Origin of the sequence: Kitasatospora sp. NPDC050463 (genome assembly GCF_040655255.1) — a bacterium.
Lineage (GTDB): Bacteria > Actinomycetota > Actinomycetes > Streptomycetales > Streptomycetaceae > Kitasatospora.
This window is the reverse complement of sequence record NZ_JBFAJO010000055.1, coordinates 1-56967: the sequence shown is the minus strand read 5'-3', so window position 1 is coordinate 56967 and position 56967 is coordinate 1. Positions and strand designations below refer to the sequence as shown.

General features: G+C 73.2%; 48 protein-coding genes and 2 pseudogenes (1 of these 50 only partly in view). 27 read left to right on the top strand and 23 right to left on the bottom strand.

The features are described from left to right. The 11 genes from AB0J08_RS29025 to AB0J08_RS28975 form a co-directional block, all read right to left on the bottom strand. Positions 1-703: the 5' portion of a hypothetical protein gene (locus tag AB0J08_RS29025; protein WP_360640662.1), read on the bottom strand. The gene continues 662 nt to the left of window position 1, outside the view; the window shows 703 of its 1365 coding nt (coding positions 1-703); the start codon lies at positions 701-703; its stop codon lies off the left edge, out of view. Continuing rightward, positions 700-1344, bottom strand: coding sequence for a DUF6084 family protein (locus AB0J08_RS29020; protein ID WP_360640660.1), 645 nt, complete (start codon positions 1342-1344; stop codon positions 700-702). The genes AB0J08_RS29025 and AB0J08_RS29020 overlap by 4 nt, the downstream gene beginning before the upstream one ends. Beyond that, positions 1341-1991 (bottom strand): DUF5947 family protein, encoded by a 651-nt coding sequence (locus tag AB0J08_RS29015; RefSeq protein WP_360640658.1) that lies wholly within the window; start codon positions 1989-1991, stop codon positions 1341-1343. The genes AB0J08_RS29020 and AB0J08_RS29015 overlap by 4 nt, the downstream gene beginning before the upstream one ends. Beyond that, positions 1988-2455 (bottom strand): thioredoxin, encoded by a 468-nt coding sequence (locus AB0J08_RS29010; RefSeq protein WP_360640656.1) that lies wholly within the window; start codon positions 2453-2455, stop codon positions 1988-1990. Before AB0J08_RS29010 ends, AB0J08_RS29015 begins: the two co-directional genes overlap by 4 nt. Next, on the bottom strand, positions 2452-4236 hold the full coding sequence (locus tag AB0J08_RS29005) for a nickel-dependent hydrogenase large subunit (RefSeq protein ID WP_360640654.1): 1785 nt from the start codon (positions 4234-4236) through the stop codon (positions 2452-2454). The genes AB0J08_RS29010 and AB0J08_RS29005 overlap by 4 nt, the downstream gene beginning before the upstream one ends. An 81-nt stretch (positions 4237-4317) precedes the next feature. After that, positions 4318-5373 carry a hydrogenase expression protein HypE gene (locus AB0J08_RS29000; protein WP_360640652.1) on the bottom strand — a complete coding sequence of 352 codons (1056 nt, stop codon included), beginning with the start codon at positions 5371-5373 and terminating at the stop codon, positions 4318-4320. 154 nt (positions 5374-5527) lie between these two features. Next, positions 5528-7213: a hydrogenase maturation protein gene (locus AB0J08_RS28995; RefSeq protein ID WP_360640682.1), complete on the bottom strand. Its 1686-nt coding sequence runs from the start codon at positions 7211-7213 to the stop codon at positions 5528-5530. 560 nt (positions 7214-7773) lie between these two features. Next, the gene (locus AB0J08_RS28990) at positions 7774-8685 is read right to left on the bottom strand and encodes a glutathione S-transferase C-terminal domain-containing protein (protein WP_360640649.1); all 912 of its coding nucleotides are present in this window, start codon (positions 8683-8685) and stop codon (positions 7774-7776) included. A 635-nt stretch (positions 8686-9320) separates the two neighbouring features. Continuing rightward, positions 9321-10019 carry a hypothetical protein gene (locus tag AB0J08_RS28985; RefSeq protein ID WP_360640647.1) on the bottom strand — a complete coding sequence of 233 codons (699 nt, stop codon included), beginning with the start codon at positions 10017-10019 and terminating at the stop codon, positions 9321-9323. Positions 10020-10145: 126 nt separating this feature from the next. After that, positions 10146-11075 carry a Gfo/Idh/MocA family oxidoreductase gene (locus AB0J08_RS28980; protein WP_360640645.1) on the bottom strand — a complete coding sequence of 310 codons (930 nt, stop codon included), beginning with the start codon at positions 11073-11075 and terminating at the stop codon, positions 10146-10148. A 157-nt stretch (positions 11076-11232) separates the two neighbouring features. Then, entirely contained in the window at positions 11233-12282 is a 1050-nt protein-coding gene (locus AB0J08_RS28975; RefSeq protein ID WP_360640643.1) for a LacI family DNA-binding transcriptional regulator, read from the bottom strand. 153 nt (positions 12283-12435) lie between these two features. Here AB0J08_RS28975 and AB0J08_RS28970 point away from each other — a divergent pair, with 153 nt between their 5' ends. From AB0J08_RS28970 to AB0J08_RS28940, 7 genes and pseudogenes are all read left to right on the top strand, one after another. Further along, a complete protein-coding gene (locus tag AB0J08_RS28970; protein ID WP_360640641.1) occupies positions 12436-14073 on the top strand; it encodes an ABC transporter substrate-binding protein in 1638 nt (545 codons plus the stop codon). Next, positions 14073-15029 (top strand): ABC transporter permease, encoded by a 957-nt coding sequence (locus tag AB0J08_RS28965; protein WP_360640680.1) that lies wholly within the window; start codon positions 14073-14075, stop codon positions 15027-15029. The genes AB0J08_RS28970 and AB0J08_RS28965 overlap by 1 nt, the downstream gene beginning before the upstream one ends. Next, on the top strand, positions 15026-15895 hold the full coding sequence (locus tag AB0J08_RS28960; protein ID WP_360640639.1) for an ABC transporter permease: 870 nt from the start codon (positions 15026-15028) through the stop codon (positions 15893-15895). Before AB0J08_RS28965 ends, AB0J08_RS28960 begins: the two co-directional genes overlap by 4 nt. Beyond that, positions 15895-16866, top strand: coding sequence for an ABC transporter ATP-binding protein (locus AB0J08_RS28955; RefSeq protein WP_360640637.1), 972 nt, complete (start codon positions 15895-15897; stop codon positions 16864-16866). Before AB0J08_RS28960 ends, AB0J08_RS28955 begins: the two co-directional genes overlap by 1 nt. Next, positions 16863-17642 (top strand): annotated as a pseudogene (locus AB0J08_RS28950) (ATP-binding cassette domain-containing protein); the annotation flags it as partial. The gene AB0J08_RS28955 and the pseudogene AB0J08_RS28950, both read left to right, overlap by 4 nt. 236 nt (positions 17643-17878) lie before the next feature. Beyond that, on the top strand, positions 17879-19306 hold the full coding sequence (locus AB0J08_RS28945) for an amidase (RefSeq protein WP_360640635.1): 1428 nt from the start codon (positions 17879-17881) through the stop codon (positions 19304-19306). Positions 19307-19443: 137 nt separating this feature from the next. Beyond that, entirely contained in the window at positions 19444-20034 is a 591-nt protein-coding gene (locus AB0J08_RS28940) for a GNAT family N-acetyltransferase (RefSeq protein ID WP_360640633.1), read from the top strand. Between the two features lie 166 nt (positions 20035-20200). Here the strand turns inward: AB0J08_RS28940 and AB0J08_RS28935 are convergent, their stop codons facing one another. Continuing rightward, on the bottom strand, positions 20201-20428 hold the full coding sequence (locus AB0J08_RS28935) for a hypothetical protein (RefSeq protein ID WP_360640631.1): 228 nt from the start codon (positions 20426-20428) through the stop codon (positions 20201-20203). A 527-nt stretch (positions 20429-20955) separates the two neighbouring features. On the opposite strand from AB0J08_RS28935, the gene AB0J08_RS28930 reads away from it, so the two are divergent. The 3 genes from AB0J08_RS28930 to AB0J08_RS28920 all read left to right on the top strand — a co-directional run bounded on the left by AB0J08_RS28930 (position 20956) and on the right by AB0J08_RS28920 (position 23654). Next, positions 20956-21159 (top strand): cold-shock protein, encoded by a 204-nt coding sequence (locus AB0J08_RS28930; protein WP_030918248.1) that lies wholly within the window; start codon positions 20956-20958, stop codon positions 21157-21159. Between the two features lie 364 nt (positions 21160-21523). Further along, positions 21524-23167: a DEAD/DEAH box helicase gene (locus AB0J08_RS28925; protein WP_360640629.1), complete on the top strand. Its 1644-nt coding sequence runs from the start codon at positions 21524-21526 to the stop codon at positions 23165-23167. Between the two features lie 91 nt (positions 23168-23258). Next, positions 23259-23654: a CBS domain-containing protein gene (locus AB0J08_RS28920; RefSeq protein ID WP_360640627.1), complete on the top strand. Its 396-nt coding sequence runs from the start codon at positions 23259-23261 to the stop codon at positions 23652-23654. A 90-nt stretch (positions 23655-23744) separates the two neighbouring features. On the opposite strand, the gene AB0J08_RS28915 is transcribed toward AB0J08_RS28920, so the two are convergent. From AB0J08_RS28915 to tdh, 3 genes are all read right to left on the bottom strand, one after another. After that, positions 23745-24656 carry a LysR family transcriptional regulator gene (locus tag AB0J08_RS28915; protein WP_360640625.1) on the bottom strand — a complete coding sequence of 304 codons (912 nt, stop codon included), beginning with the start codon at positions 24654-24656 and terminating at the stop codon, positions 23745-23747. Between the two features lie 320 nt (positions 24657-24976). Then, entirely contained in the window at positions 24977-26170 is a 1194-nt protein-coding gene (locus AB0J08_RS28910) for a glycine C-acetyltransferase (RefSeq protein ID WP_360640623.1), read from the bottom strand. Positions 26171-26199: 29 nt separating this feature from the next. Beyond that, complete coding sequence (tdh, locus tag AB0J08_RS28905; RefSeq protein ID WP_360640621.1) at positions 26200-27228, bottom strand: L-threonine 3-dehydrogenase; 1029 nt, start codon at positions 27226-27228, stop codon at positions 26200-26202. 562 nt (positions 27229-27790) lie between these two features. Between tdh and AB0J08_RS28900 the strand changes: the two genes are divergently transcribed. Beyond that, the gene (locus tag AB0J08_RS28900; protein WP_360640619.1) at positions 27791-29176 is read left to right on the top strand and encodes a serine hydrolase domain-containing protein; all 1386 of its coding nucleotides are present in this window, start codon (positions 27791-27793) and stop codon (positions 29174-29176) included. 72 nt (positions 29177-29248) lie between these two features. Here the strand turns inward: AB0J08_RS28900 and AB0J08_RS28895 are convergent, their stop codons facing one another. Then, on the bottom strand, positions 29249-30310 hold the full coding sequence (locus AB0J08_RS28895; RefSeq protein ID WP_360640617.1) for an ATP-dependent DNA ligase: 1062 nt from the start codon (positions 30308-30310) through the stop codon (positions 29249-29251). Between the two features lie 66 nt (positions 30311-30376). Here AB0J08_RS28895 and ligD point away from each other — a divergent pair, with 66 nt between their 5' ends. The 4 genes and pseudogenes from ligD to AB0J08_RS28875 form a co-directional block, all read left to right on the top strand. Further along, the gene (ligD, locus tag AB0J08_RS28890; RefSeq protein ID WP_360640615.1) at positions 30377-31384 is read left to right on the top strand and encodes a non-homologous end-joining DNA ligase; all 1008 of its coding nucleotides are present in this window, start codon (positions 30377-30379) and stop codon (positions 31382-31384) included. Positions 31385-31456: 72 nt separating this feature from the next. Continuing rightward, positions 31457-32137 carry a GNAT family N-acetyltransferase gene (locus AB0J08_RS28885; protein ID WP_360640613.1) on the top strand — a complete coding sequence of 227 codons (681 nt, stop codon included), beginning with the start codon at positions 31457-31459 and terminating at the stop codon, positions 32135-32137. After that, a complete protein-coding gene (locus AB0J08_RS28880; RefSeq protein WP_360640611.1) occupies positions 32134-33015 on the top strand; it encodes an aminoglycoside phosphotransferase family protein in 882 nt (293 codons plus the stop codon). The genes AB0J08_RS28885 and AB0J08_RS28880 overlap by 4 nt, the downstream gene beginning before the upstream one ends. Positions 33016-33200: 185 nt before the next feature. Further along, positions 33201-33565 (top strand): annotated as a pseudogene (locus AB0J08_RS28875) (transposase); the annotation flags it as partial. Positions 33566-33639: 74 nt separating this feature from the next. On the opposite strand, the gene AB0J08_RS28870 reads toward AB0J08_RS28875, so the two are convergent. Further along, entirely contained in the window at positions 33640-34401 is a 762-nt protein-coding gene (locus AB0J08_RS28870; protein ID WP_360640609.1) for an SDR family NAD(P)-dependent oxidoreductase, read from the bottom strand. Positions 34402-34589: 188 nt separating this feature from the next. Between AB0J08_RS28870 and AB0J08_RS28865 the strand changes: the two genes are divergently transcribed. Continuing rightward, positions 34590-35462: a helix-turn-helix transcriptional regulator gene (locus AB0J08_RS28865; protein ID WP_360640607.1), complete on the top strand. Its 873-nt coding sequence runs from the start codon at positions 34590-34592 to the stop codon at positions 35460-35462. 65 nt (positions 35463-35527) lie between these two features. Here AB0J08_RS28865 and AB0J08_RS28860 read toward each other — a convergent pair whose 3' ends face one another. Further along, positions 35528-36742, bottom strand: coding sequence for an 8-amino-7-oxononanoate synthase (locus tag AB0J08_RS28860; protein WP_360640605.1), 1215 nt, complete (start codon positions 36740-36742; stop codon positions 35528-35530). A gap of 225 nt (positions 36743-36967) precedes the next feature. On the opposite strand from AB0J08_RS28860, the gene AB0J08_RS28855 reads away from it, so the two are divergent. The 4 genes from AB0J08_RS28855 (at position 36968) to AB0J08_RS28840 (ending at position 43041) form a co-directional block, all read left to right on the top strand. After that, positions 36968-37420 (top strand): hypothetical protein, encoded by a 453-nt coding sequence (locus AB0J08_RS28855; RefSeq protein ID WP_360640603.1) that lies wholly within the window; start codon positions 36968-36970, stop codon positions 37418-37420. 25 nt (positions 37421-37445) lie between these two features. Further along, positions 37446-39704: a hypothetical protein gene (locus tag AB0J08_RS28850; protein ID WP_360640601.1), complete on the top strand. Its 2259-nt coding sequence runs from the start codon at positions 37446-37448 to the stop codon at positions 39702-39704. A gap of 87 nt (positions 39705-39791) precedes the next feature. Then, entirely contained in the window at positions 39792-40481 is a 690-nt protein-coding gene (locus tag AB0J08_RS28845; protein WP_360640599.1) for a hypothetical protein, read from the top strand. A gap of 67 nt (positions 40482-40548) precedes the next feature. After that, positions 40549-43041, top strand: coding sequence for a DUF3516 domain-containing protein (locus AB0J08_RS28840; RefSeq protein ID WP_360640678.1), 2493 nt, complete (start codon positions 40549-40551; stop codon positions 43039-43041). A gap of 61 nt (positions 43042-43102) precedes the next feature. Here AB0J08_RS28840 and AB0J08_RS28835 read toward each other — a convergent pair whose 3' ends face one another. Further along, on the bottom strand, positions 43103-43933 hold the full coding sequence (locus tag AB0J08_RS28835; protein WP_360640597.1) for a hypothetical protein: 831 nt from the start codon (positions 43931-43933) through the stop codon (positions 43103-43105). Between the two features lie 214 nt (positions 43934-44147). On the opposite strand from AB0J08_RS28835, the gene bioB reads away from it, so the two are divergent. Genes bioB through bioD form a run of 3 tightly spaced genes read left to right on the top strand, consistent with a single transcriptional unit; the run spans position 44148 to position 47445 of the window. Beyond that, the gene (bioB, locus tag AB0J08_RS28830) at positions 44148-45371 is read left to right on the top strand and encodes a biotin synthase BioB (RefSeq protein ID WP_360640595.1); all 1224 of its coding nucleotides are present in this window, start codon (positions 44148-44150) and stop codon (positions 45369-45371) included. 23 nt (positions 45372-45394) lie between these two features. Next, positions 45395-46696: an adenosylmethionine--8-amino-7-oxononanoate transaminase gene (locus AB0J08_RS28825; RefSeq protein WP_360640593.1), complete on the top strand. Its 1302-nt coding sequence runs from the start codon at positions 45395-45397 to the stop codon at positions 46694-46696. After that, positions 46693-47445, top strand: coding sequence for a dethiobiotin synthase (gene bioD / locus AB0J08_RS28820; RefSeq protein ID WP_360640591.1), 753 nt, complete (start codon positions 46693-46695; stop codon positions 47443-47445). The genes AB0J08_RS28825 and bioD overlap by 4 nt, the downstream gene beginning before the upstream one ends. A gap of 164 nt (positions 47446-47609) precedes the next feature. Here bioD and AB0J08_RS28815 read toward each other — a convergent pair whose 3' ends face one another. After that, positions 47610-48191: a hypothetical protein gene (locus AB0J08_RS28815; RefSeq protein ID WP_360640589.1), complete on the bottom strand. Its 582-nt coding sequence runs from the start codon at positions 48189-48191 to the stop codon at positions 47610-47612. 352 nt (positions 48192-48543) lie between these two features. Between AB0J08_RS28815 and AB0J08_RS28810 the strand changes: the two genes are divergently transcribed. Beyond that, a complete protein-coding gene (locus tag AB0J08_RS28810; protein ID WP_360640587.1) occupies positions 48544-49896 on the top strand; it encodes an NtaA/DmoA family FMN-dependent monooxygenase in 1353 nt (450 codons plus the stop codon). Further along, the gene (locus AB0J08_RS28805) at positions 49893-51143 is read left to right on the top strand and encodes an LLM class flavin-dependent oxidoreductase (RefSeq protein WP_360640585.1); all 1251 of its coding nucleotides are present in this window, start codon (positions 49893-49895) and stop codon (positions 51141-51143) included. The genes AB0J08_RS28810 and AB0J08_RS28805 overlap by 4 nt, the downstream gene beginning before the upstream one ends. A gap of 20 nt (positions 51144-51163) precedes the next feature. Here AB0J08_RS28805 and AB0J08_RS28800 read toward each other — a convergent pair whose 3' ends face one another. Then, entirely contained in the window at positions 51164-51601 is a 438-nt protein-coding gene (locus tag AB0J08_RS28800) for a GNAT family N-acetyltransferase (protein WP_360640583.1), read from the bottom strand. 123 nt (positions 51602-51724) lie between these two features. Next, entirely contained in the window at positions 51725-52420 is a 696-nt protein-coding gene (locus tag AB0J08_RS28795; protein ID WP_360640581.1) for a 50S ribosomal protein L11 methyltransferase, read from the bottom strand. A gap of 358 nt (positions 52421-52778) precedes the next feature. Between AB0J08_RS28795 and AB0J08_RS28790 the strand changes: the two genes are divergently transcribed. Continuing rightward, the gene (locus AB0J08_RS28790; RefSeq protein ID WP_360640579.1) at positions 52779-53957 is read left to right on the top strand and encodes an ROK family protein; all 1179 of its coding nucleotides are present in this window, start codon (positions 52779-52781) and stop codon (positions 53955-53957) included. A 123-nt stretch (positions 53958-54080) separates the two neighbouring features. Here AB0J08_RS28790 and AB0J08_RS28785 read toward each other — a convergent pair whose 3' ends face one another. After that, positions 54081-54854, bottom strand: a complete 774-nt coding sequence (locus AB0J08_RS28785; RefSeq protein ID WP_360640577.1) for a GntR family transcriptional regulator — start codon at positions 54852-54854, stop codon at positions 54081-54083. Between the two features lie 284 nt (positions 54855-55138). Here AB0J08_RS28785 and AB0J08_RS28780 point away from each other — a divergent pair, with 284 nt between their 5' ends. Continuing rightward, positions 55139-55945 carry an exodeoxyribonuclease III gene (locus tag AB0J08_RS28780; protein WP_360640573.1) on the top strand — a complete coding sequence of 269 codons (807 nt, stop codon included), beginning with the start codon at positions 55139-55141 and terminating at the stop codon, positions 55943-55945. The last annotated feature ends 1022 nt before the right edge of the window (positions 55946-56967 follow it).

Genomic DNA, 56967 nt, shown 5'->3' with positions numbered 1-56967 from the left:
CGGTCACCGAGAGGAAGGCGCCGCGGTCCAGGCCCAGCAGCAGGTGCGCCGAGACCAGCGCGCGCGGCAGCGCCGCATCCCGCCGGTCGCCCGGCCCGGGCGACCAGTCGGCGGTGTTCTCCACCACGACCGCCAGCCGGCGCACCTCGTACGGCCCCGGGACGTCCCGGGCGGTCAGCTTCAGGAGGCCGGCCACCTGCTCGCGCCGGCGCAGCAGCCGGCCGACCGGCACGCCGCCCTCGCGGAGTAGTTCCATCTCCTCGCAGGCCGGCAGGGCGAACTCCCGGACGACCTCGTCACCGGCCAACTCATCGACGGGGACGACGAGTTCGATCCGCTCCTCGACTCCCTCGTCCCACGGGACGAGTACCCGGTCGGCGAGCTCCAGCTCGTCGACCGGCTCGAAGCCGCCGGCCGCGGTGGCGCGGTGGACGGTCCGCCGCTGCGCCCGGAGGAACCGCAGCTCCACCGCGAGCCGGTCGCCGGGGCGCGGCTCCATCAGGCACTCGGTGCGCTGGTGGGAGTGCTCGCCGCTGTCCCGGCCGTAGCCGGGCGGGACGAGTACGCCGAACTGCCAGCGCAGCCGGTTCTTGGCCGCCGACGCGCGGTACGGGTAGAGCACGTAGCCCTCGAAGAGCACGGCGTCGGCGATCTGCCGGGCCTGGGCGAACCGGCCCTCGGTCTCGGCCGTGAAGGCGTTCACCGGGCCACCTCCTCGGTCCGGGCGGCGTCGAGCAGCTCGCGCACGGTCGCCTCCCAGGACGGCAGGGCCCGCCGTGAGCGGTAGGCGAGCAGCTCCGCCATCAGTTCGGCGGGCAGCCGCAGCCAGCCGCAGCCGGGGAAGTGCTGCTCGATCATCTCCCGCCACACCTGTACGGGCATCCGCAGCGTCGCCTCCCGGTCCCACGGCACCGGGCTCACCTGGAAGCCGCCGGGGCCGGTGAACGCGGTGCCCGAGAACAGCAGCAGCAGGGGGACGTCGCCGCCGTCCAGCGCCGCGAGGTAGCGGGCCGACGCCACGTCCATGTCGTAGGTGCACGGCACGACCAGGTCCACCTCGGTCTCGCCGGTGAAGCCGGGCACCATCAGCGGGACGAGGGCGAACTGCACCGGGTGCAGCGTGCCGCCCCAGCGGGAGCGCTCGCCGAAGAGGTCGGCCAGCCGCTCGCCCTCCGCCTCGCCGTAGGAACGCCGCGCGGGCTCGATCCGCAGCTGGCAGCGGAGCGCGAGGGCGTGCACCCGGGTACCGGCGGGGGCGGTGATGCGCAGCCGCAGGACCAGCGTCGGCCCGGCCGCGTGGGGGTCGGGCCGCACCCCGGTACAGGCGAAGGAGAGGGCCGTCACGAGACCTCCTCCGGTCGTGGCGCGCGGGCCCGCCCGGCCACCCGCGCGAAGAACGCGTCGAGTTCGGCCCGGGCCTCGGCCCCGCCGTCGAACCCCTTCCAGCACCGCCGCAGCCGGCCCACCAGCTCGTAGCAGACGTCGATCGGCACCAGGAAGCACCGGACCGGACTCGCGGCCGGGTGCCGGAGCAGCAACGCCTCGACGTCGGGCTCCAGTTCGGCGGCGAGCCGGCTGCCGCCGAGCGCGGCCTGCCACTGCGCCTCGTCGGGCTCGCTCTCGGTCGCGCCGCCCGGGCCGGGGTAGAGCAGCACCAGCCGGTCCTGCCGGGCGTTGCGGAACAGGAAGGCCGTCTCGACCGGGATCCCGAGCGCCGCCCACTGCTCCTCGCCGAAGCGGTGGTCCGGCTCGGCGAGGTAGCGGTCGGGCACGCCCCGGTAGCGGCCGCCGGCCGCGCCGGGCTGGTGGAACAGCAGCCCGCAGGCCGTGCACACGCAGGTGAGGGACTGCTCCTCGGTGTCCACCAGGTGCCGGTGTTCCTGCGGGACCTGCTGGCCGCAGAACGTGCAGCGCTCCGGCTGCGGGGGCGCGGGCTCGCGCAGCCGGCGCAGCAGTGCGGCGCCGGGGCGGGACAGCCGACGGGCGCTCATCGCGCCTGCGCCGAGGCCGGCGGACGGGTGCCGATCTGTAGCAGCTGCGGCGCGCGCTCCAGCTCCACGGCCGTCACCTCGGGGGCGTGGCAGGCCAGCGCGGCCTCGATGTCCTGCTCGCTGCAGCCGCACCCGCTCCTGGTCCGGCGCAGCCGCAGGCCGCCCGTCCCGGGATCGAAGCCGAGCTGCTCGACCGGCTCGGGCAGCGAGGCGAGCGCGCGGGCGATCCGTGTGGTGACGTCCTCGGGGTGGAGGTCGTGCAGGACCAGCAGCCCGGCCACCGCCGGGTCGTCCAGCAGCCGCCCCAGCGCCTGCGGCGGCAGGGCCCCGACGAGCCGGGCGAGCCCGTCCCCGTAGAAGGCCATCAGCTCGCGGACGAGCTGCTCGCCCGCCCCCTGCTCCGCGCTGCCGGCCAGGTGGTCCAGCGCCTCCTGGATCCGCAGCCCGGTCTCCTCCGCCGTCATGCGGTGAGCCCGCTCAGGCCCGTGGGCACGTGCATCTTCTGCACGGTCCGGCCGCCGCCCACGTACATGTGGACGCCGCAGGGCAGACAGGGGTCGAAGCTGCGCACGGCCCGCATGATGTCGATGCCCTTGAAGTTCTCCGGCGAGTTCTCCTCGAAGATCGGCGTGTTCTGCACCGCGTCCTCGTAGGGGCCGGGCGTGCCGAAGCTGTCGCGGACGCTCGCGTTCCACGGCGTCGGCGGGTACGGGTGGTAGTTGGCGATCTTGCCGTCCCGGATCACCATGTGGTGCGACAGGACGCCCCGCACGGCCTCGGTGAAGCCGCACCCGATGGACTCGTCCGGCACTTCGAACCGCTCCCAGGTCTGGCTGCGCCCGGCGCGGACCTCGGCGAGGGCCTTCTCCGCGAAGTGCAGGGCGGCCGCGGCCGCGTACGCCTGGAAGTACGTCCGGGCGCGGTTGCGCTCGATGGCGTTGCTCCACCGGGGGATCTTCCACTCGAAGGTGGTCTCCGGCTTGGTCATCGAGCGCGGCAGGTTGATCTGCACGCTGTGGCCGGTGGCCTTGATGTAGCCGATGTCGACCAGGCCCGAGAGCGCGGTGGACCAGAGGCGGGCGATCGGGCCGCCGCCGGTGTCGAGCGCGAGGTGGTCCTTGCCGTCGAACCAGCGCGGGGACATCACCCAGCTGTACTTGTCGTCGAAGTCGCGCTTCTGCGGGGCGGGGACGGTGTGCTGGTTCCAGGGGTGCCTGGGGTCGACCGGGTTGCCCAGCGGGTCGTGGGTGACGAACAGCTCCTTGCCCTCCCAGTCCTCGTAGTAGGAGCTGCCGAGCAGGATGCGGATGCCGAGGTTGATCTCGGTCAGGTCGTTGGTGACCAGCTTGCCGTCGACGACCACGCCCGGGGTGACGAACATCTTCCGACCCCAGTCGGTCATGTTCCGGTACGTGAAGTCGCAGTGGTCCGGGTCGTTGAGGCTCCCCCAGCAGCCGAGCAGGATGCGCCGCCGGCCGACCTCCTCGTAGCCGGGCAGCGCCTCGTAGAAGAAGTCGAAGAGGTCGTCGTGCAGTGGCACGACCTTCTTCATGAACTCCACGTACCGCATCAGCCGGCTCAGGTAGTCGGTGAACAGCTGGACCGTCGCCACCGTGCCGACGCCGCCCGGGTAGAGCGTGGAGGGGTGCACGTGGCGACCCTCCATCAGGCAGAACATCTCCCGGGTGTAGCGGCTGACCTGGAGCGCCTCGCGGTAGAACTCGCCCTCGATCGGGTTGAGCGAGCGCATGATGTCGGCGATCGTCCGGTACCCGTGGTCACCGGCGTGCGGGGCCGCGGTGCGCTCGGCCAGCTCCAGGACGCCGGGGTTGGTCTCGCGGACCATCTTCTCGCAGTAGTCCACCCCGACCAGGTTCTCCTGGAAGATGTTGTGGTCGAACATGTACTCGGCGGCCTCGCCGAGGTTGATGATCCACTCACCGAGGTGCGGGGGCTTCACCCCGTACGCCATGTTCTGCGCGTAGACGGAACAGGTGGCGTGGTTGTCGCCGCAGATGCCGCAGATGCGGCTGGTGATGAAGTGCGCGTCGCGCGGGTCCTTGCCCCGCATGAAGACGCTGTAGCCGCGGAAGACCGAGGAGGTGCTGTAGCACTCCGCGACCTTCTTCTGCTTGAAGTCGATCTTCGTGTGGATACCGAGGCTGCCCACGATCCGGGTGATCGGGTCCCAGGACATCTCCACCAGGCCGTTGCCGTCGCCGGCTGCCTTCGTCGTCGGTGCCATCGTGTCTGTCGTGCCCTTCTGGAAGCGGGGAGGGTCAGCGGCGGAGCGGGCCGCCGCACCGGGGTGCGGCGGCCCGCCGGGTCACCGCGGTGGGCGGTAGCCGGTCGTCAGCCTGCGCCCCGGGTGGCGCCACTTGGGTTCCTTGTCGACGGTCTTCATGGTGATCGAGCGCAGTCGCCGGATCACCGCGCCGTACGCGGAGCTCGCGCTGGTCGAGACGCGGGAGCCGGGCGGCGGGTCCATGAAGGGCATGAACTTGTCGGGGAAGCCGGGCATCGTGCAGGCGATGCAGATGCCGCCGACGTTGGGACAGCCGCCGATGCCGTTGATCCAGCCGCGCTTGGTGACGTTGCACTTCACGACCGGGCCCCAACAGCCCAGCCGCACCAGGCATTCCGGTGTGCCGTAGTCGGTGGCGAACTGGCCCTGTTCGTAGTAGCCGCCGCGGTCACAGCCCTCGTGCACGGTGGCGCCGAAGAGCCAGGTCGGGCGCAGCTTGTCGTCCAGCGGGATCATCGGCGCGGAGCCGGCCAGCTGGTAGAGCAGGTAGGTCAGCGTCTCGGAGAAGTTGTCGGGCTGGATGGGGCAGCCCGGCACGCAGACGATGGGCAGGCCGGCCTTGGACTTCCAGTCCCAGCCCAGGTAGTCGGGCACGCCCATGGCACCGGTCGGGTTGCCGGCCATGGCGTGGATGCCGCCGTAGGTGGCGCAGGTACCGATGGCGACGACCGCCGTGGCCTTGGGTGCGAGCCGGTCCAGCCACTCACTGGTGGTGATCGGCTGACCGGTCCGCGGATCGTCGCCGAAGCCGCACCAGTAGCCCTCCTCCTTGATGCTCTCGTTCGGGATGGATCCTTCGACCACCAGGACGAACGGGTCGAGTTCACCGCGGTCCGCCTTGAAGAACCACTCCACGAAGTTGTCGGCGCCCTGCACCGGCCCGCACTCGAAGTCGATCAGCGGCCAGTGGACGGCGATCTTCGGCAGGCCCGGCAGTGCGCCGGTGACGATCTCCTCGATGCTCGGCTGCATGGCCGCGGTCAGGGAGACCGAGTCACCGTCGCAGCTCAGGCCCGCGTTGATCCAGAGAATGTGCACCACATCGGTGTCGGTGGCGCTCGTTGTTGCAGCACCCATGAGGATGCCTCCTCGGAACTGGGAGCCGGACAGAACGGCTCAAACCAGTCATAGCAGCGCCTCCCGCCGCCCGCCGGTCCACAGGGCCGGGGGAGCACTCGGACGGAGCGCAAGCCGGGGCGGCCGTTCGGACCACCCGGGCGGGGCTCGCGGCCTACCGCCGCGGAGCCGGTGCGGGCGCCGGCCGCTTGCGGACGAAGGCGGCCCGGAGCGCGTGGTAGGGCGCGTCCGGGGTGAAGAACTGGCGCCGCATCACGGCCAGCTCCTCCCGGCGGTACGCGGCGAGCGGCTTCACCAGCTCGTCCGCCTCACGGGCCGCCTTCTTGGCGGCGATCCGGCCCTGGGCGGTCGGCGAGGCGGCGAGCAGCCCGGCCAGCCGGCCCGCCTCCCGCCCGAAGTCCTGCGGGGCGCACGGCAGCACCCGGTCGACCAGCCGGCCCCGCAGCGCGGCCGCCGAGCTGACCGGGAGCGCCTGGGCGGTGAGCCGGCCGGCCTCGGCGGCCCCCACCCGCCGGGGCAGGGTGTAGGTCCAGTACTCCGACCCGTGCAGACCCATCAGGCGGTAGTGCGGATTGAGCACCACGCCCTGGCGGCACCACACCTCGTCGGCGGCCAGCGCGAGCATCACCCCGCCGGCGGCGGCGTTCCCCCCGAGGGCCGCGACCACCAGCCGGTCGGTGGTGGTGAGGACCGCCTCGACCAGGTCGTCGATGGCGTTGATGTTCGCCCAGGACTCCGCCGCCGGGTCGGGCGCGGCCTCGATGACGTTCAGGTGGATCCCGTTGGAGAAGAAGTCACGGCCACCGCCCAGCACCAGGACGGAGGTCGGCCGGGCCAGTGCGAAGCGGTAGGCGTCGAGCAGGCGGCGGCAGTGCCCGGTGCTCATCGCGCCGCCGGGGAAGGAGAAGCGGAGCAGACCGACCGGGCCGTCCTCCCGGTAGCTGATGTCCGACCAGACCTGGTCCTCCGGCGCCGGCATCAGCGGCGCGGGCACTTCGGGCAGGGCCGGCAGTGCGTCGCCGAGCGCGGTGACGGCCGGCAGTTTGAAGGTGGCGGGGCCGCCCGGGTGACGGCGGCGGCGCAGTTCGGGAATCCACACCGCGCCGTCGACCGTCGCCCGGCAGACCGCTCCCGCCCGGGTCGCCAGCAGCTCGCCGGGGCGCCCGCCGAGGACGTGCTCGCGATGGCCGCCGTGCAGGTACCACTCGGCGCCGAGCAGGTCGTCGAGGACCCCGGGCTGGGAGTCCGCCGCCCGGAGCTTGCGCAGCACGGTGTCGGTGGCGTCCCCGGCCCAGTCGATCCGGCGGGTCTCCTGACGCAGGTAGGGCCTGGTGTGGTCGGGCACCCGCCAGTCGGGGCCGCTCTGCGGACGCGGGGTGAAGGCGCCCGAGGCGAACCGCTCCACGGCCCGCAGCACCGCCCCGACCGCGGCGTCGGAGACCTCGTTGCGGTACAGGTCGCTCTTGCCGACGGGCGGCAGCCGGCAGGCGGCCGTGGCCCAGACGGCGCCGGCGTCCATCACCTCGTCGGCCTGGAGCACCGTCACGCCCCAGTCGACCGCTCCTTCGTGGATCGCCCAGTCGAGGGAGGAGGGCCCGCGGTCCCCCGGCGGGCCGGGATGCACGATCAGGCACGGCAGCGCCGACCAGACGTCGCGAGGGAGCGCCGTCCGCAGCATCGGTGCGACCACCAGCTCCGGGGCCGACCCGGCGATCGCCCCGCGCAGCGCGTCGTCGTCACCGGCCGGATGGACCTCGACCACGTGACGACGGTCCCGCAACTCGGCGTGGACCCGCTGGGTGAGGCTGTTGAACGCGCTCGCGACGAGCAGGATCCGCATGGCCGCCTCCGGCTGTGTGGGCACCCGTGAACCCGCCGATCATCCGCCCCGGTCCGGTGCCGCCCACCTCGCCGCGCCGCCCGTTCACCCGGCCGGACGGGCCGTCACCGCACATGCCGAAGGGATGCGCCCGGACGGCCGCGCGCGAATCCGGGCCGAACGGCGCACGATTGCATGACTGAAGCCCGGTCGGAGCGGGCATACCGTCAGTAGCCCGCCGAAGGGCCCCGGTTGAAGCTCCCCCACGAGCACAACCGAGGTCCCTCACCGGCGGCCGGGCCTGGACGTGACTCCCCCCACGGAGCAGCGGCCAGGCCCGCATGCTGTGCAACCAGCGACACGCAGCGTACATGCCATATCCACGTACCGCTACCGCGCGGACATCCGAGGCTCGGCCGACGGGCCACAGGGCCCGGCCCCGGCTCCACGGGCGGCCGGGCGCCGGCCCGGTGGGCAGGCTCCGCGCACGGCCAGGAGCCGGCCCGGTGGGCAGGCTCCGCCCGCAGTCAGGAAGCCGGCGCCCCGGGGATGCGGATTCCGGGGCACCGGCGGTTCGGGGCTCAGGCGACCTGCGGGCGCTCCACCGGGGCGTTCCAGTCGGGGACGGTCGCGCCCGGCGCGGTGAAGGTGGCGAAGTCCGTGGTGGCGGTGAACGGCTTCTGCTGGTAGAGATCGCGGGCGTAGGCCCACAGGTGGGGGTACGCCGCGAGGCCGGGGGTGATGGTGCGGGCGTGGTTGGGCCCGACGTCGAAGCGGGCCAGCGTCACCCAGAGCCGCACGTCCGCCTCGGTCAGCCGGTCGCCGAGCAGGTAACGGCTGGTGGCCAACCGGGTGTCGAGCTCCGCGAAGGTCTCCAGCAGTGTGGCGCGGGCCGCCCGCGCGGCCTCCCCGGCGCCCGCCGCGGCGCCCGCACCGTGGTTGACGGCAGGGCCCAGCCGGGCGTCCAGCGCGTCGATCTCGGCCCGGAGGTCCTCCGGGTAGGCGTCGGCGCCGTTGCTCCACCGGCCGAACTGCGTCGCCAGATCGATGCCGATGGTCCGGAAGTCGTTGCTGACCACCTGCCCCGTCAGCCGGTCCCAGAGCGTCGGCACCGAGATGTGCCCGTCGAAACCGGGCTCCGTCCGCTCGTACGCTTCGCGCAGCAGGGTGAACCCGTTGACCGGGTCCGGCCCGTGGGTCTCCCGGAAGGCCCAGCCCCGGCCGTCACGCCCGCCGTCGACGTAGGAGACCGAGACGACGTCCTCCAGTCCGTTGAGCGCGCGCTGGATGGTGGTGCGCTGCGCCCAGGGGCAGAACCAGCCCGCGTAGATGTGGTAGCGACCGGGCTCGGCGAGGAAGCCGCTGCTGCCGTCGGCGGTGATCCGCCCGGTGAAGCGGTACAGCGGGCGGTCGTCACCCGGGGCCCTGGTGATCCGGTACTCGCCGTGGACGGCGGTGTCGGCGGGGCTGGCGTAGTTCACGTTCTGGCTCACATCGAACTCCTTGGAAGGGGTGGAACGGTGCGGTGGTTCGGTGCCGCTTCGGTGCGGTGGTCCTCGGGTGGGTCCGGGAGGGGCGGCGCTCACCCGTTCTGTTCTCCGCCTGGGACGCGCGGGGTGCTGGGGCATGCGAAGCCGTTCGTCGATCTTGATCTTCTCGGCGGCTGCGGCGGCGAGATGTGGGCGCGCGTGGCCGGGCACGTCCGGGCACGTCCGAGTACCGGGCCTCGGGCAGGTCCCGGGCAGGCCGGAGGCAGGAGGCCGGTACGGGCCACCGCGGGGCAGGGCTACCGGGCGCGCCGAGGCGACGGGTGGGTGCGGAGTCTTACGGGCGACAGAGCCCGGTCGGCGAGCCGACCCCGTCGATCCAACGGCGTCGCACGAGCCGGGCGCCACGCGCCCGGGTGCCGGTCACCGCGCAGTGGGCTCCGGATGACGGGCGGAACGCCGCGCGCGACGGCGACGGGTGTCCGAAGACCACCCGCATACCCCGCAGTCGGCGTGCGTGCATCGCCCGTCCGTTTCGCTTTCCGGCAGCCGTGAAGGTCCACAGTACCGCTCAACGGGCCCGGAACCAGGGGCAGTCCCGAATCGCGGGCGCCGGGCGGCGCGCACGCCGGCCGCCGCGGCTACTGCAGGATGTTGATCGCCCGGGCGATGACGAGGGTGCCCAGGGCGAGGGACATCGCCGCCTGCGTCATCATCAGCAGCTTGGCCCACACCTTGACCGCCGAGACGTCGGTGGGGCTGAAGGCCGTGGCCGTCCAGAAGGAGAGCGACAGGTAGTCGGCGAACCGCGGCACCCAGCCGGCCGGCGCGTGGTCCGCGTACTGCATCTCGGGGAACACGAACGCCGGCTTCTCGGACGGCCGGTGGGCGCGGGCGGCGGCGCCACCGCGGTCCAGGCTCCAGTACCAGAGCGCGAAGGCGACCACGTTCGTCACCCAGACCACGCCTCCGGTCGCCAGCAGCCCGGTGGCGTTGTCGGCGAACAGGCCGTTGTCGGTCAGGATGTCCGTCACCAGGTGGACACCCGCGAACAGGTTCGCCACCGTGATGAAGCCGACCAGGAGCTGGGTGACGACCCGGAGCCAGGCCTTCTGCCGGTCGATCCGGCCCGGATCGCCGACGATCAGGACGGCCAGCAGCGAGAACGTGGCGACCGGCAGCACCCACGCCGGATCGACCCGGTAGCGGCTCGGCAGCGTCACATGGAGCACCGCGACGACCGCGACCGCGAGTACCACCGGCCACCAGTGCTCTCCCCGCACGGCGGCCTGATCCGGCGTCGCCCGCGACGGATCCGTCGGGTCCGGGCTTGATGGCATGCCCCATTGTCACCTCGCCACCGGGATTGACGCCGACGGCTCACCAGCCGCACCGGCCCCGGCTGCGCGGATCGGCGCCCGGGCGGAGGAGCGGTCGGGGGACGGGCGGCCGTGTCGTCCGAAGCCTCAGGCCGATTCCAGGCGCTCGACGATCAGTTCGCAGAGCTCGTGGGTGCGCAGGGCGTCGTGGGCGTCGAGCGTCCTGCCGGTGCGGACGGCGTCGAGAAAGCTGAGGACGACCTGCTCGATGCCGCGCTGGCGGGCGACGGGGACCCAGTCGCCGCGGCGGCGGATGGTGGGCTGGCCGCGGTGGTCGATGACGTCGGCGAGGTTGTGGACCTCGCGCTTGGAGTCGCCGCCGGAGACCTGGAGGATCTCCTCCGTCGAGCCGGAGACCCGGTTCATGATGCCCAGCGCCGTGAAGCCCTCGCCGGCGAGGGTGAGGACGACGTGCTCGACCAGGCCGTCGCGCACCCGGGAGCGGACGTCCACGTGCTCGATCTCGCCGGGCACCAGGAAGCGGAGCACGTCCACCACGTGGATGAAGTCGTCGAAGACCATCGAGCGGGGTGCCTCGGGGAGGCCCTCGCGGTTCTTCTGCAGCACGATCAGGTCGCGCGGCCGCTCCTTCGCCTGCACGTAGCCGGGCGCGTGGCGGCGGTTGAAGCCCACCACCAGTGAGCGGCCCGTGCGGTCGGCGAGGTCGACCAGCCGGCGGGCGCCGTCCAGGGTGTAGTCGAGCGGCTTGTCGACGTAGACGTCGACGCCGGCCGTGAGCAGCTGCTCGACGATGGGGACGTGCTGGTCGGTGGCGGCGTGCACGAAGGCGGCCCGGATGCCGCTGCCGATCAGCGCGCCCAGGTCGGTGAAGCGGTGCTCGGGGGCGATCCGGTGGGCGTCACCGATCCGGTCGAGCTTGGCCCGGTCCCGGGTCATCAGCCGCAGGTCGAGGCCGGGCAGCGCGGTGAGGACCGGGAGGTAGGCCTTCCGGGCGATGTCGCCGAGCCCGATCACCCCGACCGGGAGCAGCGCGTCAGGGGCAGGGGTCAGGCTCATCGGGTGCTCCAGTGGTCCAGACAATCATCGGCCGCACCCCACCCTACTCGCCGTCCGCACACGGCCCGGTCTGCGCCGAAGCGGCCGGGCTCCCGGTCGGCGGCCGGGCGGGCGGCTCACCGCCCGGCCTGACGGTGGGTCCTGACGGTGGGTCCGCTCACTCGCCGTGGGGTCGCCGCCGGGACGAGGCGCGGATCTCCAGACGGGTCTCCACCAGCCTCCCGGTGGGCTCCGTCCCGTCGCTCTCCAGGGCCGCGACCAGGAGTTCCACCCCGGCCACCGCGACCCGGGCCGGCTGGAGGCTCAGCGTGCTGACCGGAGGGTCGGCGTGCTCGGCCGCGGCGTCCTCGCTGACGCACACCAGGAGCAGGTCCCCGGGAACCGTGCGGCCGTGCCGCCGGGCGGCGTCCAGGATCAGCGGCGGGCTCGCCTCGCTGGCCACCAGCAGGGCGTCGGGCGGTTCGGCCGCGCTCAGCGCCCGTTCGACCGCGGCGATGGCCGGGCCGTTGCCGGGCCCGCTGGAGAGCTCCTCGCGCGGTTCGGCGCCGTGCCCGGCGCACCAGGCCCGGTAGGAGTCGGTCAGCGCGGCATGGAAGCGGATCGCGGTGTCCGGCAGGACGAGGGCGATCCGTCGGGCGCCCTCGGCGCGCAGGTGGTCCAGGACCCCGGTCACGGCGGCGTCGGTGTCGATGTCCACCCAGTACGCGCCGGCCCGGCCCTCCACCGAGCGGTCGGTGAAGACCGGGATGCGGGCGGCGATGAAGTCCTCGACCATCGGGTCGCCGGTCATCGGGTCGGCGACGATGGCCGCGTCGAGCGGCAGGTCGGCCCACTCGCCCGGGTCCGAGCTGGTGGGCAGCATCACCAGCGCGTACCCGTGCTGAAGTGCCGCCCGGGCGGTCGCGCTGGTCAGCCGCGCGTAGTAGGGCGAGTCGAGGTAGGCCCAGGGGGAGGTCGTGAACTCCCCGACCGCGTACCCGATCAGCCGGGCGTGGCCGGCCCGGAGCAGCCGGGCGGTGGCGTTCGGCCGGTAGCCGAGTCGCCGGGCGGCCTCCCGGGCGCGTTCACGGACCGCCTCGGACATCCGGCCGGTGCCGTTGAGCGCGGCCGACACCGTCGTCTTGGACAGTCCGGCCTCGCGGGCGACGTCGACCAGGCGGACTCGGGGGGAGGCGGTCGGCCCGCCGCCGCGCGGGGTTTGCGTCATGTGCCGATGCTGCCATCCCCGGCCGCCTCGCGTCACCCTTCCGTGACCGCTGAAGAATCGTTCCCGCAAGGGCTTGTGCGGGAACGTTCCCGCATCAATACTCGCCACCATCTCCAAGCGCCCCCCACGACGCCCTGAAAGGGGTGGGTCTCCTTGCGCCTGTCCAGATCCGCCAGCCTGCTCGCCGCTGCCACGCTGCTCGCCGCCACCGCCACCGGCTGCTCCGGCGCCACCAGGAACACCGACGGCTCCACGGACGCCGCCGCCTACCAGGTCACCCCCGACACCCCCGCCGCCAAGGGCACGATCCCGTCCTTCACCTGGTCGCTGTACGCCGAGCCGCAGACCCTCGACTACGCGGTGGCCTACGACTACCCGCCGAACACCGTGCTGGCCAACGTCTGCGAGCAGCTGTTCCGGGTCACCCCCGACCTGAAGATCGCCCCCGGCCTGGCCGTGAAGTCCGCCAATCCCGACCCGCTGACCTGGGTGTACACCCTGCGCGAGGGCGTGAAGTTCCACGACGGCGCCACCATGACCGCGGACGACGTGGTCGCCTCCCTCCGGCGCCACCTCGACCCGGCCACCGGCTCCTCCTGGGGCAGCGCCTTCAAGAACGTCGACTCGATCGAGAAGACCGGCCCGCTGGAGGTGACCATCCACCTCACCAAGCCCGACGTGCTGCTGAACGAGCTCCTCGCCGCCTCCCCCGGCACCGTCGAGAGCGCGGCCTTCCTCGCCAGGGCGGGCAAGGACTACGGCAGCCCCCAGGGCGGGGTCGACTGCACCGGCCCCTACGCGGTCGACACGTGGTCGCAGGGCGACAGCCTCACCCTGAAGAAGAACCCCGCCTACTGGGACACCTCGCTGACCCCCAAGGCGGACAGCGTGAAGTTCGTCTTCATCCAGGACCCGGCCGCCCGCGCCAACGCCTTCCTCGCCGGCTCGGTCGACGGCGGCTACCTGGTGCCCTCCGCCTCACTGGCGCAACTCAGGGCGTCCGACCGGGGCACGGTGCACTTCGGCCCGAACACCGCCGCCGCCGGCCTCGCCGTCCTCGACCTCCGGGGCACCCTCGGCGATCTGAAGGTCCGCCAGGCGCTGTCCAAGGCGCTGGACCGTGCCGCCATCGTCAAGGCCGCGGCGGCCGGCGTCGGCACCCCTGCCAAGGCCCCCGCCGCGCAGGCCGCCTGGGGCGTCGCCCCGGACCGCACCGCCGGGTACTTCGCCGCGCTGCCCGAGCCGGTCTACGACCTGGCGGGCGCCAAGAAGCTGGTCCAGGAGGCCGGCGCGACCGGCCGCAAGGTCGTGATGGCCACCAGCTCGCTCGCCCCGGAGATCAGCGTGGTCGCCAACGCCGTGCAGTCGGCCGGCAAGCAGATCGGCCTGGACGTCGAACTCAAGCCGGTCGCACCGGACGCCTACACCGCCCTCTTCGTCGATCCGGCCGCCCGCGCGGGCATCGACCTGGTGGTGACCAACGGCTACGACAACACCCCGGACCCGCTGGAGTTCTACCAGTCGCTGCACACCGGCGACTTCGGCAACTACGGCAACTGGTCGAACCCCGCCTACGACGCGCTGTTCGACCGGGCGATCGCCGCCGCCGACCCCGCCACCCGGGCCGACCTCACCGCCGAACTGCAGCAGATCGCGGTGAACGAGCTGCCGAGCATCCCGCTGTACGAGGCGCCGTACTCGCTGTTCCTCAACAAGCGCATCACCGGCGCGCCCACCGGCATCGCCCAGCTGTACTACCCGTGGGCCGCGACGATCGGCGCCGCGAACTGATGACCCGCTACCTCCTCAGCCGGCTCCTCGGGCTGGCGGGCGTGCTGCTGGCGACCTCCTTCGTGGTCTTCAGCGCCGTGCACCTCGCCCCCGGGGACCCGGTGTCCTTCCTGCTCAAGGGCCATCCGGCGACGCCGGAGGCGCGGGCCGCGATCACCGCCCAGTACCACCTGGACGACCCCTTCCTCACCCAGTACCTGAAGTGGCTCGGCGGCGTGCTGCACGGCGACTTCGGCCGCTCGGTGCAGTTCCGCCAGGACGTCGGCACGCTGATCGGCTCCCGGCTGCCGTCCACCACGCTGCTGGTCGGGTACGCGGCCCTGCTGGTCTGCGTGCTCGGCGTGTCCGCCGGCGTCCTCGCCGCGCTGCGCGGCGGCTGGGTCGACCGGGTGGTGCTGGTGGGCACCGGCATCACCACCGCCACCCCGCCGTTCGTCGGCGCGCTGGTGCTGGTCTCGGTCTTCTCGGTGCAACTCGGCTGGTTCCCCGGGCCCGGGTCGCAGGGCACCGGCTTCGGTGAACGCCTGCACCACCTGACCCTGCCGGCCGTCGCCCTCGCGGTCACCCTGACCGGCCTGCTGGCCCGGGTGACCCGCTCCTCGATGCTGGACGAACTCGGCCGCGAGCACGTCGAGGTGGCCCGCTCCCGCGGCGTCGCCGAGCCCGCGGTGGTCCGCCGGCACGTGCTGCGCAACGCGCTCGGGCCGATCGTCACGGTCGGCGGCTCGATGCTGGCGGGGCTGCTGGTCTCCACCTCGATCGTGGAGACCGCGTTCAACGTGCCGGGCGTCGGCTCGCTGCTGGTGCAGTCGGTGACCGTCAAGGACTTCCCGGTCGTCCAGGCGATCACCCTGCTCACCGTGACCGGGTTCGTCCTGGTCAACCTCGCCGTGGACCTGCTCGCGCCGCTGGTCGATCCCCGGCTCTCGCTCGTCCGCCGAGGAGGTGCGGCATGACCGCCGTCGCCGCTGTCGAGCCCCACCGCCGCCCCCTGCTGGGCCGGTTGAGGGTGCTCGGCCAGGGCCCGCTGTTCACCACCGCCGTCCTGGTGCTGACCCTGCTGGTACTGGTCGCCCTGCTCGCCCCGGTGCTCGCCCCGTACGAGCCCGACCTGATCGACCTCGGCTCCAGCCTGGTCGGCACCGGGCCCGACCACCTGCTCGGCACCGACCAGTCCGGCCGCGACATCCTGTCCCGGCTGCTGTACGGGGCCCGTGCCGGCCTGCTCGGTCCGCTGCTGGTGGTCGGGCTCTCCACCGTGCTGGGCGTCCTGCTCGGCGTGGTGGCCGGCTGGCGCGGCGGCTGGGTCGACGCCCTGCTGTCCCGCGCGATGGACCTGGTGTTCTCCTTCCCCGGCCTGCTGCTGGCGATCCTCTTCGTCGCGGTCACCGGCCCGGGCCTGACCGCGCCGGTGACCGCCATGGCGATCGCCTACAGCCCGTACGTGGGGCGTCTGGTGCGCGGCATCGCCCAGCGGGAGAAGGCCCGGCCGTACATCGAGTCCTACCTGGTGCAGGGCTGGTCCGGCTGGACCATCTGCCTGCGGCACCTGCTGCCCAACATCGCGCCCACCGTGCTCGCCCAGTCGGCGATCAACTTCGGGTACGCGCTGATGGACCTGGCGGCCCTGTCCTTCCTCGGCTTCGGCGTCCAACCGCCGACCGCGGACTGGGGAGCGATGATCAACGAGGGCCAACAGGCCGTCCTGCAGGGCGCGATGCTGCCCGCGCTGGCGCCCGCCGGCTGCATCGTGGTCGCCGTCGTGGCGTTCGGAATCGTCGGCGAGGGCTTCGCCGACCGGATCGCGAGGCGGGACCGGTGATGACCGAAACCCTTCTGGACATAGACACGTTGACGGTCGAACTGGCCGGTGGGAAGGCCGCCCGGCCGATCCTGGACGGCGTCTCGCTGCGCGTCGCGGCCGGCGAGACCGTCGGCCTGGTCGGCGAGTCCGGCTCCGGGAAGTCGGTGGCCTGCCGCAGCATCCTCGGCCTGCTGCCCGAGCGGGCCACGACCACCGGCCGGGTCCGGGTGTCCGGCCGCGACGTCCTGACCATGGACCGGTCCGGTCTGCGCGACCTGCGGGCCCGCCAGGTCGCCATGGTCTTCCAGGACCCGCGCGCCTCGGTCAACCCGCTGCGCCGGGTCGGCGACTTCCTCACCGAGGGCCTGCGGGCCGCGGGCACCCCCGCCGAACAGGCCACCGCCCGCGCCGAGGAACTCCTCGACGCGGTCGGCATCCGCGACCCGCGCGGCGCGCTGCGCCGCTACCCGCACCAGTTCTCCGGCGGCATGCTGCAACGCGTCGTGATCGCCGCCGCGCTGGCCGGACGGCCCTCCCTGCTGCTCGCCGACGAGCCGACCACCGCGCTGGACGTCACCACCCAGGCCGAGGTGATCGCCATCCTCACCCGGCTGCAGGCCGAACGCGGCACCGGCATGCTCTTCGTCACCCACGACCTGGAGCTGGCCTCGGCGATCTGCGACCGGGTGTACGTGATGTACGCCGGCCGGATCGTCGAGACCCGGTCCGCCAGCGACCTGTTCGAGCGCCCGCGGCACCCGTACACCGCGGGCCTGCTCGCCTCCACCCCTCGGATCGAGCCCGACGCCGCCCCGCCGCGCCCGATCCCGGGCCGGCCGCTGTCGCTCGCCGAAGCGCCGGCCGGCTGCGCCTTCGCCGCCCGCTGTGCCTTCGCCGAGCCTCGCTGCACCGCCGCGCCGCCCCCGCTGGAACCGCACGGCGACGGCCTCGCCGCCTGCCTGCGGGCGGACGAAGGGATCCTGACGTGACCGCCCCCTCCTCCGGCCTGGTCGTGACCGGCCTGCGAAAGCGCTTCGGCGACCACCGGGCCGTCGACGGAGTCTCGTTCACCCTGCCGCCCGGCGGCTCGCTCGGCATCGTCGGCGAGTCCGGCTGCGGCAAGACCACCACCGCCCGGATGCTGGTCGGCCTGGAGACCCCCGACGGCGGCGCCGTCCACCTGGACGGCCGCGACCGGTCCGCCCGGGCCCGTGGCCGCGGGGAACGGCTGGCCCGTGCCCGCGAGATCCAGATGGTCTTCCAGGACCCGTACCTCTCGCTCGACCCCCGGATCACCGTCGCGGCCTGCGTCGACGAGGTGCTCCGGCTGCACTCCCCGCGCGACCGGGCGGCCCGGCGCACCCGGGTCGCCGAACTGCTCGACCAGGTCGGGCTCGGCGAGCGCGAAGCCGCGGCACTGCCCCGCCGGCTCTCCGGCGGCCAGCGCCAACGCGTCGCCATCGCCCGGGCGTTGGCCGCCGAACCCCGGGTGCTGATCCTCGACGAGGCGGTCGCCGCCCTCGACGTCTCGATCCAGGCGCAGATCCTCGACCTGCTCGCAGGCATCCGACGGGACGCGGGCATCGGGTTCCTGTTCGTCAGCCACGACCTCGCCGTGGTGCGGCACATCACCGACCGGGTGATCGTCCTCAGGGGCGGCCGGGTGGTCGAGGCCGGTGACACCGCCGAGGTGCTCGGCCACCCGCAGCACCCCTACACACGGCTGCTGCTCGACTCCGTACCCCGCCGCGGCTGGGACCCGGCCCGGATCGCCGAGGGCCGCCGCGGGCTCGACCGTCCCGAGGCCGATCCGGCCTCACGGCTCCGCCCCGCGCGGGACGAGCCCGAGCAGAGCCGTCCCGCGCAGGACGACCCCGCGCAGGACGACCCCGTGCAGGACGACCCCGTGCAGGACGACCCCGTGCAGAAGAACCTCACGCAGCAGAACCTCAGGCAGCAGAACCCCGGGCAGAACCGCCCCACCGAACGGAAGAGCGTCCGATGACCGACAGCACCGAACTCGCCCACCTCCCCGCCACCGAGGCCCTGCGCCGCTTCCGGGACCGGTCGCTCTCCCCGGTCGAACTGATGACCGCCGTCATCGAGCGGGCCGAGGCCGTCGAGCCCCGGGTCAACGCGCTCGCCGAGCGCACCTTCGAGGAGGCGCTCGCCGCCGCCCGCACCGCCGAGGCCCGCTACGGTGGCAAGGGCGAGCCGCCCCGCCCCCTGGAGGGCCTGGCCGTCGCCACCAAGGAGGAGCAGCCGATCGCCGGCCGCCGCGCCACCGACGGTTCGCTGGCCTTCCGCGAGGAGACCGCCGACCGTACCCACCCGGTGGTCGAGCGGGTCCTCGCCGCCGGCGGCATCGTGCACGCCCGCACCACCACACCGGAGTTCAGCTGCGCGATGTTCACGCAATCCCGGCTGTGGGGCATCACCCGCAACCCGTGGAACCTCGCCTACTCCCCCGGCGGCTCCTCCGGCGGCTCGGGCGCCGCACTCGCCTCGGGCTCGACCACCCTCGCCACCGGCTCCGACATCGGCGGCTCTATCCGCCTCCCCGCCTCCTGCACCGGCACGGTCGGCTACAAGCCGCCGTACGGGCGGGTCCCGGCGATGGCGCCGTTCAACCTGGACACCTACTGCCACGACGGCCCGATGGCCCGGACCGTCGCCGACACCGCGCTGCTGCAGAACGTCATCGCCGGACCGCACCCGCTCGACGGCGTCTCGCTTCGGCCCAAGCTGGTGCTGCCCGACCGGTTCGAGGACGTGACCGGGCTGCGGGTGGCCTACTCGCCCGACCTCGGCGACTGGCCGGTGGACCGGGAGGTAGCCGCCAACACCCGGGCCGTCGCGGAGGCACTGCGCGCGGCCGGCGCGGTGGTCGAGGAGGTGGACGTCAAGCTCTCCCGGGAGGAGGTGCGGACGGCCGCGATGATCCACTTCGGGGCCGTCTTCGGCCCCTACGTCTCCTCGGTGGCCGCCGAGTTCGGCGAGCTGCTCACCCCGTACGCGCTCGCGTTCGCCGAGCAGGCCGGTGCGGCCGGCCGGGAGCCGGGCGCCTTCCTGGCCGGCCTGGAGATCGAGGCCAGGATCCAGGCGGTGCTCGGCGAGCTGCTCGACCGCTACGACGTGCTGCTCTGCCCCACCTCGGGCATTCCGGCGCTGCTGGCCGACGACGACTACACGGTGACCCGCCCGGTGGTGGACGGCGTCGAGCTGGAGCACTACCTGGACACCGCGCTCACCACCGTGTTCAACATCGCCGCGCGTCACCCGGTGCTGTCGGTGCCCTCCGGCGTCGCCGCCACCGGCGTTCCCACCGGCGTCCAGCTGGTCGGCCGGACGTACGACGACGTCACGGTCTTCCGCGCGGCCGCCGCCGTCGAGGCGGTCCGCCCCTGGCAGCGCATCGCGCGGTTCTGACCCTTCGGGAACGGCGGAGGGGGGCCGGCCGACAGCCGGGCCCCCTCCGGGGATCCACCAGGACGAATCCGGCCGGTCGGAGGCATCGCGGGAAAATCCGGTTGTGACCGACGCGGCTCCTGCGAAAGGCTCGCGGCATGCCCTCTCCGCCCGAGTCGATCCCGCTGGACGACCTGACGCTGCGCTGCTTCGACGGCGAGGCGGACCTCGACGAGCTCTTCCGGGTGATCGAGGAGTCCCTCGACCACCTCCGGCCGTGGATGCCCTGGGTCGCCGAGCACAGCCTCGACACCACCCGCGACTTCCTGGCCCGCCGCGGCGAGCAGTGGGAGAGCGGGGACGCGTACACCTATGCGATCGTGACGGACCAGGCCATCGTCGGCGCCTGTCAGTTGTTCCGCCGTGCCGGCCTGCCGAGCGACGGCAGGGAAATCGGCTACTGGCTGCACCCCGCCGCGACCGGCCGCGGCCTGGTCACCAGAGCCGTTCGGGCACTGGTCGAACAGGCGTTTCTCCTCCCGGGTGTCGACCACGTCGACATCGTCCACGATTCGGCCAACCGTGCGAGCGGCGCCGTTCCGAGACGTCTCGGCTTCGTCGAGCACCTGTGCCGGCCCGCCGAACGGCTCGCTCCCGCGCAGACGGGTGAGGACACGGTCTGGCGGCTGACCCGCTCACGGGCGCGGCCCGCACCGCGCCGGAGCCGACGGGGCGATCAAGGGGGCTGAGGATCCGGCGGCCGCCTCGCCGACGGTTCCCGTGCGCCGTGGCGCCGGAGCGCACGGCGCCGTCAGCGGCCGACGCGCCGGGACTGCCGCCGTGCGGCGGGACAGCACTGCGACCCCGGGGCCGGCACGGCCCCGGGGCGCCCCGGGTCGGAGTTCGAACTGCGGTTCAGAGCTTGAACATGGCGGTGTACGGCTGGGTGATCCGCTCCTGCCGTGAACCGAAGTCGACCAGTACCGCGATGTCGCCGTCACCCTCGACCGCGATGGCCCGGCCGAGGCCGTACGTGTCGTGGGTGACCCGGTCACCGACGGCGAACCGTTTGAGAGGTGCTTCGACCCGGGCCTTGAAGGGGCTGGTGGGCAGAGTACGCCGGACTGCTGCTGATTTCGTCATCTCCTCCAGTATGCGCCGGAACGCACGGGAGCGGGCCGTTCCGAAGGTCTCGAATTCGCACAGAACCGGAATCCGGGTACTGCTGTTCCCCGTCGGACCGGCGGAAACAGGGGCCGACGGCGAGCCGCGGGCAGCGCGGACCTGGCCGCCGGAGACGGTCGCCCCCGGCGGCCCCGCACCCGTCGTCGCCGATATTTCCGGACGGTCGCCGCCCCTCGCCGGCCCTCCCGTCGCTTCGGCAACTCCCCCGCACGGGTGACCGGTTGGGGACGCTGCCGGCGGCCCGGCGGTCACCTCCGGGAGAGCCCTCCGCAGTGCCGGGGGTGAAATCCTCCACTACGAAGACCCCCGGCCTGCTAGAGTCGAATGAGTTGCAGTAGTGGTTCCCATGAACTTTGTGTGCGCCTGCTGAGGAATCGCAGGCACATTTTCTGTTTTCCCGGCTCTTCCCCGGGTGGGTCATCATCGCGGCATCTCGGAGCACGCACGGTGCGGGCTCCGGACAGCCCCTTGAAGGAGATTTCTTTATGGCTAATGGCACTGTGAAGTGGTTCAACGCGGAAAAGGGCTTCGGCTTCATCGAGCAGGAGGGTGGCGGCCCCGACGTCTTCGCCCACTACTCGAACATCAACGCCAACGGCTTCCGTGAGCTGCTCGAGGGCCAGAAGGTCGAGTTCGACGTCACGCAGGGCCAGAAGGGCCCGCAGGCCGAGAACATTCGTCCGCTGTAGTTTCTGCCACGGCACTCGCCAGGCAGCGAGGGGCCCGCACCGCGTACACGTACGGTGCGGGCCCCTCGGCATTGCAGGACCACCGATGCCCGGTCACCCGGGTTCCCCGGCTCCGCCACCGGCGGCCTTCCCCACGCGAGATGCTCCGCACCGCGTCAGGGTCGGCGCCCCGCCGTGACCACTCACGGTTCGAGGTTCTTCGCTCCCGCCCGCGCGGTGAGCGCCGACCGTAGGTGACGTGCCGCACGGTTTCACCGTCCACGCTCCGCTCGTCCCTTTTCCGGCCCGTTCCTTGCAGCCTCCGCCCGGTACCCGTGGGCGCGGAGCCTTCCTCGTGACGTGCCACCTTGAGGAAGGTCTCCGTATGAACCGCTCCAGTCGCTCCTCGTACCAGAACGCCAACTCCCGCTCCGGCGGCAGCTCCTACGGCTCCCGTTCGGCCGATGGCGGCTCCTACGGCTCCCGTTCCGGCGGCAGCTCCTACGGCTCCCGCTCGGCCGACGGCGGCTCCTACGGCTCCCGCTCGACCGGCGGCAGCTCCTACGGCTCCCGCTCCGGCGGGGCGTCGCGCTCCGGCGGCGGTCCGCGGCGGCGCCAGGGCTCCTCCGTGCAGGGCGAGTTCGCCATGCCGGTCAGCACCACCCCGGCACTGCCCGCCGTCGAGACCTTCGACGAGCTCGACATGCCCCGGGCCCTGCTCTCGACGCTCGTCCGCCAGGGTGTCACCTCGCCGTTCCCGATCCAGGCCGCGACGCTGCCGAACTCGCTGGCCGGCCGTGACGTCCTCGGGCGCGGCCGGACCGGCTCCGGCAAGACCATCGCGTTCGGTCTCGCCCTGCTGGCCCGCACCGCCGGCCGACAGGCCGAGCCCGGCCGGCCGCTGGCCCTCGTCCTGGTGCCCACCCGTGAGCTCGCCCAGCAGGTCACCGAGGCGCTCACCCCCTACGCCCACTCGGTGCGGCTGCGGCTCGCGACCGTGGTCGGCGGCATGTCGATCGGCCGCCAGGCCCAGATCCTGGGCCGGGGCGCGGAGGTCGTCGTGGCTACCCCGGGCCGGCTCAAGGACCTGATCCAGCGCGGCGCCTGCCGCCTGGACAGCGTCGGGATCACCGTCCTCGACGAGGCCGACCAGATGGCCGACATGGGCTTCCTGCCCCAGGTCATCGAACTGCTCGACCAGGTCGAGGCCGACAGCCAGACCATGCTGTTCTCGGCCACCCTGGACCGTAACGTCGACCGTCTGGTGCGCCGGTTCCTCAAGGACCCGGTCACCCACTCGGTGGACCCGTCCGCCGCCACGGTCAGCACCATGGAGCACCACGTCCTGCACGTGGAGAACCGCGACAAGAACGCCACGATCGCCCACATCGCCTCCCGCGACGGCGGCGTGATCATGTTCACCGACACCAAGCACGGCGCCGACCGGCTGGTGGACGAGCTGCTCGCCAACGGGGTGAAGGCGGCCGCGCTGCACGGTGGGAAGTCCCAGCCGCAGCGCACCCGCACCCTCCAGCAGTTCCGCAACGGCCAGGTCACCGCGTTGATCGCGACCAACGTCGCGGCCCGGGGCATCCACGTCGACGGCCTCGACCTGGTCGTCAACCTCGACCCGCCGACCGACCACAAGGACTACCTCCACCGTGGCGGCCGCACCGCCCGGGCGGGCGAGTCCGGCACCGTCGTCACGCTCGTCCTGCCCAACCAGCGCCGTGAGACGGCCCGCATGATGGCCACCGCCGGCATCACCCCCGAGTCCACCCGGGTCCACTCCAGCGACCCCGAGCTCGCCCGCATCACCGGCGCCCGCGTGCCCACCGGCGTCCCCGTCGTGATCGCCGACCCGGTGGTCGAGCGGCCCCGTCGCGGCGCCTCGGGCAGTCGCAACCGTCGCAGCCGCCCCGCCTCCGCCGGCCGCACCACGCAGGCCCGCACGTCGCAGGCCGGCTCCTCGCAGGGCGGCGCCGGCGCCCGCCGTGGCGGGTCGCGGCGCGTCGACCTGGCCGCGTAGCACCCACGGGACCGGCCCCGCCGCGGCAGTGCCGTCGAGCACCCTCCCTGATCGCCGCCGTCACCGGCGGGACCGACCCGAAGGAGCCCCCATGACCATGGCCCTCGAACAGCCCGCCGACTTCGTCGCCGACTCCGCCGTCACCGTCGGCGACGTGATGACCCACCCCGAGCTGCAGATCAGCGACGACGTCATGGTCGACACGGCGCTGGACATCCTGCTGAGCTCCGGTGCCCCGCACGCGCTGGTCCGCGACGACGAGGGCCGCTGCGCCGGGCTGCTGACCCGCCTGCACCTCGCGCCGTTCCGGGCCCGGTCCTGGTACACCGAACGCACCCCGGTGCGCGCCGTGAAGCACGACCGCGCGCCGTTCGCCACCGCCGGCATGCCGGCCGCCACCGCGGCGGCCACGATGCGCTCCCGCGGCCTGGACGCATGGCCGGTGGTGGACGACGACGGCCACGTCATCGGACTGCTCAGCATCTGAGCCCCGTCCGGACCAGGACCCGCCGCCCCCGGCCAGGGGGCGGCGGGTCCTCGTCGTTCCCGGGTCCCGGTTCCAGGGCGGCGGCCCCGCTCAGCCGGTGGCCGCCGCCACCTCGGTGAGGGTCTCCAGCACCGGGCGGATCAGCGGGTGGCCGTCCGCGCCGGCCCGGACGGCGGCGAACACCCGGCGGGTGGCGAGGGCACTGTCCACCGGTCGCACCGCGACCCGGCCGAGCTCCACCCCGAGCAGCGCGGAGCGCGGCACCAGGGCCACCCCCGCGCCGGCCGAGGCGAGCGCCACGACGGCGCGGAAGTCGTCCGAGGAGTGCACCAGGCGCGGCTGGAACCCGGCGTACTCGCAGGCCAGCAGCACCACGTCGTGGCACGGGTTGCCCGGGTAGGGGCCGATCCAGGGTTCGTCAGCCAGGTCGGCGACGGCGATCGGCCCCTCGCCGGCGGCCAGCGGATGGCCGAGCGGCAGCACCGCCTCGAAGGGTTCGGCGTACAGCGGCACCCGGGTGAGCCGGGCGTCGTCGGCCCTCGGCGCGCCCCGGTACTCGACGGCGACCGCCAGATCGGCGCGCCCGTCCAGGACCATCGGCAGGCTCGCGTCGCCCTCCGCGTCCAGCACCTTGAGGCGGACGCCGGGCGCCCGGACGGCGAGGGTGCCGATGGCGGGCGCCAGCACCAGCGAGATCCCGGTGGCGAAGGAGGCCACGGTGACCTCGCCGGCCACACCCGCGCTGTAGGCCGCGAGATCGGCCTCCGCCCGTTCGAGCTGGGCGAGGACGGCGTCGGCGTGCCCGAGCAGGATCTCGCCCGCGGCGGTGAGCCGCACCCCCCGGCCCTCGCGTGCGAGCAGGTGGTGGCCGGTCTCCTGCTCCAGCGCGGTCAGCTGCTGGGACACCGCCGAGGGGGTGAGGTAGAGGGCGGCCGCCGCAGCGGTCACGGTGCGGTGGTCCGCCACGGCCCGCAGGGTCCGCAGCCGTCGTGCGTCGATCACACGCCAATTCTGCCAGCGTGCCGCGGGGTGCCGGAGCCACGGGTGGGCCGGGCGGAGCCGGATGGGGCGGCGCGGGCCGCCGGAGCCGGGTGCGGCGAAGCCCACCGCGACCGCGCACGGGAGTGGGACGTCGGACGGGTCGACGTCCCACTCCCGGGCGGGAGGGTGGGGCAGTTGGTCTGTGGTGGCGCGCCGTAGGGCTGGGATCCGCGGCCGGTGGGGCGCGCCGTACGGCCGGTGATCCGCGGCCGGTGGTGTGCCGTGCGGCGCAGGCGAGCCGGTCGGGCCTGCGCCGCACGGCGGTCCGGGTGCTCCCGGTGCTACTCCCCGAGCGCGGCGCGCGCGTCGACGAAGGCCGCGACGGCGCGCTCGACGTCCTCGGTGGAGTGCGCGGCGGACAGCTGCACCCGGATCCGGGCCGCGCCGTGCGGCACCACCGGGAAGGAGAAGCCGATCACGTACACCCCGCGCTCCAGCAGCAGTTCGGCGAGCCGGCCGGCCTGGGCCGCGTCGCCGATCATCACCGGTGCGATCGGGTGGTCGCCGGGCAGGATCTCGAAGCCCGCCTCGGTCATCTTCGACCGGAACAGGGCCGTGTTGGCGGCCAGCTTCTCGCGCAGCTCGGTCGAGCGCTCGACCAGGTCGAGCACCTTCAGCGAGGCGGCAGCGATCACCGGGGCGAGCGAGTTGGAGAACAGGTAGGGCCGCGAGCGCTGGCGCAGCAGGGCGACGATCTCGCGGCGCGCCGCGACGTAGCCGCCGGAGGCGCCGCCGAGGGCCTTGCCGAGGGTGCCGGTGATGATGTCGACGCGGTCCATCACGCCGTGCAGCTCGGGGGTGCCGCGCCCGTTCGGGCCGACGAAGCCGACGGCGTGCGAGTCGTCGACCATGACCATGGCGTCGTAGCGCTCGGCCAGGTCGCAGATCTCGCGCAGCGGAGCGACGTAGCCGTCCATCGAGAAGACGCCGTCGGTGACGACCAGTCGGCGGCGGGCACCCTGGGCCTCCTTGAGCTGCTGCTCCAGGTCGGCCAGGTCGCGGTTGGCGTAGCGCAGCCGGCGGGCCTTGCAGAGGCGGATGCCGTCGATGATGCTCGCGTGGTTCAGGGCGTCGGAGATGACCGCGTCGCGCTCGTCGAGCAGGGTCTCGAAGACACCGCCGTTGGCGTCGAAGCAGGAGGAGTAGAGGATCGTGTCCTCCTGGCCGAGGAACCCGGACAGGCGGTCCTCCAGCTCCTTGTGGACGTCCTGGGTGCCGCAGATGAAGCGGACCGAGGCCATGCCGTAGCCCCAGCGGTCCAGCGCGTCCTTGGCGGCGGTGAGCACCTCGGGGTGGTCGGCGAGGCCGAGGTAGTTGTTGGCGCAGAAGTTCAGCACCTCTCCGGGCCGCCCGCCACCGGTGACGGTGACGGCGGCGCTCTGCGGGGTGCCGATCACCCGCTCGGGCTTGAAGAGGCCGGCCTCGCGGATCTCGTCGAGGGTGGCGGCAAGGTCGTCGCGCACGTTGTCGAACACGGTGTCTCCCTAGAGGGGGTCAGACGGTCTCAGACGGTCCAGTCGAGGATGATCTTGCCGCAGCGGCCGCTGGCGGCCTCGTCGAACGCGGCTTCGAAGTCGGCCGCGGCGTAGCGGCCGGTGATCACGGGGCTGAGGTCGAGCCCGCCCTCCAGCAGGACGGACATCGCGTACCAGGTCTCGAACATCTCGCGGCCGTAGATGCCCTTGATGGTGATCATCGAGGTGACGATCGAGGCCCAGTCGACGGGGAACTGCTCGGCGGGCAGGCCGAGCATGGCGATCTTCCCGCCGTGGGTCATGTTGGCGATCATCGACTGCATCGCCTCGGGGCGGCCGGACATCTCCAGGCCGACGTCGAAGCCCTCGCGCAGGCCGAGCTTCTGCTGGCCCTCCTCGATGGTGTGCTCCGCCACGTTCAGGGCGAGCGTCACACCGACCTCACGGGCCAGGTCGAGGCGGTACGGCGAGACGTCGGTGATCATCACGTTGCGGGCGCCGGCGTGCTTGGCGACGGCGGCGGCCATGATGCCGATCGGGCCGGCCCCCGTGATCAGCACGTCCTCGCCGACCAGCGGGAAGGAGAGCGCGGTGTGCACGGCGTTGCCGAAGGGGTCGAAGATCGCCGCGACGTCGAGGTCCACCGGGACCCGGTGCACCCAGACGTTGGAGGCGGGCAGGGCCACGAACTCGGCGAAGGCGCCGTCGCGCCCGACACCGAGGCCGACGGTGTTGCGGCAGAGGTGGCGGCGGCCGGCCAGACAGTTGCGGCACTTGCCGCAGACCAGGTGGCCCTCGCCGCTGACCAGGTCGCCGACCGAGACGTCCGTGACGGCCGCGCCGATCTCGGCCACCTCGCCGACGAACTCGTGACCGAGGACGAGCGGGGTGCGGATGGTCTGCTGGGCCCAGCCGTCCCACTTGCGGATGTGCAGGTCGGTGCCGCAGATGCCGGTCCGCAGCACCTTGATCAGCACCTCGCCGGGGCCGATGGCAGGCTTCGGGACGTCCATCAGCCAGAGTCCCGGCTCGGCCTTCTGCTTGACGAGTGCCTTCACTGCGGCGGCTCCTGACGCACGGTGGGGCGGCCTGGTGTGGGCAGGCCGACGGGGCCCGGCTGGGTGGCTGCTCCTGCCGCCTCGCACCGGGCATGGAGCAATCTGCCTGGTGGGAGGGGGTGCGGTCCATCGAGGAATTCTTAAGGGGCGCCACAGCTGGGCTAAACGATCGTGCCCGAGCCGGGCCCGGCGGCCGTCGCGGCGTGCCGGTGGCCACCCGTTCGGCGCAGCGCGCGGGGCACTCGGCACCTGCCCGGGGGCTCGGGAGAGGGTGGACCGGCCGGGGGGCGCGCGTCGCGTGGGCACGGCGCGGGGACGGCGCGGGCGCGGGGACGGCCGTGGACGGCTCAGCGGCGGGGCGCGAGGAACGGGCGCGCGACAGCGGTCGGTCTACGCGGGCGCGCGCCGGATCGCGCTGGCGATCGCCGGGTGGGCCGTTCGGGCCAGCGGGCGGCGGCCCGCGCGCGGGGCGGTCGTGGCGCGCATACCGTGGCGATCGCTCCCCCCGTGGCCCCGTGGAGCGCCGCTCCGGGGCCGTTCGGCCCAGAGAGGCGCCTCGACCATGACGAAGACACCACGGCCGCTCGCCCCGCTGCCCCGCCGCTCCGTGCGGGCGGCCACCGCGGTGCTGGCCCTGACCGGCCTGCTGGCCGCCGCCGGGTGCTCCGGCGGGACCGCCGCCGCCCCGCCGGCCGCCGGCGCTGTCACGGCGGTGCCCGCCGCGCTCAGCCCTTCGGCGACGGCCTCCGGCTCCTCGGCCGGGTCGCCGAACGGGTCGCCGGGCGCGTCCGGGTCGGCTGGTGCGTCGGGCTCTCCGAGCGCGGGCGCCTCCGGTTCCTCGGCCTCGTCCGGCGGCACCGTGGCGGCGCTCACCCCGGACGTCACCGCACGGCTGGACGCGGCGGTGCAGCGGGTGCTGAGCGAGGCGTCCGTTCCCGGTGTGATGGTCGGTCTGACCACGCCCGACGGCAGCTACCTCAAGGCCTTCGGCGTCTCCGACAAGGTCGCCGGCACACCGATGGTCACCGGGCTGAACATGCGGATCGGCAGCGAGACCAAGACCTTCACCGTCACCGGGCTGCTGCGGCTGGTCGACCAGGGCAAGCTCGGGCTGGACGACCCGGTCGGCAAGTACCTCGCGGGGGTGCCCGGCGGGGACACCATCACCCTGCGCCAGCTCGCCGACATGCGCAGCGGCCTCTTCAACTACAGCGCGGACCCGAACTTCCAGCAGGCCGTGGTCAGCGACCCGAACCGCGTCTTCACCCCGCAGCAGCTCCTGACGTACGCCTTCGACCACCCCGCGAACTTCGCCCCGGGCACTCGGTTCGAGTACAGCAACACCAACACCGTGCTGATCGGCCTGGTGGTGGAGAAGGTCGGCGGGCAGCCGCTCGACGTCTTCCTGAAGCAGCAGGTGTTCGATCCGGCCGGGCTGGGCCGGACGGTCTTCCCGACCGACGCGTCGTTCCCCCAGCCGCACGCGCGCGGCTACACCGACCAGACACCGGACGGCACGATCGCGGACGCCACCGACTGGGACCCGTCCTGGGCCTGGGCCGCGGGCGCCGTCATCTCCGACCTGGCCGACCTGCAGAGGTGGGCGAAGGTGCTGGCCACCGGCACGCTGCTGAAGCCGGCCACCCAGGCCGAACGCCTGGTGACACCGCCCACGCCGCTGCCGGGCGTCGGCTACGGGCTCGGGCTCTTCGTCAACCACGGCTGGATCGGGCACAACGGCTCACTGCCGGGCTACCAGAGCGCGGTGGTCTACCTGCCGTCGGCGCAGGCCACGCTGGTGGTGCTGCTGAACACCGACATCTCGTCCCGGGGCGAGGAGCCGTCGACGCTCTTCGCCGAGGCGATCACCGAGATCGTCTCGCCGGGCAACGTCTACTCGTTCCCGCCCGTGTCGGGGAGCGCCTCGCCGTCCGCCTCGGTGGCCTGACCGACCCGTCGGGCCACCGAAGCGGACGGGCCGACAGGTCGGGCCACCGAGGCGGACGGGCCGACAGGTCGGTCAGATCCCCAGCACCCGGGTCAGGTCGTAGGAAACCGGCTCCTCCAGCTGCGCGTAGGTGCAGCTCTCCGGGGTGCGGTCCGGGCGCCAGCGGCGGAACTGCGCGGTGTGCCGGAACCGGGTGCCCTCCATGTGGTCGTAGGCCACCTCGACCACCCGCTCGGGGCGCAGCGCCACCCAGGAGAGGTCCTTGCCGCCGGTCCAGCGGCTGACCGCGCCGGGCAGCCGGGCGTCGGCGTGGGCAGCCTCGTCCGCCCAACCGCCCCACGGGTGGGCGGAGACGTCGTCCATCCGCAACGGCGCCAGCTCCTCGACGAGTTCACGCCGCCGGGCCATCGGGAAGGCGGCACAGACGCCGACGTGCTGCAACCGCCCCTCGGCGTCGTTGATGCCGAGCAGCAGCGAGCCGATCACCGGACCGCTCTTGTGCTCGCGGTAGCCCGCCACCACGCAGTCGGCGGTGCGCTCGTGCTTGATCTTGAACATGGTCCGCTCCCCCGGCCGGTACGGCTGGTCCAGCGGCTTGGCCACCACGCCGTCCAGTCCGGCCCCCTCGAACTCGGCGAACCAGCTCTGCGCCAGCTCGCGGTCGGTGGTGGCGGGGGCGGTGAAGACCGGGTCGGCGGCGCCGGCGAGCGCCGTCTCCAGCGCCGGGCGCCGCACCGGGAGCGGCTCGTCGAGCAGCGAGGCACCGCCGAGCGCGAGGAGGTCGAAGGCGACGAAGGAGGCGGGGGTGCGCTCGGCCAGCAGCCGCACCCGGCTGGCCGCCGGGTGGATCCGTTCCAGCAGCTCCTCGAACCGCAGCCGGCCGTCCCGGGCGATCACCACCTCGCCGTCCAGCACGCAGCGCGGCGGCAGCTCCCGCTTCAGCGCCTCCACCAGTTCGGGGAAGTACCTGGTCAGCGGCTTTCCGGTCCGACTGCCGAGCTCGACCTCGTCGCCGTCGCGAAAGACGATGGTGCGAAAGCCGTCCCATTTCGCCTCGTACTGCATTCCCGGCGGGATCTTGGCCACCGACTTGGCGAGCATCGGCGCGACCGGCGGCATCACGGGCAGGTCCATGGCTCCGATCCTCGCGCCAACCGTTCCGGGGCGCGCGCCGGGCCCGACCCGCTTAGCGTGAGAGGCATGGGCTCAGCCGTGGAACTGGATGTCGCCGGGCGCAGCGTCCGGCTGTCGAACCCGGACAAGGTGTACTACCCCGAGCGCGGCTTCACCAAGCTGGACGTCGCGCAGTACTACCTGGCCGTGGCGGACGGGGTGCTGCGCGGGCTGCGGAACCGGCCGACCACGCTGCAGCGGTTCCCGGACGGGGTCACGGGTGAGTTCTTCTACCAGAAGCGGGCGCCGAAGGGCCTGCCGGAGTGGCTGCCGACGGCACGGATCAGCTTCCCGAGCGGACGGTCCGCCGACGAGATCTGCCCCACCGAGCCGGCCGCCGTGCTGTGGGCGGCCAACCTGGGCTGCCTGACCTTCCACCCCTGGCCGGTGCGCCGTTCGGACACCGACCACATCGACGAACTGCGGATCGACCTCGACCCGCAGCCGGGTACCGACTTCCACGACGCCGCGCTGGCCGCGCACGAGCTCCGCGCGGTGCTGGAGGAGTACGGGCTGCGCGGCTGGCCGAAGACCTCCGGCGGGCGCGGGGTGCACGTGTACGTGCCGCTGGAGCCGCAGTGGACGTTCACCGACGGCCGGCACGCCGTGATCGCGCTCGGCCGGGTGCTCGAGCAGCGGATGCCGGGCCGGGTGACCACGGCGTGGTGGAAGGAGGAGCGCGGCGAGCGAATCTTCGTCGACTACAACCAGATGGCCCGGGACCGGACCATCGCCTCCGCCTACTCGCTGCGCGCCCGCCCCCGGGCGACCGCCTCGACGCCGCTGCGCTGGGAGGAGCTGGACGACGCGACTCCGGAGGACTTCGACCTGCGGACGGTGCCGCCGCGGTTCGCCGAACTCGGCGACCTCCAGGCGGAGATGGACGACAAGGCGTACCGGCTGGACGGGCTGCTGGAGCTGTACGAGCGGCAGCTGCGGGACGAGGGGCTGGGCGAGCTGCCGTACCCGCCGGACCACCCGAAGGCCCCCGGCGAGCCGAGCAGGGTGCAGCCGAGCCGGGCTCGGAAGACCTGACGGGCGGGGACGGGGCGGGGCAGGGGCGGGGCGGCCGGCCGTCGGTGATCACCTAGGCTGGCGTTCCGTCGGATGGAAGGCTTCAAGGGGTGGGGGTTCAGGGTGGGTGAGCGCGGGCTGCGGGAGATCCTGGCCGACGCGGCGGGCGGAGTGTTCCCGCCGTCGGACGGATCGGTGACGGTGGTGCCGCAGCCGTCGGCGCGCGAGGCCGGGGTGGTGTCGTTCTCGGCGCACGCCGTGGTCTTCACCGACGAGGACCCGGCCTGGGTGCACGCCGTGCTGGCCGCCGTGCCGAGCGATCCGCTGGCCGCACCGCTCTGCCCGCCCTTCCTGACCGCGTTCGCCGAGCGGACCGGCCGGGTGGTCAACAACATCGACCTGCTGACCGTGGCCGACCGGCTCCCCGGCCGCCCGCCGCTGCCCCTGGCGGAGGTCCGGGACCGGGCGCACCCCCGGGTGGTGCGCGCCCTGCGCTACCGGGAGGACGTCCGGGTGTTCACGGTCGACGGCGGGGTCCTGGTGCTCGGGCGCGGGGTGGCCGGGCGGTGGGAGTGCGCGATAGAGGTGGATCCGCAGGCGCGCGGCCGGGGACTGGGGCGCGCGCTGGCGACGAGCGCCCGGCATCTGCTCCCTGAGGGCGAGTGGATCTGGTCGCAGCAGGCGCCGGGCAACGCCACCAGCGTGCGGGCCTTCCAGGCGGCCGGGTACCGCCCGGTCGGCGCGGAGACGCTGCTGGTGCTGGGGCGGCCGTGAACGGGGGCGAGGTGGTTCCGCGCGACCTGGTGACCGTGCCGGCCGAGGTCCAGGACCGGTTGACGGTCCGCTTCGGCCCGTCGGCCGAGGCCTGGTGCGCGGCGCTGCCGGCCCTGGTCGACGAGCTGGCCCGGCGCTGGGGCCTGACGGTCCGCGCGGCCGGCGGCGGCGGCACGTCGCGGGTGTTCCGCTGCGAGCACGGCGACGGCGCCCCCGTCTGGCTGAAGCTGACACCCGATCCCGAGGTCGCCGCAGAGGAGGCGGCGGCCCTGCGGGCCTGGGCCGGGCTGCCGTCCGTGGTGCGCCTCCTGGCGGCGGACGCGGCGGCGAACGCGCTGCTGCTGGCGGACGTCGCGCCGGGGGGCACCCTGCGGCAGCGGGCCTGGCGGCCGGCGGAGGTGGCGCCGCTGCTCGGCGCCCTGCGCTCGGTGCCGGTGGACGGGCTCGCCCTGCGGCCGCTCGGCGACCGGGTGGAGTTCCTCTTCGACCTCACCGAGCGGCGGGCACCCGGCGCGGTGCCGCCCGGGGCGCGCGCCTGCGCCCGGGAGCTGGCCGCCGGCGGACGGCTCGCGCTCGTCCACGGGGACCTGCACCCGGCCAACGTCCTGGACGGCCCGGCCGGGCCGGTGGCGATCGACCCGCGCCCCACCCTGGGGGATCCGGACTTCGACCTGGTGGACTGGGTGATCGACGGCGTGACCGACCGACCCGCCCTGGACCGGCGGATCGCCGGGCTGAGCGCGCTCGTCCCGGGCGCCGATCCGGCGCGGGTCCTGGCCTGGTGTCGAACGCTCGCCGTGATCGTCGCGGCCCCGCGCGCGGCAGCGGGGCGGCGCGACGCGGAGACGGCGTTCCTGCTGGAGCTGGCTGGGCTCTGAACATCCGGGCCTGGTGCGGTACCGGGCCCCTGAGACAAGGACAGAGCCGCCCTCCGCACAGGACGTCGACCCCGCCGACTTCCTGTGCGACCGCTGCCCGTCCCTTTGGGCACCGGGACGGTCGGGCCAGACAGCCCCGGAGAGCCTCGCCCCGGATCCGCCCTCTGTGATCACCGGGGAGACCTGTGCCTGCGCTGCCATCCTGGCCGACCGAACCGCTCTGGGACCAATTCGCTGTTGCCGCAGCGGCCCGAGTTCGATCCGGCCCACCCGTTGGGCTACCACCGGCGCCGGATCGGTGACCGGCTCGTCTTCGACAAGCTCCTTCAAGTCCTCCGGTTCGGCTGCTCCTACGAGGCGATCGCGGACTCCGCCTGCTCGGCCACGACGATCCGCAGCCGCCGCGACGAATGGATACGCCCGGGCCTGTTCGCCGAGTTGAAGCAGATCGCGCTCGACGCCCATGACCGCATCGTCGGTCTCGTCCTCGACCAGATCGCCGTGGACGGCGCCATCACAAGGCCCTGGCGGCGGCGAAGCGCCCGGACGCGAGGCGGCGATGTCCTCGACGAGGCGAGGGCGATCGGCCGACTTGAATGGCGGTCCAAAGGGCGAACGGCTGTGTCAGCCTTGGCGGCCGGGGAGCATGGTCAGGGCCTGGGAACGCTGTGCGACGAGGTCGTCGTAGGTGCCGTCGCGCTCAGCCCAGCGATGCATGAGGACCCGGTCGACCAGGATCTCCTCAGGGGTGGGGTCCTGCGAGAGCAACTGCATGACCTCGGCGCCGAAGTCGTCGAGCGGCAGTGCGAGCGGGTTCACTTTCTCCTGTCCTGCCGTGGCGACGGCCGGGGGGACGAGCTCGACGACGCTGACGCCGGTGCCGTCGAGTTGTGCGCGCAGTGCCTCGGAGTAGGCGTGCACCGCGGCTTTCGAGGCGGCGTAGGTGGGCATGGGCGGGAACGGCAGGAAGGCGATGCCGGAGGTGACGGTGATGAAGGTGCCGACGCCGCGTTCGACCAGGTGCGGGGTGAAGGCATCGATGACGCGGATGGTGCCGACCAGGTTGGTGTCGATCGTCGTCCGTGCCGCCTCGAAGTGCGCGGAGTCGCGCAGGTCCTCCAGGAGCATGACGCCCGACATGGTCACCACGGTGTCCAGTTCGGCGTACTGGGCGAGCACGGCGTCGCGGGCACGTGCGACGGAGACACTGTCGGTGACGTCGATGCCGAAAGTGCCGAAGCCCTCTTGGGCGAGTTCCGAGAGTGCCTCCGGGCTACGGCCGCCAACAGCCACGGTGCTGCCCGCTGCGGCGAACCGGCGGGCCAGTTCTCGCCCGATGCCCGAGGTCCCGCCGACGATGAGAACGGTGCGGTTGGAGAGATCCACGAGATCTTCCCTTCAGTTCAGGGCGCGACGGCGTTTAGGCTCGCGGCGCATTCAGCGATGGTCCCTGTCCTTCACAAACAGTGATGCCGCAAGTCTTGACGGCATCCGCCGGGCGTGGCAGGGCCCCCGTCTTCCCTGGTCCTGCCAGGGCCCCCTCTGAAGTGCGCGCACCGCATTACGGTGTCGGTATGAAGGATGAGCAATCGGACAACCGGCTCGGCAGCTACCTCCGCGCCCGGCGTGAGCTGGTCTCCCCGGTGCAGGCGGGGCTCCCGTCCGGCGGCAACCGCCGCGTCCCAGGCCTGCGCCGTGAGGAAGTCGCCCTGCTCGCCGGAATCAGCGCCGACTACTATCTGCGCCTGGAACGGGGCCGCGACAAGAATCCTTCTCCTCAGGTCCTCGAATCACTCGCGCGTGTCCTGCACCTCGACGACATCGAGCGGACGTATCTGCTCGGCCTCGTGGCAGCCCGCCCAAGGGCGCCGCGCCGCAAGCGGCCCGAGCAGGTACCGGCACGGGTGCACCAGTTCCTCGCCCACCTTCAGATCCCCGCGTTCGTCGAGGGACGCGCCTTCGACGTCCTGGCCTCCAACCCGATGGCCGTCGCGCTCTCCCCGCGACTGCGGCCCGGTGAGAACCGGCTGCGTTCCCTCCTCCTCGACCCCGAGGAACAAGCCTTCCACCAGGACTGGACGAAAGCCGCCGCCGGCTTCATCGCCACCCTTCGCACCACCATCGGGGACGACACCGACGATCCCCGGTTCGTCGAACTCGTCGGAGAACTCGCACTGTCCAGCCAGCGGTTCCGCACCCTGTGGGCCCGACACGACGTCCGCAACCTCGACGGAGGCACCACCACCGTCAACCACCCAGTCGTCGGTGAACTACGGCTCCACCGCGACAAGCTCCCCGTAGGCGACGTCATCCTGGTCGTCTACTACCCGGACAAGGACAGCGACAGCGACGAGAAACTGCAACTCCTCGCCGCACTCTCACGCACCGAACCTACCGACACGGCACGCAGCAGGCCAGCAGACACCGGGCACCCGAAGACGCCCTGACAGCCAGGACCCGCGTGCGGTTGGACGGGATGCGGTCAGGCCGTGTGGGGTCAAGCCGTGCGCGGTCAGACGGTGTGCGCGCCCGCCGGCGCGAGGGAGGCGATGATCCGTACCGCGTCGGCGATCTGATCGTCCGTCAGGTCACCCCGGGCGGTGAGCCGCAGCCGGGAGACGCCGTCCGGGACGGAGGGCGGGCGGAAGCAGCCGACGGCGAGCCCGGCCCGGCGGCAGTCGGCGGCCCAGGCGACGGCGGCCTCGGGGCCCGGCGCGCGGACCGAGACGACCGCCGCGTCCGGGCTGGAGGCGTGCAGCCCGGCGGCGGTGAGCCGGGCGGCCAGGGTGCGGGCCACCTCGCGGGCCCGCTCGGCGCGGTGCGGCTCGGCCCGCAGCAGGCGCAGCGCGCCGAGGGCGGCGCCGGCGGCGGCCGGGGCCAGGCCGGTGTCGAAGATGAAGGTGCGCGCCGTCTCGGTGAGGTGGCGGATGACCCGGCGCGGGCCGAGCACCGCGCCGCCCTGCGAGCCGAGCGACTTGGACAGGGTGACGGTGGCGACGGTGTCCGGCTCGCCGGCGAGTCCGGCGGCTGCCAGGGCGCCGGCACCCCCGGGGCCGAGCACGCCCAGCCCGTGCGCGTCGTCCACCAGCAGCGCCGCGCCGTGGGCGCGGGCGGCGGCGGAGTGTCCGGACAGCGGGGCCGCGTTGCCGTCGACGGAGAAGACGGAGTCGGTGACCACCAGAGCCCGGCGGTGGGTACGTTCGGCCAGCGCGGCGCGGACGGCGTCCGGGTCGCTGTGCGGGGCGCGGTGGACGTCGCCGCGGGCGAGCCGGCAGCCGTCGATCAGCGAGGCGTGGTTGTAGGCGTCGGAGACGATCAGGGTGTCCGGGTCGGTGAGCGCGGTCAGCGCGGCCAGGTTGGCGGTGTAGCCGGAGGAGAACACCAGGGCCGCCTCCACCCCGCAGAACTCGGCCAGCTCGCCCTCCAGTTCGGTGTGCAGGGCGGTGGTCCCGGTGACCAGCCGGGAGCCGGTGGCGCCGCCGCCCCAGCGCAGCGCGGCGTCGGCGGCGGCCCGGGTGACGGCCGGGTGACGGGTCAGCCCGAGGTAGTCGTTGCCCGCGAGGTCGAGCACCTGATCCTCGGCCGGGCGGCTGCGCAGTGTGCGGGTGAGGCCCGCCCGGGCGCGCAGCTCGGCCGTCTCGTCGAGCCAGTCGAAGACGGCGGCGGGGGCGGGAGCGGCGGCCGCCGGGGTGAGGACGGGCGATTCGGACGCGGTGCGGTGGGCCATGTCCGGCACTCTGGCACGGCGGGCGCGGGACGGGCAATGTGCGGAACGGCACATGTTCGGGGCGCCATTCATGTTCCGTTCAGCTGGAATTCATATCAATGAAGCCATCGCTTCGCGTTCATTGCCGCGATTTCGCAAAGAACCTAAAGGATTTCCCAAGGATTATCGACCATCCACTCGATCAGTTACGCTCCCCCAGCGATCTGACATGGGGGGATGACGCAGATGGCAGACTTGGAATTCGAACGCCGAATGAATCCGTGGCTGTTCGACAGCTCGGGCAACCTGACCGCGGACGCGAAGAAGCAGTTCCCGGACCTCGCCGCGGCGGCCGCCGGCACCACGGCCCCGGTCACCGTGGCGGCGAGCGGCGGCGGGCAGACCGTCACCACCAATCCCGGCCTGCTCCGGACCGCCGGTAACAACGCCGCCGCCCTCCAGGGCTCCGTCCGCACCGAATGCGGCCAGCCCTGGGAGCACGTCAACAGCGCGGTCTCCTCGCTGATGGGATTCGACCTCTGCGCCGGGCTCAACAACGCCTGGAGCGTCTGGCAGGAACAGACCCACACGCTGGAACTGGCCATCGGCACGATCGGCCGGAACCTGCAGACCACCGCGCAGAACTACGAGGCCACCGAAGCCTCGATCCACAGCCAGTTCGCTCAGCAGCACGACTGAGGCCCCGGGGAAGATCCAGACCACCATGGTGACGTTCAGCCAGCTACAGCACCTCGACCTCGCCGCGCTCAACGGAGCCGCGGGCGACTTCGAGGCCATGGTCCGCAAGTGGGACCTCTCGACCAAGATGCAGAACGAGGTCATCGGCCCCGTCCAGCAGTCCGGTTGGCACGGCCCCAGCGCCGACGCGGCCGCCGGGTCACTCACCCGCACCCGCGACCAGATCCACGCCGCCTTCGAGGAGGCCTCCGCCATCGCGCGGACCCTGCGCGAGGCGCACGACGAGTTCGCGGCCGCCAAGAAGGACCTCCAGACCGCCGTCCAGCACGCCGGCGACAAGGGCCTCACCGTCGACGCCGAGGGCGGCGTGCACTGGCCGCCCGCCACCGACCCGGCGGACAAGAAGGACCCCGACTACGCCAAGGGCCAGCAGTCCAACGCCCAGGCCGTGGCCGAGGAGATCGGCAAGGCCCTCGACCGCGCCACCGAGGCCGACACCGCCGCCACCGCCGCCCTCGCCGGCGACACCGGTACGGACTCCAACGCCTTCAACAGCAACCCCGTCGGCAGCCTCGCCGAGGCCGAGGCCAAGCAGGCCTCGCAGATCCTGAGTCTCGGCTCCAAGGCCACCGACGCCCAGCTCGCCCAGCTCCAGACCCTGCTCCAGCACCACGGCGGCGACCCGCGCTTCGCCGCCGCGTTCTACGGCGGACAGGACCCGGCCACCTTCCTCGCCTCCTACGGCGCGATGGCGCAGAGCGGCGACTTCGCCAACAGCCCGGCCCGCAAGGAGGCGATCAAGGGCATCCAGGACGGGCTCGGTCTCACGCTGGCCACCGCCACCGACAGCCACAAGCAGCCGCACGTCTCCGACGAGTGGGAGCAGCGGCTGCGCAAGGCCGGCGGCGAGCAGATCCCGCTCGCCCCGAAGGCCAACCCGAAGTCCAGCCCCTACGGCTACCAGATCCTCGGCAACATCCTGCGGCACGGCGACTACGACCCGTACTTCATCAACCCGATCGCCGAGCACGTCACCCAGCTGACCAACGAGAACCCGGGCCGCTGGGACGCCGTCGCGGCGATGCACGGCTCGCCGTTCCAGGAGTTCCAGTTCACCGGCGTGCCGGACAAGGACGGCAACGTCCACGGCTTCAACCCGATGTCCTCCGTCCTGGAGGCGCTCGGGCACAGCCCGGAGGCGGCCACCAGGTTCTTCAGCGACCCGCCGACCACCTACAACCCGGACGGCTCGGTGAAGAGCCACGGCGGCGAGAACACGTACTTCGACATGCTCACCGACAGCGGCGAGCGCTCCCTGCTGCGCGACATGCCCTACCCGCTGCGCCCCAACCCCGGCACCGCCGACGCCTTCGAGGTGGGCGCCCTCGGCCACGCCCTGGAGGCGGCGACGACGGGCCGGGCGTACGACGACGAGAAGGGCGAGCTGCCGCCGCACACCAAGGAGATGGGGTCGGTCATGCAGCAGACCGTCCACAAGTTCGGCGACAAGGACGCGGCAGGCCTGCTGTACGGGGACGACGCGTTGTTCGGCGAACTCAACGGCAGCCTGGGGAAGATGACCGGCGCGTACATGGGCGACGTCCAGCACGCCGTGGACGGCTCGTCCGTCAAGCTCCCGGCCACCGGCGTTCCCACCGAGCTCGGCAAGGAGGACGCGCAGCGGCTCGTCGTCACGCTCGGCCGTGACCCCGACGCCTACGCCTCGATCGCCACCGCCCAACAGGCCTACACCACCGCGGCGATCAACGACGTCATCGTCCATCGCGCCGATCACGGCGACCTGACGGCAGCCGTCCAGAACGTCGTCAGGCCGGGCGGCGAGATCACCGGCCTGCTGACCAGCGCGATGGTCGACGAGGTCTACAACAAGCACGCGGTCGCCGACGCCGAATACAACGAGGCCGTCGACAGCAAGCGGGAATGGGCCGGGTCGATCTGGGACATGACGGCAGGGGCAGCCCTGGAGGAACGCGCCCCGGTCGCCGGCCCGGTGGTCAACGACGTGGTCAACCAGATCATGGACGGCATCGCGGACAGTTACCACGTGGACTCGCACAGCCAGGCGAGCAACGAGGCCCTGGAGGCCTACAACAAGGCCGTCACCGGTGCGCAGGGCTCCGTCGAGCAGGCCATTCGCGATGCCGCCGCTCGCCAGAACATGGACCCGCGGACCATCAACGACCTCGCCCCCAGCGCGGCGGGCAAGATCAAGGACGGCTACGGCAGCGGCCGCGACACCTACGGGGTGATCCAGCATGCCTGACCCCGGACACTCCGGCCGTCCCGGCTCCGTTCTCCCGGCGGCACCGCCCGTTTCCGAAACGACCGACGACAGCGCTGCGGAGTCCTGATGACCGAAGAGACCGAAGTCCCGCCCAGTCCCGGCACCGCCCAGGCGGCCATGGCCGAGGCAGAGGCCCGCCAGGCCCGCCGGCGGCGACAGCTGGCCGTCGTCGCGCTGCCGCTCGTGGCCGTGGTCGGGGTGACACTGTGGGCCTGGAAGCCCTGGCAGTCGGCGGAGCTGCCCGACCGTGCCTGCTGGTCGACGGTCACCCGGGCCGATCTCGCGCCGCTGGCAGGGGCGGACGGAGAGGCCACCGCCGACGAGTCCGGGGTCCTCTCCAACGGGAAGGCGGCCTCGTGCGCCGTCCTGTGGAACGGGCAGAAGGGCAATCCCCTCCTCCACCTGTCGATCCAGCCGCAGGACGAGGGGGCACTCACCTACGTCCAGCACCTGGCCGCCGACCCGACCCGCCCGAACCGTCCCCGGCCGCTCGACTTCGGCCCCGGGACCGCGGCCGTCATCACCGACGACGCCAACGTCCAGCTGGTCTACCGGTGCACCGGCGAGGGAACGAGCAGCCGACCGGTCCGCCAGGTGCTGGTCAGCGGTGGTCCGGTGTCCGGTGACGGCTACAGCCCGGAGGTCCGGGCGGCCCACGTCGACCTGGCTCGGCGTCTCGCCTCGGCCGCGATCGACGCCGAGGGCTGCCGTACCGGGGTACGGGTGAGCGCCCCGCCCGCCGTTCCCGGCAGGTGACCGGCCCCGGGCTTTGCCGGGGGTGGACGCGAGCAGGCAAGATAGCCGGGTGACCCTCCTTGATCTGATGCCGAAGCCCGCCACTCCCGACGCACTGTACGAGACGTTCGCCGCCTGGGCGCAGGAGCGCGGGATCACGCTGTACCCGGCGCAGGAGGAGGCCCTGATCGAGCTGGTGTCGGGGAACAACGTCATCCTCGCGACGCCGACCGGTTCGGGCAAGAGCCTGGTGGCGGCCGGCGCGCACTTCGCGGCGCTGGCGGAGGGCAAGCGGACCTTCTACACCGCGCCGATCAAGGCCCTGGTCTCGGAGAAGTTCTTCGACCTCTGCAAGATGTTCGGCACCGAGCAGGTCGGCATGATGACCGGCGACGCGAGCGTCAACCCGACCGCGCCGATCATCTGCTGCACCGCCGAGGTGCTGGCGCAGATCGCGCTGCGGGACGGCGCCCGGGCCGACGTCGGTCAGGTCGTCATGGACGAGTTCCACTTCTACGCGGAGCCGGACCGCGGCTGGGCCTGGCAGATCCCGATCCTCGAACTCCCGCAGGTGCAGTTCCTGCTGATGTCCGCGACGCTCGGTGACGTCCGCCGCTTCGAGGAGGACCTGACCCGCCGCACCGGGCGGCCGACCACGGTGGTCCGCTCGGCGACCCGGCCCGTCCCGCTCTTCTACGAGTACCGCCGCACCACCATGCACGACACCCTGGAAGAGCTGCTGAAGACCGGTCAGGCCCCGGTCTACGTCGTGCACTTCACGCAGAAGGAGGCCGTCGAGCGGGCGCAGTCGCTGATGAGCATCAACATGTGCTCGAAGGCGGAGAAGGACGCCATCGCCGACCTCATCGGCAACTTCCGATTCACCACCAAGTTCGGCCGCAACCTGTCCCGCTTCGTGCGGCACGGGATCGGCGTGCACCACGCGGGCATGCTGCCCAAGTACCGCCGACTGGTCGAACGGCTCGCCCAGGCGGGGCTGTTGAAGGTCATCTGCGGCACCGACACGCTCGGCGTCGGCGTCAACGTGCCGATCCGCACGGTGCTGTTCACCGCGCTCTCCAAGTACGACGGGGTGCGGGTGCGGGTGCTGCGCGCCCGGGAGTTCCACCAGATCGCCGGCCGGGCCGGGCGGGCCGGGTTCGACACCGTCGGGCAGGTCGTCGCCCAGGCGCCCGAGCACGTGATCGAGAACGACAAGGCCGTCGCCAAGGCGGGCGACGATCCGAAGAAGAAGCGCAAGATCGTCCGCAAGAAGGCGCCGGAGGGCTTCGTCGGCTGGTCCGAGGAGACCTTCGAACGGCTGATCGCCGCCGACCCCGAGCCGCTGGTCTCCCGTTTCAAGGTGAGCCACGCGATGCTGCTGTCGGTGATCGGCCGGCCCGGCAACGCCTTCGAGGCGATGCGCAAGCTGCTCACCGACAACCACGAGGAGCGCGGCGCGCAGCGCCGGCACATCCGCACCACGATCGCGATCTACCGCTCGCTGCTGCAGGGCGGCGTGGTCGAGCGGCTGCCGGAGCCGGACGCCGAGGGCCGGATCGTCCGGCTCACCCTCGACCTCCAGGAGAACTTCGCGCTCAACCAGCCGCTCTCCACCTTCGCGCTGGCCGCCTTCGAGCTGCTCGACCCGGCCTCGCCCTCGTACGCGATGGACGTCGTCTCGGTGGTCGAGGCCACCCTCGACGACCCGCGCCAGATCCTCGCCTCGCAGCAGAACAAGGCGCGCGGCGAGGCCATCGGCGAGATGAAGCGCGACGGCATCGAGTACGAGGAGCGGATGGAGCGGCTCCAGGAGATCACCTACCCGAAGCCGCTGGAGGAGCTGCTCACCCACGCCTACGAGGTGTACCGCCGGGCGCACCCGTGGATCGGCGACCACGAGCTGCGGCCGAAGTCCGTGGTCCGCGACCTGTACGAGCGGGCGATGACCTTCACGGACTACGTCGGCCACTACGACCTGGCGCGCACCGAGGGCATCGTGCTGCGCTACCTGGCCGGTGCCTTCAAGGCCCTGGAGCAGACCGTCCCCGACGACATCAAGACCGACGACCTCAAGGACGTCATCGCCTGGCTCGGCGAACTGGTCCGCCAGGTCGACTCCAGCCTGCTGGACGAGTGGGAGCAGCTGGCCAACCCGACCGACCCGCAGGCCCCCGAGGTCACGCTGGACGACAAGCCGGCGCCGGTGACGGCCAACGCGCGGGCGTTCCGGGTGCTGGTGCGCAACGAGCTGTTCCGCCGGGTCGAGCTGGCCGCGCTGGAGCACTACGACGCCCTCGGCGAGCTGGACGGCGAGTACGGCTGGAACGCGGACCGCTGGGCGGACGCGATGGACGGGTACTGGGAGGAGTACGACGACCTCGGGACCGGCCCGGACGCGCGCGGTCCGAAGATGCTGCTGATCGAGGAGGAGGACTCCTCCTGGAAGGTCCGGCAGATCTTCGACGACCCGGCCGGCGACCACGACTGGGGCATCAGCGCCGAGGTCGACCTGTACGGCTCCGACGAGGAGGGCCGGGCGGTCCTGCGGGTCACCGCGGTGGACCGGCTGGACGGCTGAGCACCCGGCCCGGACGGGCGACCGGCGGCGGGGCCCACCCGGGGTGGGCCCCGCCGCCGCGTCACATCCAGACGAAGGGCGCGCCGGCCGAGTAGGAGATCGCCCGGGTGGCCTCGTCGAGCGCCTGCTCGGCGACGGGCGCCGCGGTGATCGGGACGCCGGCCGGGGTGGAGACGACCGGAGCGGTGGGCGGGGCGCTGTGCGGCTCGACCGGCCGCGAGCTGGTGACCGTCACGTAGTGGCCGACCTCCTCGACGCGCTGCTCGGAGCCGGGCCTGGCGGCGGTGCCGGCGGGCTGGGCGGGGGCGGCGGAGGCGTCCTGGAGGATGAAGGCGAGCGCGCCCGGCTTGGCCCGCAGGGCCTCGGCGGCCCGCGCGGCCGCGGCCTGGTCGGGGAACCGCAGCAGGGTGACGCTGGAGAGCACCGGCTTGTCCTGGCCGGCGAAGCTGACGGCGAGGTAGGCCTGGCAGCCGCTGTCGCGCAGCAGGTCCTGGGTGCGGTCCTGGAGGGTCTCCGAGCAGTTCTCGCCCTGCCGGACGCCGGAGCGCCTGCCCTTGTAGCCGCCGACCTCGATCAGCCGCTGCGCGGGGAAGAGGGTGTCGACGTTGAGGCCCTCGGGGTCGGTCGCGGCGCGCGGCGGCGGGCTGCCGACCACGGGCGGGGTGCTGGAGGCGTCCTTGCTGGCCGGGCCGAGGCCGGGTATCCAGTCGCCGGGCGTCGGACGGGTGATGATCCAGCCGCCGGCGGCCACCACGCCCACCACCACGACCCAGCTCACGACCCGGCGGGCGCCGATTCTCCCGGCCGGCCCCCGGTAGGCCCCGGCCGGCCGGCCGACGGCGTGCTGTTCCTGGTCACCCGATGACGGGGTGCGCTCCCCCTGCGTGGTCATGGTGCAGATTCTAAGCAGTGCGCGGGTGGCGCAGATCACGGGGGCGGGCCGTTGACGATCACTCGCCCTACCGATCGGTAACCGCCGTCGGCGGCGACGTGACCTGCACCACTACCGTGAGCTGCGACACTGTGACAACTCGCACATCCTCCCGGGGATCTTCTGGTGGGTTTCCTCTGGCGTCGCCCGACGGCCAGCAGGCAGGATCAGCCCCATGGATCTGCTCGATACCCTCACCGCCAAGGGCCTGCGCGGGGAAATCCCCACCCGCGAGGAGGCCCTGGCCGTCCTCGCCACCACCGACGACGAGCTGCTGGACGTGGTCGCGGCCGCCGGGCGGGTGCGCCGGCAGTGGTTCGGCCGCCGGGTCAAGCTCAACTACCTGGTGAACCTGAAGAGCGGGCTCTGCCCGGAGGACTGCTCGTACTGTTCGCAGCGGCTGGGCTCCAAGGCCGAGATCCTCAAGTACACCTGGCTGAAGCCGGACCAGGCCGCCGAGGCGGCCAAGGCGGGCGTCGCCGGCGGTGCCAAGCGGGTCTGCCTGGTGGCCAGCGGACGCGGCCCGACGGACCGTGACGTCGAGCGGGTGGCCGACACCATCTCGGCCATCAAGGACGCCGACCCGGCCGTCGAGATCTGCGCCTGCCTGGGCCTGCTCTCCGACAACCAGGCCGAGCGGCTGAAGGCGGCCGGCGCCGACGCGTACAACCACAACCTCAACACCTCCGAGGGCACCTACGGCGACATCACCACCACCCACACCTACGCGGACCGGGTGGACACCGTGCAGAAGGCGCACGGCGCCGGCCTGTCCGCCTGCTCCGGCCTGATCGCGGGCATGGGCGAGAGCGACGGGGACCTGGTGGACGTGGTCTACGCGCTGCGCGAGCTGGGCTCGGACTCGGTGCCGGTCAACTTCCTCATCCCGTTCGAGGGCACCCCGCTGGCCAAGGAGTGGAACCTCACCCCGCAGCGCTGCCTGCGGATCCTGGCGATGGTCCGCTTCGTCTGCCCCGACGTCGAGGTGCGGATCGCGGGCGGGCGCGAGGTCCACCTGCGCTCGCTGCAGCCGCTGGGCCTGCACATCGCCAACTCGATCTTCCTCGGCGACTACCTGACCAGTGAGGGCCAGGCCGGCCAGGCCGACCTCGACATGATCAAGGACGCGGGCTTCGATGTGGAGGGGGCCGGCGAGGCCACCCTGCCCCGGCACCGGGCCGACGTGGCGGCGGCCGCCGAGGGCAGCGCGTGCGGCACGAGCGGCGGCTGCGGACCGTGCGGCGGGCACGCCGCGCCGGCCGTCGAGGAGACGGTGGCCGCGGCGGTCACCGAGGCCGAGGAGGACGCCGCCGGGGCGAACGCCGACGGCGGGCTGCGCAGCGACCTCGTCCGGGTCCGGCGGCGCGGCGCCGGTACCGAGCTGGCACCCAACGCCTGACCGTTCCCAGCGAAAGACTCACCATGGCTCAGCTGCCCCATGACACCCTCCTCGCCCTCGACCGGGCGCACGTCTGGCACCCGTACGGTCCGATGCCCGGCACCGTCACCCCCTACGTCGTCGAATCGGCGTCCGGGGTGCGGCTGCGGCTCGCCGAGCCCGTCGCGGGCCGACGCGAGCTGATCGACGGAATGTCGTCCTGGTGGGCGGCGATCCACGGCTACGGGCACCCGGTGCTGGACGAGGCGGTGCGGGACCAGCTGGGCCGGATGAGTCACGTGATGTTCGGCGGGCTCACCCACGAGCCCGCCGTCCGGCTGGCCGCCCGGCTGGTGGAGATCACCCCGGAGCCGCTGCGGCACGTCTTCCTGGCCGACTCCGGCTCGGTGGCGGTCGAGGTCGCGATGAAGATGTGCCTGCAGTACTGGCAGTCCGTCGGCCGGCCCGCCAAGCGACGGCTGCTCACCTGGCGCGGCGGCTACCACGGGGACACCTTCCACCCGATGTCGGTCTGCGACCCGCAGGGCGGCATGCACCACCTCTGGGGCGGCGTGCTGCCCGGCCAGCTCTTCGCGCCGCAGCCGCCGGCCGGCTTCGACGCGCCGCTGGCCGCCGGTTACGCCGCGGACTTCGCCGCGCTGGTGGAACGCCACGCGGACGAACTGGCCGCCGTCATCGTCGAGCCGGTGGTGCAGGGCGCGGGCGGGATGCGGTTCCACTCCCCCGCCTACCTGCGGATGCTGCGCGAGCTCTGCGACCGGCACGGGGTGCTGCTCGTGTTCGACGAGATCGCCACCGGGTTCGGGCGCAGCGGCGCGCTGTTCGCGGCCGACCACGCGGGCGTCTCGCCGGACGTGATGTGCCTGGGGAAGGCGATGACCGGCGGCTACCTCACCATGGCGGCCACGCTCTGCACCGCCGAGGTCGCGGACGGGATCAGCCGGGGCGAAATGCCGGTGCTGGCGCACGGGCCGACGTTCATGGGCAACCCGCTGGCCGCGGCCGTCGCCAACGCGTCGATCGACCTGCTGCTCGGCCAGGACTGGCAGGTCGAGGTGAAGCGGATCGAGGGTGGCCTGCGGGACGGTCTGGCGGGCGCCGCCGAGCTGCCCGGGGTCCGGGACGTGCGGGTGCAGGGCGCCATCGGCGTCGTGCAGCTCGACCACCCGGTGGACGTCGGGGCGGCCACCGAGGCGGCCGCGCGGGAGGGCGTCTGGCTGCGGCCCTTCCGGGACCTCCTCTACACGATGCCGCCGTACGTGACGCAGGACGAGGACGTGGCGCGGATCGCCGCGGCCGTGACGGCGGCGGCGGTGGCCGGATGAGCGCGCGGATCCTCTTCGTCACGGGCACCAACACCGAGGTCGGCAAGACCGTCGCCACGGCGGCCGTCGCCTCGGCGGCACTGCGCGCCGGCTCACGGGTCGCGGTGCTGAAGCCGGGGCAGACCGGCCTGGCCGCCGGTGAGCCGGGCGACGTCGACGACGTCCGGCGGCTGGCGGGCGCGCTCACCACGCGTGAACTGGCCCGCTACCCGGAGCCGCTGGCACCGAACACGGCGGCGCGGCGGGCCGGGCTGCCCCCGGTGTCGCCCGCCGAGGTGGTGACCGCGGTCACCGAGCTGGCCGCGACGCACGACCTGGTCCTGGTCGAGGGCGCCGGCGGGCTGCTGGTGCACTTCGACGACGAGGGCCGGACCCTGGCGGACCAGGCCCGGGCGGTGATCGGGGCCGGGCTGGCGGCGGAGGTGCTGCTGGTGGCCTCGGCTGGGCTGGGCACGCTCAACATCGTCTCGCTCACGGCGGAGGCGCTCCGGGCCCGCGAGCTGCCGCTGGCCGGGGTGGTCGTCGGCTCCTGGCCGCAGCTGCCCGGGCTCGCCGAGCGCTGCAACCTCGCCGACCTGCCGCGGTCGGCGGGTGCGCCCCTGCTCGGCGCCCTGCCGGAACGCGCGGGCGCCGCCGCGGACTTCGCCGCCCTGGCCGCCGCCTCGCTGGCACCGGAGCTGGGCGGCACCTGGGACGCCCGGGCCTTCGCCCGGACCCATGAGCCGGTCGCCGGCCAGGCGGTGTCCTAGCTCCTGGCGCCTCGAACGCGGGCGGGCGACCCCGGGACCGACCGGGCCGCCCGCCCGCGCCATGACGCTGCGCCCCCGGTGTACTCCCCGGTGTGCCCGGGTGCTCCCCGGGGGCGGCGTGGTGTCGGCCGCAGTGCGGCGCGGTGGGCCCGCGGTTCCCGCCGTCAGCCCTTCGCCGCGGGACCGGACCGGCCGAGGGTGAATTCGAGGTTGGGCCGCTCGGCCTTGGGGGCGTTGATCCGCAGCGTCGTGTACTCACCGCCGCTCAGTCCGCCGAGTGTCACCGTGGCAGCGGGCGCGGCGAGGCCGCCGGCCGCGTTCCCCTCCCACAGCCGGCCCGTGGCGGTGGGGCTCAACCCGCCCCAGCCCGTCCAGACCAGCCCCGACAGCAGCGCCGCGCCCTTGCTGCACGCGAGGCTGAAGGACGTGGGCGCGGTGAGCGGCTTGCCCTCGCATCCGTAGATCACGGCGTCCGCCGCGGCCGGCTCCGACGGCGTCCCGGCGGCCGAGGCGGACGGCACGACGCCCGGCGACGTCGGCTGCGGTACGGGCGGCACCGGGACGGTGGGCGACGAGGAGGCGGTGGACGTCGCCGTGGCCGGGGCCGTGGGCCGTACCGACGGTGCCGCGGCCGTCCCGGTGCTCGAACAACCCGCGACCGCGAACAGCAGCGCGAACACCCCGGTGGCGAGACCGGCCGTGCCGCGCCGCCGCCCCACTGCCGTCCCTGCGGCTTGGCCTGCCATGGTCCCCCCGTTGCCCGGTGTTCGTCGATCCACTCGAAGAAGTCCGCCCCAGGGTACCCGCACCCCGGCCGGGCGCGACGGCCGATCCACCGATCCAGCTGGCGGGCACGGAGGTTGAGTCGGCGTCACCCCGCCCTGCCGCTCCTTCGCGGCGCCCGGTCACGGCGCACCGGTCGGGGCGCACCGGTCGGGGCGCACCGGTCGGGGCGCACCGACGCCACCCGCCCCGGACCGGAACGGCTGTTCGTTTCCGTCCGTGAACAAATCGTGGATCTTGTTGCCCCGCGCCGCCGACCGTGCACAGGATGGGTCGACCCTCGACCGGGGGGCTGACAGGAGGCGATCAACCGTCGTGCCCGGTAAGCAGATACACCTCGCCGTGTTCTTTCCCGGGATCGGGAGCGGCACCGTCTGGTCCGACCCCCGGGCGGGGAGCCAGATCGACTTCGACTCGTTCCGCCACCTCGCGCAGACCGCCGAGCGCGGTAAGTTCGACTTCTTCTTCCTCGCCGAGGGGCTGCGACTGCGCGAGCACAAGGGCGAGATCCACGAGCTCGACGTGGTCGGCCGGCCGGAGGCGCTCACGGTGCTGAGCGCGCTGGCGGCCGTGACCGAGCGGATCGGCCTGGCCGCGACCGTCAACTCCACCTTCAACGAGCCGTACGAGGTCGCACGGCGGCTCGCGACGCTGGACCACCTGAGCGAGGGCCGGGCGGCCTGGAACGTGGTGACCAGCTGGGACGAGTTCACCGGGGAGAACTTCCGCCGGGGCGGGTTCCTCGCCGAGGCGGACCGCTACTCCAGGGCCGCCGAATTCCTCCGGACGGCGCGGGAGTTGTGGGACAGCTGGGCGCCCGACGAGCTGCCGCCGGACCAGCCCGGCGGGCGGTTCGTCCGGGCCGGGGCGGGTGAGTTCGCCCACCGGGGAGAGCACTTCGACATCGCCGGGCGGTTCAACACGCCCCGGCCGCCGCAGGGGCACCCGGTGGTCATCCAGGCCGGCGAGTCCCCGCAGGGCCGGGAGTTCGCCGCCTCCGACGCGGACGTGATCTTCAGCCGGTACGGCCGGCTCGACGAGGCGCGGGAGTTCTACCGGGACGTGAAGGGCCGGCTCGCCGCCCACGGCCGCGCACCGGAGGAGCTGAAGATCCTGCCGGCGGTGTCGTACGTCCTCGGCGACACCACCGAGGAGGCGCACGAGCGCGCCGCCGACATCCGCCGGGCGCAGATCGGCCCGGCGACGGCGATCGCCCATCTGGAGGCGATCTGGGGCCGTGACCTCTCCGACCACGATCCGGACGGCCCGCTGCCGGACGTCGAACCCGACCCGGAGAGCCTGCTGCTCAAGGGGCACGCGATGGTCCGCGGCGACCGGGCCGCGACCGCCCGGAAGTGGCGCGAGCTCGCGAAGGAGCGCGGACTGAGCATCCGGGAGCTGGTCGCCGAGGTCACCGGGCAGCAGACCTTCATCGGCACCCCCCGCGAAGTCGCCGACGCGATGGACGAGTTCGTCCAGAGCGACGGTTCGGACGGCTTCGTGATCACCCCGCACCTCACGCCCGGCGGGCTGGACGAGCTGGTCGACCGGGTGGTGCCGCTCCTCCAGGAGAAGGGCGTGTACCGCACCGACTACACCGGCAGCACGCTCCGCGACCACCTCGGGTTGCGGGCCCCCCGGCGACAGACCCAGGAGACCACCTCGTGACCCGGCAGCACCGGCCCCCGCTCCACCTCGCCGTCGCCCTGGACGGCGCCGGCTGGCACCCCGCCGCCTGGCGCGCCGACGGCGCCCGGCCCGGCGGGCTGTTCACCCCCGGCTACTGGGCCGAACTGGTCGCGGAGGCGGAGCGCGGGCTGCTCGACCTGGTGACCTTCGAGGACTCACTCTCCGTCCAGTCCGCCGACCTCACCGGGCCGGACCGGCGGACCGACCAGGTCCGCGGCCGGCTGGACGCCGTCCTGGTGGCGAGCCGGGTGGCACCGCTCACCTCCCGGATCGGGCTCGTCCCCACCACCAACGTCACCCACACCGAGCCCTTCCACCTCTCCACCGCCATCGCCACGCTGGACTTCGCCAGCCGGGGCCGGGCCGGCTGGCGGCCCCAGCTCTCCTCCCGCGCCGACGACGCGGCCCTCTTCGGGCGCCGCACCACCCCGCAGATCACCGCCGCCGACGTCGGGGTACCCGGCGGGATCGCCCGCCGGCTGCGGCCACTGTTCGACGAGGCCGCCGACGCGGTCGAGGTGGTGCGGCGGCTCTGGGACAGCTGGGAGGACGACGCGGAGATCCGCGACACGGCCACCGGACGGTTCATCGACCGCGACCGGCTGCACCCCGTCGACTTCAGCGGTGCGCACTTCAGCGTCCGCGGCCCGTCCATCACGCCGCGCCCGCCCCAGGGCCAGCCACTGGTCGCCGTCCTCGCGCACGCCGGCATCCCGTACGAACTCGCCGCGCGGGGCGCCGACCTGGCGTTCGTCACCCCGCACTCGCGCGAGGGTTCGGTCACGGCCCTGGGCGACCTCGCGGCGGCGAGGACGACGGTCGGCCGGCCGGCCGACTTCCCGCTCAGGGTCTTCGCCGACCTGCTGGTGTTCCTGGACGACCGGCCCGGCGCCGCCGCCGAGCGCAAGGAGCGCCTGGACGACTTGAACGGCTCACCGCTGCGCTCGGACGCCGAGATCTTCACCGGCACGCCCTCCGAACTCGCCGATCTGCTGCTGGAGCGGCAGGAGGTCGGGCTGGACGGTTTCCGGCTGCGCCCCGGCGAGCTGCCGCACGACCTCGTGGCCGTCACCCGCGGGCTCGTCGCCGAGCTCCAGCGGCGGTCCGCCTTCCGCACCGGCTACACGGCGGACACCCTGCGCGGCCACCTCGGCCTCGCCCGCCCCGCCAACCGGTACGCCGCCGATCGGGGTGTCGCGGATCGGGGTGTCGCGGACCCGAGCTGACGGGGTGCCGGTGCCTGACGTCAGGCGTCCAGGGCCTTGACCCAGCGGGTCCACTGCGGCTGCGGCCCGTAACCGGCCGTCTGCCAGGTGCGCTGTCCCCGGGCGTTGTCGTCGAGCACCATCGCGTCGGCGCGGCGGCCCCCGAGGGCGCTGAAGCGGGCCTCCGCGGCGGCCAGCAGCGCCGCGCCGATCCCCCGGCGGCGGTACGCCGGGTCGACGGCGAGGCGGTAGAGGTGGCAGCGCCAGCCGTCCCAGCCGGCGATCACGGTGCCGACGACGGTCGCCGGGTCGTCGGCGGGGGTGGCGACGATCAGGCACTCCGGGTCGCGCCCGAGCAGGGCCGCCACCCCGTCGGCGTCGTCCGTGATGCTGGTCCCCTTGGCCGCGCGCGCCCAGAGCGCGAGCAGGGCGGGGATCTCGTCGGGGGTGGCGGTGCGCAGCGCGATCTCGGTGGTCATGCCGGTGTGTCTACCAGGGCGCCCGGCGCGACCGCCGGGAATTTCGCGGTACGGGACCGCCCCGGCCCCGGCCCCGGCCCACCGCACCCGCTCTCACGCGGCATCAGCCGGTCTCGCCCGGTCTCAGCCGGCCGGAGCGGCGAGCTCCCAGACGGTGGTCGTCTTGAGCGCGGCGTCCTCCAGGTCCGCCACGACCGGCACCCGGTACGCGGCCAGCTCCGTGAAGCGCCCGCGCGGCAGGTACGCCCGCCCCGGGTCGCCGACGATCACCACCGCGCCGCGCGCCCGGGCCCGCTCCAGGAACGGCAGGAACCGCGCGGCCATCGCCCGCTCGTAGAAGACGTCCCCGGCCAGCACCACGTCGGCCGGAGCGCCGTCCCCGTCCAGGAGGTCCTCGACCGCCGCCGCCACCCGGACCCCGTTGGCCTCCGCGTTGATGCCGATGGCCGCCACCGCGTAGGCGTCGATCTCGGCGGCGCGCACCGAACGCGCTCCCCGCATCGCCGCCGCGATCGCCACCAGCCCGGACCCGGCCGCCAGATCGAGCACCGTCCGCCCGGCCACCACCTCGGGGTGGTCGAGCACATAGCGCGCCACGCCGACCCCGCCCGCCCAGGCGAAGGCCCAGAACGGCGGCGCCAGTCCCACCTCTCCCCGCACCGACTCGGTGGTCTCCCAGAGCTCGATGGCGTCGTCCGCCATGTGCAGGCTGATCTCGGGGACGAAGGGCACCGGCGCGGGGCTGGTCTCACTCCGCACGAAGTCCCGGTCGGACAGCACCACCGCACCCGGACGACCATCGCGCGTCTCGTTCAACATGACCGCAGCATAGAGGTTCCCCGGTGGCCGGCCGCGCGCCCGACCGCGGCGGCCGGGGCACCGGCCGCCGGTGCCGGCGAGGTCGCGGGAGCATCCCGTGACGCGCTGGAACCCCGGACCACGCACGGCCACCCGGTGCGTACCATTTCGATACCGAAGCCTGGATGAGCTGCGGAGATGCTCGCCCGCCGGGCCGGGGCCCGGGTAGCATCCGGCACGAGCCCTCCGGGTCTGGTGCAGGCGGCCCAGCGCTGTCGTGCCGCGTTCCGGGCGGCGGACTCTCGCGGGACATTCGGTGGTCACCGCGCACTCGGCACCGCGCGCCAGGGCTGTCGCGCGAACGGCGAAGGGCAGCGTCTTGGCGGATCGGCTCACCGGAGGAGACTCCTCGCTGCTGCGGCGTATCAACGCGGCGGTCACGCTTCGGGCGCTGCGGGCCGGCCACTCGGTGACCCTCACTCAGCTGGTCGGGGACACCGGGCTGTCCCGGCCCACGGTGGAGGGCGTGATCGAGGGGCTGGTCGAGACCGGCCTGGTCGCCGAGGTGGACCAGCCCCAGAACGGCGGCCAGCCGGGCGGCGGCCGGCGCGGGAGACCGGCCCGCTGGTTCCGCTTCCGCGCCGAGGCCGGACACATCCTCGGCGTCGAGATCGGCGTGCACGACCTGCGGGTCGTCCTGGCCGACCTGACCGGCCAGGTGGTGGGCAGTCACTTCCGCCCGATCGAGGAGACCCTGGACGCGGAGGAGCGCCTCAGCGCCGTCCGCACGGCGGTCGCCGAGGTGCTGCGCAAGGCCTGCGTCTCCCGGGACAACCTGTGGGCGGTCGGCGTCGGCACCCCCGGCATCGTGGACCGCGACGGCACCGTTCAGCTCGGCACCGCCATGCCCGGCTGGACCGGCCTGGACCTGGGCGCCCGGCTGCGCCGCTCGTTCCGCTGCCCGGTCATGATCGAGAACGATGCCAACCTGGCCGCCATCGCCGAGCACTGGCAGGGGGCGGCGGTCGGCGCCGACGACGTCGTGTTCGTCATGGCCGGCCTCAGCCCGGGCGCCGGCTCACTCATCAACGGCCGCCTGCACCGCGGCTTCGGCGGCGCGGCCGGCGAGATCGGCGCGCTGCACCTGCTCGGCCAGGAGGTCACCCCCGAGCGCCTGCTCTCCACCACCGGCAAGCCGCTCAACCCGCTGGACGAGGCGGCCGTCGCCCGGGTGTTGAAGCTCGCCCGCGAGGGCGACGAGGTGGCGAAGATCGCGACGGACCGCTTCCTGACCCGCCTGGTGCAGAGCGTCGCCGCCCTGGTGCTGGCGATCGACCCCCAGCTGGTGGTCGTCGGCGGCTGGGCCGCCGGCCTCGACGGCGTGCTGGAACCGCTGCGCGAACGCCTCGCCCAGTTCACCCTGCGCGCGCCCGAGGTGGCGCTGGCCGCACTCGGCTCGGAAGTGGTCGCGATGGGCGCCCTGCGGGTGGCGCTCGACCAGGTGGAGGAGCAGCTCTTCGCCGTCGACCCGCCGACCGGCGGCGTCCCCCGGGGGTGACGCCGGGTCCGCCCGGGGTGGCCCCGGGCAGGCCCCGGTCCGCCCCGCACGGGTCTGGAACGGCCCAGGCCCGGATACCTGTGGGGTGTCCGGGCCTGGGCCTGAGGGTGTGCGGGAGATGGTTCAGGAGGCGGTGCGCACCTCGGTGGTGGCCGCGACGGGAGTGACCTCGACCAGGCCGGTCTCGCCGAAGGTGAGCTTGCAGGTGTCGGCGCGGTAGGTGGAGACGGCCAGCGCGACCAGGCGGCCGCCGGCCGCGTACTGGGTGGTCATCACCAGGACCGGCGAGCCGGGCGGGCGCTCCAGCAGGGCGGCCTGCTCGGCCTCGGCGACGCCCAGCTCGACCGAGCGGGACTCGCCGTCGACCTCCAGCCGCTCCAGCTGACGCAGCACCGAACGGGCGCGGTCGCTCTCGGCACGGAAGCCGGGCAGGTGCGGCAGCGCGGAGGCCGGCACGTGCAGCGACTCGGTCGCCACGTTCTGGCCCTGGAGCATGCGGACCCGGCGGACGGTGTGCACGGTGGCGCCCTCGGCGATGCCGAGGCCCTTGGCGAGCTGCGGCGTGGCCGGGGCGGTGGTGCAGTCGACCGTTCGCCACGCCTGGCTGCGGGCGGTACCGGGCCAGCCCTCCTCGTGGCGGTTGACCGGCACGCCGACCCGGGGGGCGGCGATCAGGGTGCCGATGCCCCGGCGGCGGACCAGCCGGCCCTCCAGCTCCAGTTGGTCGAGCGCCTGGCGCAGGGTGGCCCGGGCCACGCCGAAGCGGGCCGACAGCTCGCGCTCGTTGGGGAGGATCTGCCCGGTGGAGAACTCGGTGTCGATCGCGCGGAGCAGCACCGTGCGCAGGTGCCAGTACTTCGGTTCCGGTACCGCCGTGAGCTGCCCTGTCGTTCCCACCGTGGCCTCCACCCTGCTTTGTCCGCCCTGCCGAAAGGAGGGCGGACCCGGCCCGCTGTCCGCTGTTGCGGCAGGTGGGAGAGCGGGCTTTATCCGTCCTTCTTTATTAAAGGTCTTTGCAGTAAGTGACCCTAGGGGCTGTCTCGGGAGATGGTCAAGACCAATGACGGCGGTTGGCGCGGATGTCGCGCGGATTCATGCCGCGTTCACGACAGACCGACATCCGGACGCCGCCCGACCGCGTCGACCCGCGGGTCGGACGCCCGGCTCGGTAGGCTGCCCGGGTGATCGTGGTGACGAGTGTGAACGTGAACGGAATCCGGGCGGCGGCCAAGAAGGGCTTCGTCGAGTGGCTGGCGGCCACCGAGGCGGACGTGATCTGCCTGCAGGAGGTGCGCTCGGAGCCCGAGCAACTGCCCGCCGAGCTGCGCGACCTCGACGGCTGGCACGCGGCCTGGGCGCCGTCCTCCGCCAAGGGCCGCGCGGGCGTCGCCGTGCTGTCGCGGCGGGAGCCGGAGCGCACGGTGGTCGGATTCGAATCGGCGGAATTCGACAATTCGGGCAGATATCTCGAAATCGACCTGCCGGGGCTGACCGTGGCCAGCCTCTACCTCCCCTCCGGCGAGGTCGGCACCGAACGCCAGGAGGAGAAGGAACGCTTCATGGCGGAGTTCCTGGTGCACCTCGGAAAGCTGCGCACCCGAGCCGCCGCCGAGGGCCGGGAGGTCGTCGTCTGCGGCGACTGGAACATCGCCCACCGTCCGGAGGACCTCAAGAACTGGAAGGCCAACCAGAAGTCGGCCGGCTTCCTCCCCGAGGAGCGCGCCTGGCTCACCCGCGTCTACGAGGAAGCCGGCTACGTCGACGTCGTCCGCCGCCTCCACCCCGACCGCACCGGCCCCTACTCCTGGTGGTCCTACCGCGGCCGGGCCTTCGACAACGACTCGGGCTGGCGCATCGACCTCCAGGTCGCCACGCCGGGCCTGGCCGCCAAGGCCGTCGAGGCCTACGTCGAACGCGCCGCCTCCCACGCCGAGCGCTGGTCCGACCACGCCCCTGTCACCGCAGTCTTCGACCTGGCGGTTCACTGAGGCTCGCCAAGGACCGGTCAGTCGCTGTTGGTTGACTCGCTGTCACCGACAATCCGCACTCACCCGCCCATGCGCGGGCAGGGCGTCTTCGCGTGACACCGAGTCGGCCGACGGCCGTGCGGTTGACGGCCCGAGACCGCCCGAAAGGTTTGTAAAGAGCTGCTCGACTCCCAAGGTGCGCAAACGGCCGAAGCGGTACACGAACGCCGAGTCCGCAGAGCTCACGTAGCCACTGATCGGCCACATAGTCGCGATGCTGGAGCAGGAGGTGCGCGAGGCTGCAACCTCCTCTGCTCCCCGAGGCACCGACTGCCCAGACATCCCGGCGCCGTCAGCCTGCCTGCGGGTTGCCAGCAGGTTCAGGGGCATCGCGCCGAGTGCGGACTCGGGCCGCGCGGGATCCCGTTGCGACGGAGCAGCGGAAGCTCCGGGAGACCAGGGACCGACGTCAGCCACCACGCACCGGCGGCGGTAGCGAGTTGTCACCTTGGCCTGCTCCAACTCGCCTGCAGCATCGTCTGCCTGCGGAAGCCTGGGACCTCAAAATAATCTGGCCCATCAACTTCAGGTGCACCGCCGACTCTCTTCGATCGCTTTCAGCCCCCGACCGTACGAGTTCGAGCTGTACTACGACCTGTAGAGGGCTCTCTGACCTGCGGGAACGCTGTCTTCGGACCCGCCGTCGACCGTCTGCCGACTCGCGATGTGAAATGAGAGTGAAACGGAGAACGGGCCTGCAGAGCGCCCGAGCCCGTCAGTTTCCTGTGCCTGGCCGGCAGGCGGCCCTCGCCGGACGGAAGCCGGTACCGAGGATGTTGTTGCGCCGCGCCGAGTTCGATCTGTACTAGTGCAGCGCCGCATTGATCCTGCGCGGGTCAAGTGGCCTTGAGTGGGGTGCCGTCGTATGTCCAGCGAAACGGCCGGGCTTCGTCGTTGTAAGCGATGGTGAAGTCGCGGATCTTGTCGATGAGGTCGCCTCGGGAGGTGAACTCGCCCCGGCGGAGGAGACGGCGGGCGAGGAT

Excerpts from the sequence above, each read along its gene's own strand:
- AB0J08_RS29015 (WP_360640658.1), bottom strand. The coding sequence starts at position 1,991 with ATGAGCGCCCGTCGGCTGTCCCGCCCCGGCGCCGCACTGCTGCGCCGG.
- AB0J08_RS29010 (WP_360640656.1), bottom strand. The coding sequence starts at position 2,455 with ATGACGGCGGAGGAGACCGGGCTGCGGATCCAGGAGGCGCTGGACCAC.
- AB0J08_RS29005 (WP_360640654.1), bottom strand. The coding sequence starts at position 4,236 with ATGGCACCGACGACGAAGGCAGCCGGCGACGGCAACGGCCTGGTGGAG.
- AB0J08_RS29000 (WP_360640652.1), bottom strand. The coding sequence starts at position 5,373 with ATGGGTGCTGCAACAACGAGCGCCACCGACACCGATGTGGTGCACATT.
- AB0J08_RS28995 (WP_360640682.1), bottom strand. The coding sequence starts at position 7,213 with ATGCGGATCCTGCTCGTCGCGAGCGCGTTCAACAGCCTCACCCAGCGG.
- AB0J08_RS28985 (WP_360640647.1), bottom strand. The coding sequence starts at position 10,019 with ATGCCATCAAGCCCGGACCCGACGGATCCGTCGCGGGCGACGCCGGAT.
- AB0J08_RS28980 (WP_360640645.1), bottom strand. The coding sequence starts at position 11,075 with ATGAGCCTGACCCCTGCCCCTGACGCGCTGCTCCCGGTCGGGGTGATC.
- AB0J08_RS28975 (WP_360640643.1), bottom strand. The coding sequence starts at position 12,282 with ATGACGCAAACCCCGCGCGGCGGCGGGCCGACCGCCTCCCCCCGAGTC.
- AB0J08_RS28965 (WP_360640680.1), top strand. The coding sequence starts at position 14,073 with ATGACCCGCTACCTCCTCAGCCGGCTCCTCGGGCTGGCGGGCGTGCTG.
- AB0J08_RS28960 (WP_360640639.1), top strand. The coding sequence starts at position 15,026 with ATGACCGCCGTCGCCGCTGTCGAGCCCCACCGCCGCCCCCTGCTGGGC.
- AB0J08_RS28955 (WP_360640637.1), top strand. The coding sequence starts at position 15,895 with ATGACCGAAACCCTTCTGGACATAGACACGTTGACGGTCGAACTGGCC.
- AB0J08_RS28945 (WP_360640635.1), top strand. The coding sequence starts at position 17,879 with ATGACCGACAGCACCGAACTCGCCCACCTCCCCGCCACCGAGGCCCTG.
- AB0J08_RS28940 (WP_360640633.1), top strand. The coding sequence starts at position 19,444 with ATGCCCTCTCCGCCCGAGTCGATCCCGCTGGACGACCTGACGCTGCGC.
- AB0J08_RS28935 (WP_360640631.1), bottom strand. The coding sequence starts at position 20,428 with ATGACGAAATCAGCAGCAGTCCGGCGTACTCTGCCCACCAGCCCCTTC.
- AB0J08_RS28930 (WP_030918248.1), top strand. The coding sequence starts at position 20,956 with ATGGCTAATGGCACTGTGAAGTGGTTCAACGCGGAAAAGGGCTTCGGC.
- AB0J08_RS28925 (WP_360640629.1), top strand. The coding sequence starts at position 21,524 with ATGAACCGCTCCAGTCGCTCCTCGTACCAGAACGCCAACTCCCGCTCC.
- AB0J08_RS28920 (WP_360640627.1), top strand. The coding sequence starts at position 23,259 with ATGACCATGGCCCTCGAACAGCCCGCCGACTTCGTCGCCGACTCCGCC.
- AB0J08_RS28900 (WP_360640619.1), top strand. The coding sequence starts at position 27,791 with ATGACGAAGACACCACGGCCGCTCGCCCCGCTGCCCCGCCGCTCCGTG.
- AB0J08_RS28895 (WP_360640617.1), bottom strand. The coding sequence starts at position 30,310 with ATGGACCTGCCCGTGATGCCGCCGGTCGCGCCGATGCTCGCCAAGTCG.
- ligD (WP_360640615.1), top strand. The coding sequence starts at position 30,377 with ATGGGCTCAGCCGTGGAACTGGATGTCGCCGGGCGCAGCGTCCGGCTG.
- AB0J08_RS28885 (WP_360640613.1), top strand. The coding sequence starts at position 31,457 with ATGGAAGGCTTCAAGGGGTGGGGGTTCAGGGTGGGTGAGCGCGGGCTG.
- AB0J08_RS28865 (WP_360640607.1), top strand. The coding sequence starts at position 34,590 with ATGAAGGATGAGCAATCGGACAACCGGCTCGGCAGCTACCTCCGCGCC.
- AB0J08_RS28860 (WP_360640605.1), bottom strand. The coding sequence starts at position 36,742 with ATGGCCCACCGCACCGCGTCCGAATCGCCCGTCCTCACCCCGGCGGCC.
- AB0J08_RS28855 (WP_360640603.1), top strand. The coding sequence starts at position 36,968 with ATGGCAGACTTGGAATTCGAACGCCGAATGAATCCGTGGCTGTTCGAC.
- AB0J08_RS28850 (WP_360640601.1), top strand. The coding sequence starts at position 37,446 with ATGGTGACGTTCAGCCAGCTACAGCACCTCGACCTCGCCGCGCTCAAC.
- AB0J08_RS28845 (WP_360640599.1), top strand. The coding sequence starts at position 39,792 with ATGACCGAAGAGACCGAAGTCCCGCCCAGTCCCGGCACCGCCCAGGCG.
- AB0J08_RS28840 (WP_360640678.1), top strand. The coding sequence starts at position 40,549 with ATGCCGAAGCCCGCCACTCCCGACGCACTGTACGAGACGTTCGCCGCC.
- AB0J08_RS28835 (WP_360640597.1), bottom strand. The coding sequence starts at position 43,933 with ATGACCACGCAGGGGGAGCGCACCCCGTCATCGGGTGACCAGGAACAG.
- bioB (WP_360640595.1), top strand. The coding sequence starts at position 44,148 with ATGGATCTGCTCGATACCCTCACCGCCAAGGGCCTGCGCGGGGAAATC.
- AB0J08_RS28825 (WP_360640593.1), top strand. The coding sequence starts at position 45,395 with ATGGCTCAGCTGCCCCATGACACCCTCCTCGCCCTCGACCGGGCGCAC.
- bioD (WP_360640591.1), top strand. The coding sequence starts at position 46,693 with ATGAGCGCGCGGATCCTCTTCGTCACGGGCACCAACACCGAGGTCGGC.
- AB0J08_RS28815 (WP_360640589.1), bottom strand. The coding sequence starts at position 48,191 with ATGGCAGGCCAAGCCGCAGGGACGGCAGTGGGGCGGCGGCGCGGCACG.
- AB0J08_RS28800 (WP_360640583.1), bottom strand. The coding sequence starts at position 51,601 with ATGACCACCGAGATCGCGCTGCGCACCGCCACCCCCGACGAGATCCCC.
- AB0J08_RS28795 (WP_360640581.1), bottom strand. The coding sequence starts at position 52,420 with ATGTTGAACGAGACGCGCGATGGTCGTCCGGGTGCGGTGGTGCTGTCC.